The 56953-nt window shown below is 69.3% G+C and carries 49 protein-coding genes, 1 pseudogene and 2 riboswitches (1 of these 52 cut by a window edge); of the genes and pseudogenes, 26 read left to right on the forward strand and 24 right to left on the reverse strand.

Translation table 11 applies throughout. The annotated features are described in order from the left end of the window. The 4 genes from ABTW65_RS22800 to ABTW65_RS22815 all read right to left on the reverse strand — a co-directional run. The coding region (locus ABTW65_RS22800; protein ID WP_350664352.1) for a cobyric acid synthase at positions 1–1602 on the reverse strand (1602 nt) is incomplete at its 3' end. Further along, positions 1599–2384, reverse strand: a complete 786-nt coding sequence (cobF, locus tag ABTW65_RS22805; RefSeq protein WP_350664353.1) for a precorrin-6A synthase (deacetylating) — start codon at positions 2382–2384, stop codon at positions 1599–1601. The genes cobF and ABTW65_RS22800, both read right to left, overlap by 4 nt. Continuing rightward, entirely contained in the window at positions 2381–5995 is a 3615-nt protein-coding gene (gene cobN, locus ABTW65_RS22810; protein WP_350664355.1) for a cobaltochelatase subunit CobN, read from the reverse strand. Before cobN ends, cobF begins: the two co-directional genes overlap by 4 nt. 34 nt (positions 5996–6029) lie before the next feature. Continuing rightward, a riboswitch (cobalamin riboswitch) is annotated at positions 6030–6174 on the reverse strand. Then, on the reverse strand, positions 6152–6712 hold the full coding sequence (locus tag ABTW65_RS22815) for a GNAT family N-acetyltransferase (RefSeq protein ID WP_350664357.1): 561 nt from the start codon (positions 6710–6712) through the stop codon (positions 6152–6154). (Overlaps the previous riboswitch by 23 nt.) Positions 6713–6809: 97 nt before the next feature. On the opposite strand from ABTW65_RS22815, the gene ABTW65_RS22820 reads away from it, so the two are divergent. Then, positions 6810–7430, forward strand: coding sequence for an ArsR/SmtB family transcription factor (locus ABTW65_RS22820; protein ID WP_350664359.1), 621 nt, complete (start codon positions 6810–6812; stop codon positions 7428–7430). After that, positions 7423–8148: a hypothetical protein gene (locus ABTW65_RS22825; protein ID WP_350664362.1), complete on the forward strand. Its 726-nt coding sequence runs from the start codon at positions 7423–7425 to the stop codon at positions 8146–8148. The genes ABTW65_RS22820 and ABTW65_RS22825 overlap by 8 nt, the downstream gene beginning before the upstream one ends. On the opposite strand, the gene ABTW65_RS22830 is transcribed toward ABTW65_RS22825, so the two are convergent. From ABTW65_RS22830 to pcaH, 5 genes are read right to left on the reverse strand one after another with little or no spacing between them, the layout of a single operon-like run. Beyond that, entirely contained in the window at positions 8130–9566 is a 1437-nt protein-coding gene (locus ABTW65_RS22830; protein ID WP_350664364.1) for a phytoene desaturase family protein, read from the reverse strand. The two genes, ABTW65_RS22825 and ABTW65_RS22830, sit on opposite strands and share 19 nt — an antisense overlap. A gap of 34 nt (positions 9567–9600) precedes the next feature. After that, entirely contained in the window at positions 9601–10758 is a 1158-nt protein-coding gene (gene pcaDC, locus ABTW65_RS22835; RefSeq protein ID WP_350664366.1) for a bifunctional 3-oxoadipate enol-lactonase/4-carboxymuconolactone decarboxylase PcaDC, read from the reverse strand. Beyond that, positions 10755–12014 (reverse strand): lyase family protein, encoded by a 1260-nt coding sequence (locus tag ABTW65_RS22840; protein WP_350664368.1) that lies wholly within the window; start codon positions 12012–12014, stop codon positions 10755–10757. The genes pcaDC and ABTW65_RS22840 overlap by 4 nt, the downstream gene beginning before the upstream one ends. Before the next feature lie 8 nt (positions 12015–12022). Further along, on the reverse strand, positions 12023–12565 hold the full coding sequence (pcaG, locus tag ABTW65_RS22845; protein ID WP_350664371.1) for a protocatechuate 3,4-dioxygenase subunit alpha: 543 nt from the start codon (positions 12563–12565) through the stop codon (positions 12023–12025). Beyond that, positions 12562–13350, reverse strand: a complete 789-nt coding sequence (gene pcaH, locus ABTW65_RS22850; protein ID WP_350664373.1) for a protocatechuate 3,4-dioxygenase subunit beta — start codon at positions 13348–13350, stop codon at positions 12562–12564. Before pcaH ends, pcaG begins: the two co-directional genes overlap by 4 nt. 70 nt (positions 13351–13420) lie before the next feature. On the opposite strand from pcaH, the gene ABTW65_RS22855 reads away from it, so the two are divergent. The 3 genes from ABTW65_RS22855 (at position 13421) to cobS (ending at position 16142) form a co-directional block, all read left to right on the forward strand. After that, the gene (locus tag ABTW65_RS22855; RefSeq protein ID WP_350664375.1) at positions 13421–14164 is read left to right on the forward strand and encodes an IclR family transcriptional regulator; all 744 of its coding nucleotides are present in this window, start codon (positions 13421–13423) and stop codon (positions 14162–14164) included. A 161-nt stretch (positions 14165–14325) separates the two neighbouring features. Beyond that, entirely contained in the window at positions 14326–15375 is a 1050-nt protein-coding gene (cobT, locus tag ABTW65_RS22860; protein ID WP_350664377.1) for a nicotinate-nucleotide--dimethylbenzimidazole phosphoribosyltransferase, read from the forward strand. Beyond that, positions 15375–16142, forward strand: a complete 768-nt coding sequence (gene cobS, locus ABTW65_RS22865; RefSeq protein WP_350664379.1) for an adenosylcobinamide-GDP ribazoletransferase — start codon at positions 15375–15377, stop codon at positions 16140–16142. The genes cobT and cobS overlap by 1 nt, the downstream gene beginning before the upstream one ends. Positions 16143–16284: 142 nt before the next feature. Here the strand turns inward: cobS and cobU are convergent, their stop codons facing one another. Both cobU and ABTW65_RS22875 read right to left on the reverse strand, forming a co-directional pair. Further along, on the reverse strand, positions 16285–16824 hold the full coding sequence (cobU, locus tag ABTW65_RS22870) for a bifunctional adenosylcobinamide kinase/adenosylcobinamide-phosphate guanylyltransferase (protein WP_350664381.1): 540 nt from the start codon (positions 16822–16824) through the stop codon (positions 16285–16287). Beyond that, positions 16821–18020 carry an MFS transporter gene (locus tag ABTW65_RS22875; RefSeq protein ID WP_350664384.1) on the reverse strand — a complete coding sequence of 400 codons (1200 nt, stop codon included), beginning with the start codon at positions 18018–18020 and terminating at the stop codon, positions 16821–16823. The genes cobU and ABTW65_RS22875 overlap by 4 nt, the downstream gene beginning before the upstream one ends. Positions 18021–18050: 30 nt before the next feature. Between ABTW65_RS22875 and ABTW65_RS22880 the strand changes: the two genes are divergently transcribed. Beyond that, positions 18051–18809: a DeoR/GlpR family DNA-binding transcription regulator gene (locus ABTW65_RS22880; RefSeq protein ID WP_350664386.1), complete on the forward strand. Its 759-nt coding sequence runs from the start codon at positions 18051–18053 to the stop codon at positions 18807–18809. A gap of 48 nt (positions 18810–18857) precedes the next feature. Beyond that, positions 18858–19646, forward strand: a complete 789-nt coding sequence (locus ABTW65_RS22885) for a metallophosphoesterase family protein (RefSeq protein ID WP_350664388.1) — start codon at positions 18858–18860, stop codon at positions 19644–19646. Positions 19647–19673: 27 nt separating this feature from the next. Here the strand turns inward: ABTW65_RS22885 and ABTW65_RS22890 are convergent, their stop codons facing one another. The 7 genes from ABTW65_RS22890 to ABTW65_RS22920 form a co-directional block, all read right to left on the reverse strand. Beyond that, on the reverse strand, positions 19674–20435 hold the full coding sequence (locus ABTW65_RS22890; RefSeq protein WP_350664390.1) for an ABC transporter permease: 762 nt from the start codon (positions 20433–20435) through the stop codon (positions 19674–19676). Further along, positions 20432–21205: an ABC transporter ATP-binding protein gene (locus ABTW65_RS22895; protein ID WP_350664393.1), complete on the reverse strand. Its 774-nt coding sequence runs from the start codon at positions 21203–21205 to the stop codon at positions 20432–20434. The genes ABTW65_RS22890 and ABTW65_RS22895 overlap by 4 nt, the downstream gene beginning before the upstream one ends. Then, positions 21202–21588, reverse strand: coding sequence for a DUF1048 domain-containing protein (locus tag ABTW65_RS22900; RefSeq protein WP_350664395.1), 387 nt, complete (start codon positions 21586–21588; stop codon positions 21202–21204). The genes ABTW65_RS22895 and ABTW65_RS22900 overlap by 4 nt, the downstream gene beginning before the upstream one ends. Positions 21589–21591: 3 nt before the next feature. Continuing rightward, complete coding sequence (locus ABTW65_RS22905; RefSeq protein WP_141805770.1) at positions 21592–21921, reverse strand: PadR family transcriptional regulator; 330 nt, start codon at positions 21919–21921, stop codon at positions 21592–21594. Positions 21922–22129: 208 nt separating this feature from the next. Further along, positions 22130–22954, reverse strand: a complete 825-nt coding sequence (locus ABTW65_RS22910) for a hypothetical protein (protein WP_350664397.1) — start codon at positions 22952–22954, stop codon at positions 22130–22132. Continuing rightward, positions 22951–25434 carry a WXG100 family type VII secretion target gene (locus tag ABTW65_RS22915; protein WP_350664399.1) on the reverse strand — a complete coding sequence of 828 codons (2484 nt, stop codon included), beginning with the start codon at positions 25432–25434 and terminating at the stop codon, positions 22951–22953. Before ABTW65_RS22915 ends, ABTW65_RS22910 begins: the two co-directional genes overlap by 4 nt. After that, a complete protein-coding gene (locus tag ABTW65_RS22920; RefSeq protein WP_350664401.1) occupies positions 25434–25742 on the reverse strand; it encodes a hypothetical protein in 309 nt (102 codons plus the stop codon). Before ABTW65_RS22920 ends, ABTW65_RS22915 begins: the two co-directional genes overlap by 1 nt. Positions 25743–26062: 320 nt before the next feature. Between ABTW65_RS22920 and ABTW65_RS22925 the strand changes: the two genes are divergently transcribed. Then, on the forward strand, positions 26063–26452 hold the full coding sequence (locus ABTW65_RS22925; protein ID WP_350664403.1) for a hypothetical protein: 390 nt from the start codon (positions 26063–26065) through the stop codon (positions 26450–26452). A 168-nt stretch (positions 26453–26620) separates the two neighbouring features. Here the strand turns inward: ABTW65_RS22925 and ABTW65_RS22930 are convergent, their stop codons facing one another. Continuing rightward, entirely contained in the window at positions 26621–27196 is a 576-nt protein-coding gene (locus ABTW65_RS22930; RefSeq protein WP_350664405.1) for a DUF6199 family natural product biosynthesis protein, read from the reverse strand. A gap of 123 nt (positions 27197–27319) precedes the next feature. On the opposite strand from ABTW65_RS22930, the gene ABTW65_RS22935 reads away from it, so the two are divergent. Next, complete coding sequence (locus ABTW65_RS22935; protein ID WP_350664407.1) at positions 27320–28186, forward strand: hypothetical protein; 867 nt, start codon at positions 27320–27322, stop codon at positions 28184–28186. A gap of 19 nt (positions 28187–28205) precedes the next feature. Here ABTW65_RS22935 and ABTW65_RS22940 read toward each other — a convergent pair whose 3' ends face one another. The 3 genes from ABTW65_RS22940 to ABTW65_RS22950 all read right to left on the reverse strand — a co-directional run bounded on the left by ABTW65_RS22940 (position 28206) and on the right by ABTW65_RS22950 (position 32333). Next, a complete protein-coding gene (locus tag ABTW65_RS22940) occupies positions 28206–29666 on the reverse strand; it encodes a glycosyltransferase family 39 protein (protein WP_350664410.1) in 1461 nt (486 codons plus the stop codon). A gap of 70 nt (positions 29667–29736) precedes the next feature. Further along, positions 29737–31359 carry an alkaline phosphatase D family protein gene (locus ABTW65_RS22945; RefSeq protein ID WP_350664412.1) on the reverse strand — a complete coding sequence of 541 codons (1623 nt, stop codon included), beginning with the start codon at positions 31357–31359 and terminating at the stop codon, positions 29737–29739. Between the two features lie 86 nt (positions 31360–31445). Then, complete coding sequence (locus ABTW65_RS22950) at positions 31446–32333, reverse strand: oxygenase MpaB family protein (protein WP_350664414.1); 888 nt, start codon at positions 32331–32333, stop codon at positions 31446–31448. A 76-nt stretch (positions 32334–32409) separates the two neighbouring features. Between ABTW65_RS22950 and ABTW65_RS22955 the strand changes: the two genes are divergently transcribed. From ABTW65_RS22955 to lplB, 11 genes and pseudogenes are all read left to right on the forward strand, one after another. Beyond that, a complete protein-coding gene (locus tag ABTW65_RS22955) occupies positions 32410–33510 on the forward strand; it encodes a serpin family protein (RefSeq protein ID WP_350664416.1) in 1101 nt (366 codons plus the stop codon). A gap of 8 nt (positions 33511–33518) precedes the next feature. After that, complete coding sequence (locus ABTW65_RS22960) at positions 33519–34955, forward strand: protein kinase domain-containing protein (RefSeq protein WP_350664418.1); 1437 nt, start codon at positions 33519–33521, stop codon at positions 34953–34955. Positions 34956–35020: 65 nt separating this feature from the next. After that, positions 35021–35299: pseudogene (locus ABTW65_RS22965) on the forward strand (hypothetical protein); the annotation flags it as partial. Positions 35300–35450: 151 nt separating this feature from the next. Beyond that, positions 35451–36002 carry an MFS transporter gene (locus ABTW65_RS22970; protein WP_350664420.1) on the forward strand — a complete coding sequence of 184 codons (552 nt, stop codon included), beginning with the start codon at positions 35451–35453 and terminating at the stop codon, positions 36000–36002. A 63-nt stretch (positions 36003–36065) separates the two neighbouring features. Further along, on the forward strand, positions 36066–36500 hold the full coding sequence (locus ABTW65_RS22975; protein ID WP_350664422.1) for a Fur family transcriptional regulator: 435 nt from the start codon (positions 36066–36068) through the stop codon (positions 36498–36500). Positions 36501–36596: 96 nt separating this feature from the next. Beyond that, positions 36597–38747: a catalase/peroxidase HPI gene (gene katG, locus ABTW65_RS22980; RefSeq protein ID WP_350664424.1), complete on the forward strand. Its 2151-nt coding sequence runs from the start codon at positions 36597–36599 to the stop codon at positions 38745–38747. A gap of 129 nt (positions 38748–38876) precedes the next feature. Continuing rightward, positions 38877–41348: a transglycosylase domain-containing protein gene (locus ABTW65_RS22985; protein WP_350664426.1), complete on the forward strand. Its 2472-nt coding sequence runs from the start codon at positions 38877–38879 to the stop codon at positions 41346–41348. Positions 41349–41420: 72 nt separating this feature from the next. Next, positions 41421–42041 carry a TetR/AcrR family transcriptional regulator gene (locus ABTW65_RS22990; RefSeq protein ID WP_350664428.1) on the forward strand — a complete coding sequence of 207 codons (621 nt, stop codon included), beginning with the start codon at positions 41421–41423 and terminating at the stop codon, positions 42039–42041. Then, positions 42038–43651: a CocE/NonD family hydrolase gene (locus ABTW65_RS22995; protein ID WP_350664431.1), complete on the forward strand. Its 1614-nt coding sequence runs from the start codon at positions 42038–42040 to the stop codon at positions 43649–43651. Before ABTW65_RS22990 ends, ABTW65_RS22995 begins: the two co-directional genes overlap by 4 nt. A gap of 88 nt (positions 43652–43739) precedes the next feature. After that, positions 43740–43853: riboswitch (SAM riboswitch) on the forward strand. A gap of 42 nt (positions 43854–43895) precedes the next feature. Then, entirely contained in the window at positions 43896–45233 is a 1338-nt protein-coding gene (locus ABTW65_RS23000) for an aminotransferase class V-fold PLP-dependent enzyme (RefSeq protein ID WP_350664433.1), read from the forward strand. A gap of 37 nt (positions 45234–45270) precedes the next feature. Beyond that, on the forward strand, positions 45271–46326 hold the full coding sequence (gene lplB, locus ABTW65_RS23005) for a lipoate-protein ligase small subunit (protein WP_350664435.1): 1056 nt from the start codon (positions 45271–45273) through the stop codon (positions 46324–46326). A 5-nt stretch (positions 46327–46331) separates the two neighbouring features. Here the strand turns inward: lplB and ABTW65_RS23010 are convergent, their stop codons facing one another. Then, positions 46332–47156: an alpha/beta fold hydrolase gene (locus tag ABTW65_RS23010; protein ID WP_350664437.1), complete on the reverse strand. Its 825-nt coding sequence runs from the start codon at positions 47154–47156 to the stop codon at positions 46332–46334. 172 nt (positions 47157–47328) lie between these two features. Here ABTW65_RS23010 and ABTW65_RS23015 point away from each other — a divergent pair, with 172 nt between their 5' ends. From ABTW65_RS23015 to ABTW65_RS23025, 3 genes are read left to right on the forward strand one after another with little or no spacing between them, the layout of a single operon-like run. Beyond that, complete coding sequence (locus tag ABTW65_RS23015; RefSeq protein ID WP_350664439.1) at positions 47329–48150, forward strand: alpha/beta hydrolase; 822 nt, start codon at positions 47329–47331, stop codon at positions 48148–48150. Positions 48151–48184: 34 nt separating this feature from the next. After that, positions 48185–49015: an alpha/beta hydrolase gene (locus tag ABTW65_RS23020; protein ID WP_350664442.1), complete on the forward strand. Its 831-nt coding sequence runs from the start codon at positions 48185–48187 to the stop codon at positions 49013–49015. A 9-nt stretch (positions 49016–49024) separates the two neighbouring features. Beyond that, positions 49025–49828 carry an MBL fold metallo-hydrolase gene (locus tag ABTW65_RS23025; protein WP_350664443.1) on the forward strand — a complete coding sequence of 268 codons (804 nt, stop codon included), beginning with the start codon at positions 49025–49027 and terminating at the stop codon, positions 49826–49828. A gap of 2 nt (positions 49829–49830) precedes the next feature. Here ABTW65_RS23025 and ABTW65_RS23030 read toward each other — a convergent pair whose 3' ends face one another. Continuing rightward, entirely contained in the window at positions 49831–52578 is a 2748-nt protein-coding gene (locus ABTW65_RS23030) for an AAA family ATPase (protein ID WP_350664445.1), read from the reverse strand. A 568-nt stretch (positions 52579–53146) separates the two neighbouring features. Between ABTW65_RS23030 and leuS the strand changes: the two genes are divergently transcribed. From leuS to ABTW65_RS23045, 3 genes are all read left to right on the forward strand, one after another. Further along, complete coding sequence (gene leuS, locus ABTW65_RS23035; RefSeq protein ID WP_350664447.1) at positions 53147–55630, forward strand: leucine--tRNA ligase; 2484 nt, start codon at positions 53147–53149, stop codon at positions 55628–55630. A gap of 51 nt (positions 55631–55681) precedes the next feature. Continuing rightward, a complete protein-coding gene (locus tag ABTW65_RS23040; RefSeq protein ID WP_350664449.1) occupies positions 55682–56542 on the forward strand; it encodes a DegV family protein in 861 nt (286 codons plus the stop codon). Positions 56543–56668: 126 nt separating this feature from the next. Then, positions 56669–56953, forward strand: partial view of a ComEA family DNA-binding protein gene (locus ABTW65_RS23045; RefSeq protein WP_350664451.1) — the 5' end (the start) only. 606 nt of this gene lie beyond the right edge of the window; 285 of the gene's 891 nt are visible here — the first part of the coding sequence; it begins with the start codon at positions 56669–56671; its stop codon lies beyond the right edge, outside the window.

Raw genomic sequence — 56953 nt, forward strand, 5'->3', positions numbered from 1 at the left:
GCTGGTCGAGCCGCCGGAGCCGCTAGGCGGAGGCGTGTCGAGACCAACACGGTCCGCTGTCGCGCTCGACGGGATCGTGTTGGTCTCGACACGACGTCGCTCGTCCCTCACGACGTCGGCTCGACCAGCGGGGGAGTCGGCTCGACCAGCGGAGGAGCGAGCGAGATCGAGCAGCGCGTCGACGTCGAGGTGCTCCTCGACGAGGTCGCCGATCAGATCCAGGCGGCGCTCACGGGCGGCCGGGAAGGAGACCGTGGACGGCTCGCGGCCGAGCGTCGCGGCAAGGAACGCGCCGCGCAGCGCGTCGCCCTCCAAGCTGCCGTGCCACATCGTGCCGAAGACCTGCCCCGAACGGGCGCCACCGAGGAACTCCGAAACCCCGTCGCCGCGGGTGATCCGGCCGTGGTGGATCTCGTAGCCGCTCGCCTCGACCCCGAGCGCCGACCCGGTGGGCAGGCGGAGGTTCTTGGCGGGGGTGAAGTCGGTGCGTACGTCGAGCAGGCCCAGCCCCTCGACCTCGGCGACCGAGCCCTCAACACCGTCGGGATCCGCGATCACGCCACCGAGCATCTGGAAGCCGCCGCAGATCCCGAGGAGCGGGCGGCCGCGGCGTACGTGCTCGGTCAGGGCCACGTCGAGGCCGCGCGAGCGGAGCCAGGCCAGGTCGCTGATCGTGGACCGGGTGCCGGGCAGGACGACGAGGTCGGCGTCGGCGACGTCGGCCGGCGAGGAGGCGAAGACGACGTCGAGGTCCGGCTCCAGCCCGAGCGCGTCGACGTCGGTGAAGTTGGAGATTCGGGGGAGGCGTACGACTGCGACCTTGCGGGTGGCGCCGGCTGCCGAACGGCGCCCGTCGAGGTCGAGCGCGTCCTCGGAGTCGAGCCATAGCGACGGCTCCCAGGGCAGCACCCCGAAGACCGGGCGCTGGGTGAGCGACTCCAGCGAGTCGAGCCCGGGCTTGAGCAACCCGGCATCGCCGCGGAACTTGTTGACCACGAAACCGCTGATCAGAGCCTGGTCCTCGGGCTCGAGGAGAGCAAGCGTGCCGTACATCGCCGCGAACACCCCGCCCCGGTCGATGTCGCCGACGACCACGGTGGGCAGCCCGGCATGCCGGGCCAGCCCCATGTTGACGTAGTCCCCGGCTCGGAGGTTGATCTCGGCCGGGCTCCCCGCTCCCTCGGCGACGATGACCTCGAAGCGAGAGGCGAGATCGTCGTACGCAGCATGGGCCGCGATCGCCAGATGCCGGCGCCCCGCCTCCCAGTCGTGCGAGGACACCTCGCCCGCGGGATGCCCCATCAGGACCACATGGCTGCGGCGATCGGAGCCGGGCTTGAGCAGCACCGGGTTCATCGACGGCTCCGGGGTGACCCGCGCCGCCAGCGCCTGCACCCACTGGGCCCGGCCGATCTCGGCAGTCGTCCCGTCCCCTCCTCCGGTGGTCGAGCCTGTCGAGACCACCATCGAGTTGTTGGACATGTTCTGGGCCTTGTAGGGCGCCACCTTGACGCCGCGGCGGGCGAACGCCCGGCACAGCCCGGTCGTCACGACCGACTTGCCGGCATCCGAGGTGGTGCCGGCGACCAGCAGCCCGCTCATCGGCGGGGTGCTCGCAGGAGGTAGATGTCCATCACCCAGCCGGACTTCTCACGCAGCCGGGTCCGAGCCTCCTCGATCGCGGGGACGACCTCGCCGACCGTGCCGGCGACGAGCTCCTCCTCGCGGGTGCCGAGGTTGCCGCCCCACCAGATCCGCCAGTCCTCGAGCCCGGGGAGGTCGACGACCCGGTTGAGCATCACCACGAGGTTGTCGTGCCCGGCCTCGACGGCCTCGAGCACCGCGCGGCCGGTGGTGACGTAGAGCGGACGCCCGACGTCATGGAGCACGAGCCGATGGCGGGCGGCGAGCAGCTGCACCGAGGAGATCCCGGGGATGACGTCGACCTCGACGTCGAGCTGCTCTGCGATCTGGTCGACGACCCGGATCGTGGAGTCGTAGAATGCCGGGTCGCCCCAGACCAGGAAGCCGACGTCGCCGGTGTGCTCTTCGAGCACAGACAGGTAGCGCTCGACCCGGGCACGGTGCCAAGCGGCGACCGCGGCCCGGTACTCCGCGTCGGTCCCGGTGAACTCCTCGCGCCGCTCGCGAGGTGCATCGGCGACCTTGACCACCTGGGCAGGCTGGTCCAGATGGCGGTCGAGCAGCTCCTCGCGGGCCCGCACCAGCGGGTCGGGCATGCCCTGCTTGACCGTGCCCGACTTGTCGGTGACCAGGAAGAAGTCGACCGACCGCATCGCGGTCACGGCCTCGAGGGTGACCTGGTCAGGGTCGCCGGGGCCGACGCCGATGATCTTGATCCGACGCTTGTCAGAAGAGCTCATTCCTCCTCCAAGTCACCTTCGATGTCGAGATAGATCTCCTGCATCGCCGCGACGACCTCGGGGTCGGGCGACTCCCACAGCCCGCGCTCGGCCGCCTCGTGCAGTCTCTCCACGATGCCACGCAGCGCCCATGGGTTCGAGGTCCGCATGAACTCCTGGTTGGTCTCGTCCAGGACGTACTCGCGGGCGAGCTTCTCGTACATCCAGTCCTGCACCACGCCGGCGGTCGCGTCGAAGCCGAAGAGGTAGTCGACGGTCGCGGCCAGCTCGAAGGCGCCTTTGTAGCCGTGGCGCTGCATCGCCGAGATCCAGCGCGGGTTGACCACCCGGGCCCGGAAGACGCGGTTGGTCTCCTCCTGCAGCGTGCGGGTCTTGATGGCGTCGGGGGAGGTGGAGTCGCCGACGTACGCCTTCGGCTCGCTGCCGGTCAGCGCGCGGACGGTCGCGACCATGCCGCCGTGGTATTGGAAGTAGTCGTCGGAGTCGGCGATGTCGTGCTCGGCGGAGTCGACGTTCTTGGCGGCGACTTTGATCCGGCGGTAGTTGGCGCGCATGTCGTCGGCAGCCGGGGCGCCATCGAGGTCGCGGCCGTACGCGAAGCCGCCCCACGCCGCATAGACGTCGGCGAGGTCCTGGTCGGAGCGCCAGTTGCCGGCCTCGATCACCTGCAGGATCCCGGCGCCGTACGAACCGGGCTTGGAGCCGAAGATCCGGGACGTCGCGCGGCGCTGGTCGCCGTGATCGGCGAGGTCCTCGAGGGTGTGCGCGCGGACGAAGTTGTCCTCGGCCGGCTCGTCGAGGTCGGCCACCATCCGGACCGCGTCGTCGAGCATCGAGACGACGTGCGGGAACGCGTCGCGGAAGAACCCGGAGATGCGTACGGTCACGTCGATCCGTGGCCTGCCCAGCTCGGCGAGCGGGATGACGTCGAGGTGCGTGATTCGGCGGGAGGCCTCGTCCCACTCGGGGCGCACCCCGAGCAGCGCGAGCACCTCGGCGACATCGTCGCCGGACGTACGCATCGCGGACGTGCCCCAGACGGAGAGCCCGACCGAGGTGGGGTAGTCGCCGGTCTCGTCCAGATAGCGCTGCAGCAGCGAGTCGGCCATGGCCTGCCCGGTCTGCCACGCCAGCCGCGAAGGCACCGCGCGCGGGTCGACGGTGTAGAAGTTGCGCCCGGTGGGAAGTACGTTGACGAGCCCTCGCAGCGGCGAGCCCGACGGCCCCGCGGGGACGAAGCCACCGTCCAGCGCGTGCAGGACGGCGGACAGCTCGTCGGTCGTCCCGTTCAGCCGCGGCACGACCTGCTCGGCGGCGAAGACGAGCACCTGCCGCACGGCCGGGTCGTCGTGGAGCGTCTCGGCGACCGCCGGATCCCAGCCGGCCGCGTCCATCCGCTGCACCAGATCCTTCGCCTGGGCCTCGATCTCGTCGACCGCCCGGGTGTCGGCGCCCTCCTTGAGCCCGAGCGCCGCCCGCAGCCCGGGCACGGCACCGCCGACGCCGCCCCAGACCTGCGCGGCGCGCAGGATCGAGAGCACCAGGTTGACCCGCGCCTCACCCTCGGGAGCGGCGCCCAGGATGTGCAGCCCGTCGCGGATCTGGGCGTCCTTGATCTCGCAGAGCCAGCCGTCGATGTGGAGCATGAAGTCGTCGAAGTCGTCGTCCTCGGGCCGCTCCTCCATGCCGAGGTCGCGGTGGAGCTCGGCGGCCTTCATCAGCTGCCAGATCTCGCCGCGGATGGCGGGCAGCTTGGCCGGGTCCATGGAGGAGATCCGGTCGTACTCCTCCATCAGCCCTTCCAGCCGCGCGATGTCGCCGTAGGACTCCGCACGCGCCATCGGCGGCACCAGGTGGTCGATGATCGTGGCGTGCGCGCGGCGCTTCGCCTGGGCACCCTCGCCCGGGTCGTTGACCAGGAACGGGTAGATCAGCGGCATGTTGCCAATGGCCGCATCCGGGCCGCAGGACGCCGACAGCGCGGCGTTCTTGCCGGGCAGCCACTCCATCGAGCCGTGCTTGCCGAGATGGACGACGGCATCGGCACGGAAGCCGTTCTCGAGCCAGCGGTAGGCACCGAGGTAGTGGTGCGACGGCGGCAGGTCGGGGTCGTGGTAGATCGCGACCGGGTTCTCCCCGAACCCGCGCGGCGGCTGGATCAGGATCACGATGTTGCCGGCCTGGAGCGTGGCAAGGACGAGCTCGTCGTTGTCGTTGACGAAGAGCTTGCCCGGCGTCGGCCCCCACGTCTCGACCATCTGTTCGCGCAGGTCAGCGGGGAGATCCGCGGTCCACTTGTCGTAGTCGGCCTTGGAGATGCGTACGTGGGCGTCGGTGAGCTGGGCGTTGGTCAGCCACTCCTCGTCCTGGCCGCCAGCCGCGATCAGCGCGTGGATCAGCGCGTCACCGGCGGCCGTGTCGGCGGCGGCGTCAGCAGCGACGTCGGCGGAGTCGAGGATGCGTACGACCTCGTTGTCCTGCCCGAGGTCATAGCCCTCCTCGCGGAGCCGGCGCAGCATCCGGATCGCGGAGACCGGGGTGTCCAGGCCGACCGCGTTGCCGATCCGGGAGTGCTTGGTGGGGTAGGCGGAGAGGACCAGCGCGAGGCGCTTGTCCGGGTTGGCCGTGTGCCGCAGGCGGGCGTGGTTGACCGCGATCCGGGCGACTCGCGCAGTGCGCTCGGGATCGGCGACGTAGTGGGGGAGACCCTGCTCGTCGAGCTCCTTGAAGGAGAACGGGGCGGTGATGATCCGCCCGTCGAACTCGGGGATCGCGATCTGGTTGGCCGAGTCGAGCGGCGTGACGCCGTCGTCGGAGGCCTCCCACTCCGCGCGCGAGCTGGTCAGGCACAGGCCCTGGAGCACCGGGATGTCGAGCGCCGCCATCCGCTCCACGTCCCAGGCCTCGTCCTCGCCGCCGGCGCTCGCCGAGGCGGGCACCGAGCCACCGGCCGCGAGCACGGTCACGATCAGCGCGTCGAGGGTGCCGAGCGCCTCGTAGAGGTCGTCGGGTGCCGAGCGCAGCGAGCCCGCGAAGACGGGTACCCCGGTGGCCGCGCCGGTCGCGTCGATGGCGTCGGCCAGCGCGTGGGCGAACGCGGTGTTCCCGCTGGTCTCGTGGGCGCGGTAGTAGAGCACGCCGATGCGGGGACGAGTGGCGTCGGCGGGCTCGGGCCGCTCCGCGAACCCCCACGCCGGCACCGTGGCAGGCGGCTCGAACCCGAAACCCGTCAGCAGGACCGTGTCGGAGAGGAACGCGTGCAGTTGGGCGAGGTTGGTCGGCCCGCCCTCGGCGAGATAGCGGTGGGCCTCGGCGGCGACGCCCATCGGGACGGTGGAGTGCTCCATCAGCTCGGCGCTCGGCTGCTGCTCGCCGCCGAGGACCACGACCGGGGTGCCGCGCTCCTTGACGGCGCTCAGCCCGTCCCACAGATCGTTGGGCGAGCCGAGGAGCCGGAAGACGACCAGGTCGGCATCGGCCACGACCTGCTCCAGATCGGTCGCTCGCGACGGGTTCGCCCAGGCGTAGTCGGCGCCGCTGGCACGGGCCGAGAGCAGGTCGGTGTCCGAGGTGGACAGAAGGGCGATGCGTACGCGTGCAGAGTCGGCCATGCCGAGTTCCTCCTAGGGGTTCTCGCCCCGTCGATCGGTCGGATAGCCCGCGGCCAGTGTCTGGCTGTGTCCGTGCCCAGAAGCTGTACGGACGTCACAGTGGCGGAACCGCCCCGGACTCTCACCGGGTTCCTGCGCCACGAGCGTGCTCGCAGCCTACCCCGCGCGCTGCTCGAGCCAGGTCTCGCGGGTGATCTCGTACTCGACCTCTCCGTCGGCATGTCCTGCGAGCGGTTCCTCGAACTCCTGGTGGAAGGAGCGTACGAAGCTCATCCCGACCGACACCATCGTTGCTCGGGAGGCCTCGTTGACCGACATCGTCTGCGCGATCACCCGATCGATCCCGAGCTCCTCGAACCCGTGCCGGAGCAGCTCGAGCGAGCCCTCCTTCGCGTAGCCCTTGTGCCAGTGCCGCTGCGGGAGCCGGTAGCCGAGCTCGGCGGCATCGGTACGCGGCGGGTTGTCGGGCGGCTCGAACATGTAGAGCCCGACGGCCTCACCGGCCGAGAACCCGATCCACTTGCCCAGCGCATCCGTCTCCTTCGCGACCCGGATCCACTTGTGCATCCGCTCCTCGGTCTCCTCCGGCCTGAGCGCGCGGGTGAACAGATGGCGCAGCACCACCGGATCCGAGTTGAGCTCGATCAGGAACGGCAGATGCACTTCGGACAGCGGAACCAGGTCGAGGCGCTCGGTGCGCAGATGGGCTTGCGGCATGGGCCAGACGTTAGCCAGGACGTACGTCGCCAGCACCTGGTTTCTGGGGCGATCAACTCAATTGACAAATCTGTTTGTCAATTGCATCCTGGGTCTTGTGAGCAACGGCATCATCTACGTCGACGAGCCGGACCGGGTGGCCGCGGCGCTGTCGCCTATTCGTCGGCAGCTCCTCGGTCACCTGCAGGAGCCCACGTCGGCCACCCAGCTCGCCGCCGTGCTCGAGCTGCCTCGCCAGCGGGTGAACTACCATCTGCGGGCGCTCGAGTCGGCCGGGTTGGTGGAGCTGGTCGAGGAGCGGAAGCGCCGCGGCTTCGTCGAGCGGATCGTCCGCGCGAAGCCGGGTGCGTTCGTGGTCGACCCATCGGTGATGGGCCGCGGACCCGAGTCCGCTGAGAGCGCGGGGCGGGTCATGGACCAGTTCGCCGCCGACCACCTTGTCGGGGTCGCCGCAGCCACCGTGCGGGATGTGGCCCGCATGCAGGTCAAGGCGGACGAGCAGGGCAAGCGCCTGCTCACGTTCACGATCGAGGCCGCCGTGCGCTTCGCTGACGCCGCCGACGTGCACAGATTCACCGAGGAGCTGACCGAAGCGCTGCGGCGTACGGCCGAGAGCTTCGACAGCCCGACCGGCCGGCAGTACCGCGTGGTCATCGGTGGGCATCCCGCCCCGGCAGCGGTGACCGCCCCATCCGAACAGGAGCAGAGTGATGAATGACATCCAGAGCGGCGAGACGCCGCGGATCGAGGTCACCGCGGCGGCCTCGGCCGATGCCGCGTGGCAGGCGCTGCGGGACCCGGCCGCCATCCGACAGTGGCACGGCTGGGACGCGGATGAGATCGAGGCCGAGATCGACTCGATCTACTTCACCGATGTCGTCGAGGAGGCCGACCGGCGCACCCTGGTCGCCAACGGCGGCGACAGGTTCGACATCCAGCCGGAAGGCGACGGCGTCCGAATCACGCTGACCCGTGCGCCGTTGTCCGGCAACCCGGACTGGGACGCCTACTACGACGACGTCACCGAGGGTTGGACGTCGTTCCTGCATCAGCTTCGGTTCGCGCTCGAGCGCCGGCCCGGCATGACACGCCGCACGTTGTTCTTCGCCGATCGCGGCACCTACTCGGGCACCGTCATCGAGCGGCTCGGCCTCGACGCTGTCGCCGGCCAGCCCCGGGGCAGCCGCCACACAGCGACGATCGCCGGCGAGGACGTGGCCGGCGAGGTGTGGTTCCGCTCGGCGCACCAGCTGGGCGTGACGGTCGACGCATGGGGCGAGGGCCTGCTGGTGATCGCCGGCACGGCGCCGTCGGACGCCGACCCGGCGGGCACCTCGATGGCCATCCTCAGCACGTACGGCCTCGAGGACGCCGACTTCGCGCAGCTCGACACGAGGTGGGCCGGCTGGTGGGCCGATCACCGGGCGGGGGAGTGATCCTCCGCGGCCAGGTGGCGGAGAGCTCGATGGGCGGCGTGGTAGCCGCACATGCCGTGGACGCCGGCGCCGGGCGGGGTGGCGGCGGAGCATAGGAACATCCCGGGAATGCCGGTGTCGTAGCCGGCGAGGGTGGGGCGGACGATGAGCTGGCGAAGCGTGTTGGCGCCGGTGGAGATGTCACCCCCGACGTAGTTGAGGTTGTACGCCGCGTAGTCGGCCGGTGTGGTGACGTGCGTCGCCACGATCTGGTCGCGGAAGCCCGGGGCGAAGCGCTCGATCTGGGCCAGCACCGCGTCGGTGGCGTCGCCCTCGTAGGCGTGCGGGACGTGTGCGTAGGCCCAGACCGGGTTGAGGTCTCCGGCCGAGCGGGACGGGTCCGCGACGTACTGCTGCCCGAGCAGCACGAAGGGACGCTCAGGCATCCGGCCTGCTGCCATCTCCCGCTCGCTGGCCGCCACGTCCGCGATCGACCCGCCGAGATGGACGGTGCCGGCGCGGCCGACCTCCGGGTCACGCCACGGGATCGGCCCGCGGACCGCCAGGTCGAGCTTGTACGCCGCGGGGCCGTGCTGCCACCTCCGCATCGCCCGGCGCGGCCGCTCGGGGAGGGCTTCGCCGACGATGTCGGCGAAGCCGCCGGGGCTGGTGTCGAACAGGGTGACATCCGAGTCAGGAAGGTCGGCGAGGCTGCGGACGGTGGTGCCGGTGACGACGGTGCCGCCCAGCTCCTCGAGCAGCTCCGCCATGGCGAGGGTGATCGCGTGGGAGCCACCCTCGGCGACCGGCCATCCGTAGCGATGTCCGCTGGCCACCAGCATGGTGCCCACGGCGGCCGTGCCCGGGCGGTCCAGCGGCTGGAACGCGTGCGCCGCACACCCGGCGAAGAGTCCCTTCGCCGCCTCCTCGCGGAAGGCCCGCGCGAGCACGGTGGCCGGTGGCGCGGCGCGCATCCCGAAGCCGGCCAGGCGGAACGGATGCCGGGGGACCCGCACGATCGGACCGAGGACATGGTCCGAGATCGCGTCCCAGCCGCGTACGACCGGACCGAACATCTGCTGCCAGCGCTGTCCGTCGGCGCCCAGGCCCGCGGCTGTCGTCTCGATCGAGCGGTGCAGGAGCGCGGCCGCTTCGTCATCGAGCGGATGGGCGAGCTCGATCTCGGGAAAACGCCAGGTCAGGCCGTACTTATCCAGCTCGAGGTCACGGAGGAACGGTGAGGCCAGGCCGAGCGGATGGATGGCCGAGCAGATGTCGTGGCGCAGCCCGGGCAGGGTCAGCTCGGCGGTGCGCGTGCCACCGCCGACGGTCTCCGCGGCCTCGAGGACCGTCACCTTCACGCCCTGCTGAGCGAGCACGATCGCAGCCGCCAGCCCGTTGGGGCCGGCGCCTACGACGGTCGCGGAATGCGGCTTCATGGGACCAATCCAACCAGCGGGGCCGGTCACTCGTTCAGGCTCCGTCGTTCAAGACCCGGTTGGCGACGGCGAAGGCGGTGTTGGCGGCTGGAACGCCGACGTAGATCGAGGTCTGCAGGAGCACCTCGATGATCTCCTCGCGGGTCAGCCCGTTGGTGAGCGCGGCGCGAAGATGGAACTCGAGCTCCTCGAAATGGCGGCCGGCGACCAGGGCGGTGAGCACGCCGATCGAGCGGTCCCGGCGGGCGAGGCCGGGGCGGGTCCAGATCGTGCCCCAGGCGTAGCGCGTGATCAGGTCCTGGTAGTCGCGGTTGACGTCGGTGATCGCGGCGGTGGCTCGGTCGACGTGGGCGTCGCCGAGCACCTGGCGGCGTACGTTCATCCCGGCCGCGTAGGCGGGGTCCGACGCGGTCACGTGGGAGGTGATCAGGGTGGAGACGGCGTGCGGGGCCTCGGCGGGAGCGAGGTGGGCGACGGCGTCGAGGGCGACGAGGCGCCCGTTGCGCACCCCGACGGCGATCTCCTCGAGCGAGGAGGGCGGGGTCGGGGCGTCGTCGACACCAGCGATCGCCAGAACCGGGGCGGCGACCTCGGCGAGCCGGCCGCGGACGTCGTACGCCGCCAGCGCCTCGCAGACCAGCGCATAGCTCTCCGCGTCGGCGTCGCGCAGCGAGTGGAGCAGGGCACCGCCCCGGGCGGGCTCGCGCTCGAGGAAGCCGGGCGCGAACCAGCGCTGGGTGGAGCCGGCGATCTGGGAGGCGGTGCCGGCGGCGCGTACGGTCTTCGCGCGGTCGTTCCAGCCCTCGGGCTCGCCGATCTTGGCGCCGGTGTTGGTGAGCACCGCGGCGCTCACCCGGGTGGGTGCGTCGAGCAGGAGCTGGAGGCCGACGGCCCCGCCGACCGAGTCTCCGGCGTAGGCGAAGGTGCCGTGGCGCTCGCCGCGGTCGGTGAGGATCCGGTCGACGCAGGCGAGCACGCCCGCGGCGAGGTCGGCCATGGAGAACGCCTCGGTGGTGGGGGCGCCGTGGCCGTGGCCCGGGAGCTCCCAGCCGATGACGTGGAAGCTCTCCGCGAGCAGTTCGGCGGTGGCGGCCCAGAGCGCGGTCACCGAGGTGCCGAGGGACGGGCCCACGACCAGGAGCGGCTTGCTCGGGTCGCCGGCCAGCTCGACAGGGGTGGTCCTCGGCGTCATGAAAGGTCCTTCCAGATTTCGTGGGCACGGGCGACGGTCGTGTCGATGAGGGCGTCGGCGGCGCCAAGATAGTCGTCAAGCCCTGCGGCGGCCTTGGTCCCGGCAAGGATCTCGCCACCGACGAACCCGGTCAGCGAGCGCTGCTCGGCCAGCAGGTCCGCTCCGGCGGCTTCGGCGGTGGCGCGCATCCGTGCCGCGTCGACGCGGACGCCGGCGAGAAGCTCAGTGGTCTGCGAGGCGGCGACGACGCTGCGGCGGGCGAGGGTCTGCAGGGTCTCCCACTCGACGTGCCAGGCGCCGTCGGGACGCTCGTCGAGGTAGGTCGCCGCGGCGGTGTGAAGCGTCGCGGCCAGCGGGGGAGCGGCGAGCGCGTGGCGGCGGACGAGGACCGAGAGCACCGGGTTGGACTTGTGCGGCATGGTCGAGGAACCGCCGCGCCCCTCACCGGCCGGCTCGGCGAGCTCGCCGATCTCCGGGCGGGTCAGCAGAGTGATGTCGGTGGCGATCCGGCCCCAGGTGTCGGCCGCGGTGACCAGCGCGTCGGCGGCCGCGGTCAGCGGGGCGCGGTTGGTGTGCCAGGGAGTTCGCGGGAGCAGACCGAGCGTGGACGCCGTGGTCGCGGCCGCCTCTTGAGCGGCGGCGACGGGATCGCCGAGACCGCGGAGCCGGGCCAGGCCGACGACCGCTGCCAGGGTGCCCGCCGCGCCACCGATCTGGGAGGGCAGTGACGTACGCGTCCGGCGGAGGGCCTCGGCGGCATCGCTCAGGCCGGAGAGCCAGGTCGCGGCCTTGAGCCCGAAGGTGATCGGCACCGCGTGCTGGGTCAGGGTGCGGCCGGACATCACCGTGGCGCGGTGGTCCCGGGCGAGACCGACCAGTGAAGCGGCCTGCGCGGCGAGCTCGTCCTCGACCCGGTCGAGCACGTCGGCGAGACAGAGCACCAGCGCGGTGTCGACCACGTCCTGGCTGGTCAGACCCTTGTGGAGCCACCGCGCGGCCTCACCGTCGAGCCGGGTACGCAGCAGCTTCACCAGTCCGATGACCGGGTTGCCCCCGGCCTCAGCACCCTCGGCAAGCCCTGGGACATCGTCCGCGGAGATCAGGCCGGCCAGCGGCGTACCTGCTTCCTCCGGGGCGATCCCGGAGGAAGCGATCGCGGCCAGCCAGGACTCCTCGACCCGCACCATCGCGGCGAGGTAGGCGGCCTCGGAGAAGAGATCCCCGGCACGCTCCTCGCCTGGCCACAGCAGCGACATTCGACTCCTCAGTCGTAGGTGAGAAAGGTGGTCTCGCGGTCGCCCTGCAGGTGGATGTCGAATCGCAAGCCGGTTGCGTCCGCAGTTGCCACCAGCGTCGCACGCTCGTCCTCGGACAGCGACACCAGCAGGGCGTCGCCGGCGTTGGCCGGGTGCTCGGGCAGATAGATCCGGGTGTGCAGCTTGTCGAGCAGGCCGCGGGCGAAGACGGTGAGTGCGAAGAACGGCGCTGCGCCCTCCGCGGACGGACCGGGAAGCACCGTCGAGAAGGTGTAGTACCCGTTCAGGTCGGTGTCGGCGCGGCCCCAGCCGGTGAAGGTCCAGCCGTCGCGGTGCAGCGAGCCCTCGGACTGCGGGACGTTGCCGTCGGCGTCGGTCTGCCAGATCTCGAGGAGCGCGTCGGGGATCGGGTTGCCGGCGCCGTCGTAGACCCAGCCGTGCAGCCGGATCGAGCCGGGGCTGCCGGGTGGGACCAGGTCGGCGTCGCCTTCGTAGGGGAGCGCGTAGCCGAAGAAGGGGCCGATCGTCTGGCCTGGCGTCGGGATGGTCACAGGTCGCCCTCCTCGGGCTCGGTCCAGGTGCGGCTCGGGCCGGTCAGGACGATGTCCCAGTTGTAGCCCATCGAGTATTCGGGGGTGGAGAGGTCGTGGTCGTACGTCGCCACCAGGGCGTCACGAGCCTTCTGGTCCGTGATCGACTGGTAGATCGGATCGAGCGCGAAGAGCGGGTCGCTGGGGAAATACATCTGCGTGATCAGCCGCTGCGTGAACGCGCGGCCGAAGAGCGAGAAGTGGATGTGCGCCGGACGCCAGGCGTTGATGTGGTTGCCCCACGGGTACGGGCCGGGCTTGATCGTCTGGAACCGGTAGCGCCCCTCGGAGTCGGTGATGCAACGGCCGACGCCGGTGAAGTTGGGGTCGAGCGGCGCCGGGTGCTGCTCGCGCTTGTGGATGTAGCGGCCCGCCGAGTTGGCCTGCCAGATCTCGACGAGCTGGTTGCGCACGGGGCGCCCGTCGCCGTCGGTCACGCGGCCGCTGACCGTGATCCGCTCGCCGATCGGCTCGTTGCTGCCGCCGATGGTCAGGTCCGCCTCGAACGGGTCCACGTCGGAGTTCCCGAAGCACGGGGCCCACAGCTCGATGGTCTCGGGGTCAGCATGGCGCGGGTCCTTGGTGGGATGGCGCAGGATGCTGGACCGGTAGGGCGGGTAGTCCAGCAGCGGCTGACGTACGTTCTGACCCGCGGAGTCGGCCTCGATGCTGAGCTTCTCGAGCTGGGCGATCTCGGCCGAGAGGTCCGCCTGGGTCTCGACTGGCTTCTTGGTGGGCGCTGTCACGCCCCGAACGCTAGGTGTCGGAGGCGTACGATGAAAGCACGAACTTCCGCTGAGCGAAAGAGGTGGGCAGATGGCAGGAGGCAGTGGAGGCCGTACGGTCGCCTCCCGCGTCCTCGGCCTCATCGGCGCCTTCGACGCCGGTCATCGCCGGCTCACCCTGAGCGAGCTCGCCGCCCGCGCGGACCTCTCCCTCCCGACCGCCCACCGGCTGGTCGCCGAGCTGGTCGAGTGGGGTGCGTTGGTACGGGACGAGGAAGGGACGTACGCCGTCGGCCGCCGGCTGTGGGACGCCGGCCTGCTCGCCCCGGTCGCCACCGACCTGCGCTCGGTCGCGGCCCCGTTCCTCCACGACCTCTACGGCGCGACGCTGGAGACGGTCCACCTGGCCGTTCGCGAGGACGATCACGTGCTCTACCTCGAGACCCTCCGCGGCACCCGCAACGTACCCATCGTCTCCTCGGTCGGCTCCCGCCTGCCGATGTACTCCACCGGCGTCGGCAAGGTGCTCCTGGCCCATGCGCCCGAGGACGTACGCAACCGGGTGCTGGCCGGCCCGCTCAAACCGTTCACCCGCCACACCATCACCACCCCGGGTCTGCTGCGGCGCCAGCTCGACCGGGTGATCACCGAGGGCTATGCGACCACCGCCGAGGAGATGACCCTCGGCGCCTGCTCGGTCGCGGTCCCGATCACCACCGGCGCCGGCGTCGTCGGCTCCCTCGGCATCGTCGTCTCCGACCTCCGCCGCAACCGCCTCCGCCTCGTCTCCGCCCTCAAGGTCGCGGCCCAGGGCGTCTCCCGCGCCCTGCCATAGCCGCCCGCTGGTCGAGCCGTCGGAGCCGCTAGGCGGAGACGTGTCGAGACCAACACAGTCGATTCGGCGCCACCGGAACCGTGTTGGTTTCGACACGCTCGCTGGCGCTCGCGGCTCAACCAGCGGAGCCGGGCGGTTACGCCGTGGGGTACCTTGCCGAGGTGACGATCCGGACCCCAGACGACAACGTACGCAACCAGGCAGCCGAGCGGCTGGGCGCACTGGCGACGCCGCCGGGAGCCCTGGGCCGCCTGGGCGAGCTGGCGGTCTGGGTGGCCGCGTGCCAGGGCGAGGTGCCGCCGCGACCGATCGAGAACGTACGTTTGGTGATCTTCGCCGGTGACCACGGCGTCGCCCAGCACGGGGTCTCGGCGTTCCCGCCGGCGATCACGGGCGCGATGGTGCGTACGTTCCTGGGTGGCCGGGCCGGAGTCAGCGCGCTCGCGAAGGCGCACGGTGTCCAGGTCCGGGTGCTCGACCTCGGCGTCGACGAGGAGTTCGAGGACCTCGACGCGACGACCCGAGAGGCGCTGACCCAGCACAAGATCCGGCGCGCGAGCGGTGCGATCCACCTCGAGGACGCGCTGAGCGCCGAGGAGACCCGGGCCGCGCTGGAGGCTGGCGCCGTGGTGGCCCGCGAGGAGATCGCCGCCGGTGCGCAGCTGCTGATCAGCGGCGACATGGGCATCGGCAACACCACGCCCGCGGCCGCGATGGTGGCCGCTGGGCTAGGACTGCCCGCGAGCGAGGTCACCGGTCGCGGCACCGGCATCGGTGACGACGCGCTGCGGACCAAGACCGACGTCATCACCGCGGCCCTCGGCCGTGCCGGCGAGCGTGCCGGCGACCCGATCGAGACCCTCGCCGCGCTCGGCAGTGCCGACCTCGCCGCGACGACCGGCTACCTCCTCGAGGCGGCCCGCAGCGGCACCCCGGTCCTCCTCGACGGCCTGATGAGCGTCGCCTGTGCCCTCACCGCCGACCGGATCGAGCCCGGTGCCGCGACCTGGTACGCCGCCGGCCACCGCTCCACCGAGCCCGCCCAGTCGATGGCTCTGGAGAAGCTCGGCCTCGAACCGCTGCTCGACCTCGACCTACGGCTCGGCGAAGGCTCCGGCGCCGTCGCCGCAGTGCCGGTCGTACGCAGCGCCGTCGCGCTGCTGCGCGACGTCGCCCTGCTCTCCGAGCTCGCTCCAGGAGACCCTGCCTGATGCTCGTGCGGGACGCCTGGCGTCTCGCGGTCGGCACGCTGACCGCGATGCCCGTGCCTCCTCCCGAGCACGTCGATCGCCGTCGAGCCGCAGTGGCGATGGTGGTCGCGCCGTTGGCTGCGTTGCCGCTCGCACTGGGGGCTGCCGCTATCGCACTCCTGGGGCAGCTCATCGACCTACCGCACCTGGTCACCGCCCTGCTGGCGATCGGCGTCGTGGTCGCCGGCAACCGGGCGCTCCATCTCGACGGCCTCGCCGACACGGTCGACGGCATGGCGGCGTCCGACGACCGCGAGCGCTCGCTGGCGGTCATGAAGTCCGGCACCTCCGGCCCTGCCGGTGTCACCGCGATCGTCCTGGTCCTCGGTCTCCAGGTGGCGGCGCTGGCCTCCGTGCTGGGAGCCGGGACCGTACGCTCTGCGGTGCTCGCCGCGGTCGCGGTTTGCGCCTCGCGCGCAGCCCTGGCGCTGTGCTGCACCCGTGGCATCAGGCCGGCCCGCGAGGACGGTCTGGGGCGTACGTTCACTCAGACCCTTCCGCCCCTCGTCACCGTTCTCGTCTGGGCCGTCGCCGCTACCGTGCTCGCCTGCGTCGGCGCGTGGGCCGGACTGCCGTGGTGGCGAGGAGCGCTCGCGGTCGCCGTCGCCGCGGTCGTCGTCGGCGCGATCGTGCTGCGGGCGGTCAAACGGTTCGGGGGAGTGACCGGTGACGTCTTCGGGGCGGCCGTCGAGGCGGCTTTGGCAGCGCTGCTCGTCGCCTTGGCCTGACGCGCCCCGCTGGTCGAGCCGGATTCGTGAGGGACGAGCGAATCCGTGTCGAGACCAACACGTGCGCTCCGCGCTCGATGGGACCGTGTTGGTCTCGACACGCTCGGCCGCAGGCGGCCTCGCGGCTCGACCGACGGGGTGGCTAGAGCTTCAGGACCCGTCCGGCGATGACGAGATGCACCTCGTCGCACGCCGCGGCCAGCCGTTGGTTGACCAGCCCGAGCAGGTCGCGGAAGAGGCGGCCCGAGCGATGGGCCGGCACGACTCCGAGGCCGACCTCGTTCGTCACCAGCACGACATCGCCGTTGTGCTGCTCCAGCACGGCAGCCGCGTCCTCGACCAGCGCCGAGACCGCCGCGGTGGCCTCCTCCGACGTGGCCTCCCACAGCTGGCGGGAATCCATGAGGGCCGTGAGCCAGGTGCCCAAGCAGTCCACAATCACCGCGTCGTCGTTGGTCAACCCCTCGGCCAGCGCCCTCGCGAGATCCCGCGACTCGACCGTACGCCACCCCTCAGGCCGCCGAGCCCGATGCGAGGCCAGCCGTGCAGCCCAGTCAGGATCCGGCTCCTCCTCGACCGTCGGCCCCGGCGCGACGTACGCCACCGAAGGCGCCGCCGCGAGCAGCGACTCAGCATGCCGCGACTTCCCCGACCGGACGCCACCTGTCACCAGAACCTTCACGGGGCAAGCGTAGGTCGGCCTTCAGGCTTTGGAGTTCGCGACGCTGATCGAACTTGCGTGGCAAGCGCGACGAACGCGATGAGAGATGCTGCTGTGATCGCGATCGGGAGCGAGGCCAGCGTCGTGATGCCCCCGATTGCGGGCGTGAGCGCGATGGTTGCTACGCGCATGATCCAGTTGACCCACGTCACGCCCGCGTGGGCCTTGAGGCCTGGCAGCGCGTCGGCACCGGCGAAGGCGAGCGGCACTGTGATCGCGCAGCCGACACCCGCCAGCGCGAAGCCTGTCAGCGTCAGCGCGACCCAGGGGCTCCACGCGACCATGATGAGTCCACCCGCGATGAAGATCAGACTGGTGACGACTGCCGGCTTGTTGCCGACTCGATCGATGAAACGATCGCCGAGGATGCGCCCGACGAACTGAGCTACCAGGAGCACGCTCAACCCGATGCCCGCCATCGACGTGGGCATGCCGCGTTCGGCAGCGAGAAACACCGCTGACCAGTTGTTGCCGACATCCTCAACCGCGACCCCTGCCAGGGCGACGAGCGCGAGCGGGATGAGGAGCCACAACGCACGCCGCTCGAGAGAGCCGGATGCGTTCTCGTCCTCCGTGCCGGCATCACGATCGGGAAGGAACGAACGTGCAGCCCAGGCCATCGCGATCCCGCACAGAACTCCCCATGCACCGAGGTGGATCGATAGCGGCACTCCCGCCGAGGCTGCGAACGTACCGACGAGCCCTCCGGCGGCGGCGCCGATACTCCACCCTGCGTGCATCGAGGACAACAAGGAGCGGCCGTAGGCCTCCTGGACGCACAGGCCCTGGGAGTTCTGCGCCACATCGACCACGGCGTCTCCGTACCCGGCCAAGACCAGCCCGGCAATGAATAACCAAGGATCACCGGTCGCGACACCGACGGCGGCGAGCAACAGTGCGAGAGCCACCCACACGGTGCCGAGGGAGGTCACCCTTTGGCTACCCCAGCGTCGGAGGAACGCTCCTGGCATGTGGAAAGCACCGGCAGCGCCGATCATGAACCCGGCGACGAGGAGCCCGAACACGCCGGCATCGACGCCCAGGGTGTCTTTGACCTCGGCGTAGCGGGCGAGCAACGTGGCAGGGAGTGCCCCGTTCGTGGCGAACGCAACCATCGTCGCCGTGCGCGCTCGCCGATTGATCCGTGACTGTTGCATGCCCGGCACTCTCGCGCTTGAATCGAACACATGCAACGTTCGGTTCGCCTTAAAACGATCATCAACGCCGTGCGAGTGTCGGGTGGTGCCCGTGTCGGAGAACTGGCGCGTGCAACGGGGGCGTCGACGATGACGATCCGACGAGACCTGTCCGAACTCGAACGTCAAGGGATGCTGCGCCGCACCCACGGAGGCGCGATCACTCTGCCCGCACGGGGCACGCGACTGCCCTACAGCATGCGGATCGACAGCGAGGTCGAGCAGAAGCACGCCATCGCCACAAGCGCTGCTTCGCTGATCCCCGATGGCGCGAGCGTGATCATCGACACCGGCACGACCTGTGCCGCCGTCACGCAGGCGCTCGCTGGGCGTGACATCACAGCACTCGTGCTCTCGGTGCCCGCCGCATCAGCGCTAGGGAGTTGCCCCGGCGCACGGATCGTCACCCCCGGAGGGGAGCTCGACCTCGACGAGCTCGCCTGGACGGGGCACAGGGCCATCCGCGAGATACGCGAGTTCCGAGCCGACTACGCCGTGATCGGCGTCTGCGCCTGGGACGAGGAGGCCGGGCTGACCGCAACCTCCGCGCACGACGCCGATGTCAAGAAGGCGATCATCGACTCAGCCCAGCGCGTCATCGCGGTCTCGACCACAAACAAGATCGGAACCTCAGCGACGTTCACTGCGTGCCCGACCGATCGAATCCATGTGCTCGTGACTCAGAACCTCCCCAGCGAAGCCAAGACATGGATGACCATTGCCGGGATCGAGATCATCGACAACGGATGAGCTCGACCGGCCCCGTCAGTCCCACCGACACCCCTTAGCCTTTCGTCCATGACCCCAGAGCGCATTGCGCTGATCTCGGACGTACACGGCAACCTCACCGCCCTGGAAGCCGTTCTCGCAGACATCGAAGCACGAGGAATCACCAGGATCTTCAACCTCGGCGACTACGTCGGCAAGGGCCCGAGAGGTCGAGAGGTCGCCGAGATCTGCCGAGAGCGGTGCGAGGTCAACATCCTCGGCAACTGGGAGGACTTCCTGCTCACCCCCGAGCCCGACTTCGGCCGCGAGTCGGTCGGGCTGATGTGGTGGCGGCTGCAGGCGTGGGAGCAGGCCGAGTGGCTGCGTACGCTCCCGTTCTCCCACGACTTCACGATGAGCGGCCGGCGGATCAGGCTCTTCCATGCCTCCGAGGAGACGGTCCACCGCCGGGTCAGGTTCGACCATGACGAGCAGGAGTTCCTGGGCCTGTTCCAGAACACCGAGGCGACCGGCCTCGACGTACCGGAGCCGGACATGGTCGGCTACGCCGACACCCATGATCCCTACTACGAGACCGACCGGGACCGGCGCACGGTCTTCAACACCGGCAGCGTCGGCAACTGCATGAGCGACCCGACCCCGGTCTACGTCATCCTCGAGGGCGTGATGGACAGCGACCAGGAGGCTCCGTTCGGCATCCAGTGGGTCCGGGTCCCCTACGACGCGGAGGCCGAGCTCGCGTACGCCGCTGACGTCGGGATGCCGGAGCTCGACGAATACACCTACGAGCTGCGTACGGGTTTCTACCGCGGCAACCTCAGGAACGACGAGCAGCCGACCTACCACCGAAAGGGGTAGATCGGCTCTTCGCCGTCACTGAAGCGCTCAACTGATCTTGCGCCGGTAGACAGCCATGGCGGCGACGTACGAGACGACCAGGATGCCCACGCACCAGGCCAGCGCGACCCAGATGTCGTCACCGACCGGCTGGCCCGCGAAGAGCGCCTGGATGGTGTTGACGATCGAGGTGACCGGCTGGTTCTCGGCGAAGGCGCGCACCGGACCGGGCATCGTCTCCGTCGGCGCGAACGCCGAGCTGATGAACGGCAGGAAGATCAGCGGGTAGGAGAACCCGGTGGCCCCCTCCATGGTCTGTGCCGCCAGCCCGGGGATGACCGCGAGCCAGGTCAGCGCCAGGGTGAGCAGTGCCAGGATCCCGGCGACCGCGAGCCAGGCGCCCAGGTCCGCCGAGGTGCGGAACCCCATCACGAACGCGACGCCCAGGATGATCACCATGGTCAGCATGTTAGCCACCATCGAGGTCCCGACATGCGCCCACAGCACCGCCGAGCGGGCGATCGGCATCGACTGGAACCTCTCGAAGATCCCGCTCTGCATGTCGGTGAAGAGCCGAAGTGCGGTGTACGCGATGCCCGACGCGATCGCCATGACCATGATCCCGGGGAGCACATAGTTGACGTAGTTGTCGGTGCCGGTCCGGATCGCCCCGCCCAGCACGTAGACGAAGAGCAGCATCATCGCGATCGGGGTGAGCGCGGTGGTGATGATCGTGTCCGGGCTTCGGGTGATGTGCCGCAGCGAGCGGCCCAACAGGGTGCCGGCATCGGCGAAAGCGTGCTTGGTCATGACTGTGCTCCTCGATTGGTAGAGCCGGTGAGTGAAAGGAAGATCTCTTCGAGTGACGGCTGCTTCTCGACGTACTCGACCTTGGCCGGCGGCAGCATCGCCTTGAGCTCGGCGAGCGTGCCGTTCGCGATGATCGTCCCGCCGTGAAGGATCGCGATCCGGTCGGCGAGCTGCTCGGCCTCTTCCAGGTACTGCGTGGTGAGCAGGACGGTCGTGCCCTGCGCGGTCAGCTCGCGAACGACCCGCCACACCTCCAGGCGTGCCTCTGGGTCCAGCCCGGTGGTCGGCTCGTCGAGGAAGATCACCGACGGCGAGCCGATCAGCGACATGGCGATGTCCAGGCGCCGCCGCATGCCACCGGAGTACGTCGCGACCTTCCGGGCGCCCGCCTCGACCAGGTCGAAGCGCTTCAGCAGCCCGTCGGCGACGTCGCCGGGGGAGGGGAGATGCCGCAGCTTCGCGACCAGGATCAGGTTCTCCCGCCCGGACAGGATCTCGTCGACCGCCGCGAACTGGCCGGTCAGCGAGATCGCCTCCCGCACCCGCTGCGCCTCGTCGACGACCGATGCGCCCTCGACCAACGCGGCGCCGGCATCAGGTTTCAGGAGCGTCGAGAGGATGCGTACGGCTGTGGTCTTTCCGGCCCCGTTGGACCCGAGCAGCGCGAAGATCGTGCCCCGCGCCACCTCGAAGTCGACGCCCCGCAGAACCTGGTTGTCCTTGTAGGACTTCTCCAACCCTCGTACGGAGATGGCAGCTGTCGCGCTCATGACTCGTCCTCCTCGTGGCTCTGCTCATTTGTGATGGTCTCGATGGCCTCGTTGAGCCGGGCGCGCTCCTTCTTGATCCAGGCGCCCTCGGAGTAGTTCCTGGCGAACTCCTCGGCGAACTCCACCGGGTTGTCGCCGACGATCGCGCTGACCGGAGTGCCGTCGGCGGCGGCCTGCTCGAAGAGCTCGAGGAGGTCCTCGGCCATCGCCGTCACGATCGCGCCGTCGGCGATGCCGGCGGAGTACATCAGGTAGCGCTCGACCGCGTCGTGCGCCTTGCGGTGGTTCTCGGGCAGCTGCTGCTTGCGGGCCTTGAGCTGCCGCCAGCGCTTCTTCAGCTCGAGCTCGCCGACGACGGCCTCGAACATTGATCGGATCGACATGCCTTACTTCCCTTCCGTACGGAGGTTCTCCAGCCGTTCGGCCAGGAACCCCCAGGTGGTCCAGAACTCTTCGAGGTACTTCTCGCCGTCTGTGTTGAGCGAGTAGACCTTCCGCGGCGGCCCCTTCTCGGACGGCCGCTTTTCGACGTCCACCAGTCCGTTCTTCTCGATCCGGACCAGCAGCGCGTAGACCGTGCCCTCGGCGATCTCGGTGAACCCCTGGCTCCGCAGCCAGGTCGTGATCTCGTATCCGTACGCCGGGTTGCCGGTCAGGAACGCCAACACGATCCCCTCCAGCGTCCCCTTGAGCATCTCGGTCATCTGCTTGCCCATCGGGCACCTCCTTCCACTACTCAGTGTTGCTGACTACCAGTACATAGTAGCGCTGAGTAGTGGCGCTGGGTCAAGTCCTAATCGCAAGCAGAAATGCCAGCGGCGCTGGTGCGACGGTTGTGGCCGTCGCACCAGCGCCGCTGGTCGCGTGGTGCCTGCCCTTCATCCCTCTGTCGGTAGCGTGGGAGCCCCTAGTGAGGGTTGGGCGTCAAGGGTTGCGTGGAACCAGCTCTCCACCGTCAAACCATGGACCCTCCAAGTCCTCGGAGATCGCTCGGAGGTATGCACTCCCAATCGGGGGAGAGTCTGTGTCGAGCCACTCATAGACCTGCTCGATAGTGTCCGGCTCTTCAAGCGGAGGTCGTTTCTTCAACCCGGGCGAAAGCAGTTCGGGCGGCGAATTCAGATAGGTCGCGGCGATGATGGACCGCAGGATCAGTTCCCTGCCTGGAGTTACCTGAACCTCGCCGGATCCGCTGGCTACACGCGCAGCGACATCTTCGACCGTTGCTTCGGCTTCGTAGCCATCCACCCCAAGGGCGGTTGCCAGCGCTCCAGTGGCAAGCGCGGTGTCATGAAGGGAGCTGTCCAAAGCGGCCTCAGTCGAGTCATTGCGTCTTCCGGCGACGTACCGCTTCGTCGCTGCTGCTGCCTCATCGACCGTAGCGGCTGAGACTGTGTCCAGAACTTCGGTCCGTAGGGCCTCATCCCTCTGTAGCTCTGAAACGACTCGGAGCATCGACCCCGGCTCGACGTCGAGGGAACGAGCTCCCCCGTTGTCAGAGATTGTCGCCCGAACCTGTTGCATGTTGGCGTTCAGTAACTCGGCAAGGGGCGCAAGGTCAGCGTCATCGACTTGCGCATCTTCGTGCTTGTCCAAGTAGCTGGCGAGATCGCTGATCGTCTCTGCGGATGCGTCGTGACGGAGCTCATCCTTCAAGTCGCTACTCAGCGATGTCGGTTGCGGGTCTGCCTCGCTGCATGCGGAAAGGGTCAGGGCAAGGGCTGCGATTGGTATCAGAAACTTCATCATGGGTTCGCCAGTTTGTGCGCTTGGTCGTAGCCCTCAGCGTATTGGCCCTCGGTCTGTTCGGCGATGCCCGGGATCTCGTGCGCAGGAACCCCTTGGGTCTGAAGGGTCTCTGCGATGAGCGCCTTCGCCATCTCGTTTCGTTTCTCGATCAGCTCACCCATGTCGTACGTGGTTTGCCCGGCGTGGTCGTGCAGATTGGCCTTCTCCCACGAATCGATCGCGCTGTTGATGCCGGTGTCAAGCGCCCAGCCGAGGCCAGGAACGGCCTTCGAAGCAGCGTCTGTTGGCAATTGGCCTGCGATGAAGCGGGCGACACCAGCCTTTTGGGACACGTCGTCATTGTGTTCGCCGTCCTTGGTGAGCGTATCCAGGATGTCTGCCTTGTTTGCGCCGTAGTCGAGCGCTCCGAGAATGTCTCCCATGCCGCCAGCATGTTGGCTCGCGATGACTGCCGCATCGTCCGTGTGGCCCTTGAGGTCTTCGATCATCTGACGCTGGGCTTCCGCATACTCCGCCTGCCGGACCGTCTCGTATGCCTCTGGATCCTTGCCGAGGTCAAGCAGGAACCGCCGCATGTCACCCTCGGAGTAGGTGGTTCCGAATGGCCCGGACTTGCCGCCCTCAGTGATGGTTGAGCTGGACATCGACTCGTGAAGCGTCTCCAAGTGGAAGCCGAAGATTTGTCCGAGATCAGCGCGCAGTTCAGGGCGGATCGCATCCACGTCGGCTGGGTTCTTGGTCTTGTCCTCGTTGTCTTGGCTGAGCGCGTCGTCTTGCGCAGTTGACGTCACGATGTCGTCGAGGAGGTGTCCGATCTGCTTGCGGTCGCCTTCGTCGATGGTGTCGTCCATGGTTGCGGCCTTCAGTGCGTCCCCGAGCGCCGAAGACCCCGTTGGCCCTTCGCCGATCGGGTGGTCCAGCGGGCGACCCTGCCAGGCGATCTCATCCGAGGGCCAGGCCCGATCGGTGAGCAGGTAGTCGGTCCGACGTATCTCGCCAGAACCCATGTCGACGTTCGGGCCGTCGAAGAAGTCGCGCGCGGCGTCGGGATTGTTCGCGAAACCGTCGAGGAGCGCACCCATCGGGTCCCAGCCAGCGGGGTCTTCTTCGCCGGAGCCGCCGGTCCAGTCGAGGCGATTGCCCTCGAGGTGGTTCAGATCCGGGCCGTTGGTCAGGCTGCCCATGGTGTTGCCCCCGACGACGCGACCGTCCTCGTCCATGATCGGGAAGCTCCACGGCGATGCGCCGCCGTGTTCGCGGGCGAACCTTCCTTCGAAGTCCAGCATCCCGGTGCCCACCTCGTTGAGGAGGTATCCACTTTCAGCCGAACGCAGAAGGGGACCCAGTACCTGGAATCCGTAGGCCTTGTTCGGGGCGCCGCCGTCGATGCCCTGGTAGCCGACGGACATGACGTCGTCACCCTTGGCGACGAGTTGCGAAACCCATTCCGAGGAGACGTGGGCGTCGGTGCCGGCTTGGCCGTCCTCCTTGAGGCCGGCAGTGCCGGCGGAGAGCGTCTCTCCGAGGTTCTTCTGGAGGAGCCCGATCTGCTTGGTCAGATCTTCGTTGATGCTGTTGTGATAGTAGGTGCTGCTGTCGGGGAAGTTGTCGTCGTCCTGCATCTGGGCGACGTACCCGTTGAGCTTGAGAAGCCCCTCCGGGCCGAGATCGTTGAGGAATGCGGTCGATACGACTGGATGCTCGCCGTAGGACTCGAACATCGCATTCAGCTTGGCGACCTTCTCCGGGTCGAACTTCCAGTCCCCGTCGATGTAGAGACTGGTGTCGTTTGGGTCGGTGATTGCTGAGGTGGCATCGGCGAGCGCACGCCCCAGTTCCTGCTGCTGGTAGGTGGAGAGCGCGTCGACATAGCCGTCGTACTTGTCCGGGTCGGCGAGCATCTTCTCGACGAGTTGGTCGGTGGAAAGGTTGCGCAGTTCGGGCGGCAAGCTGGCATCTTCGATGGAGCCATCGCCGCCGTCGTAGTCGCCCTTCTTCGCAGAGTTGAGGACGGAAGCCAAGCTGCTCTCGGCGGCCTCGGCATCACCCAGCGCGCGAGCGATGTCATCGGCGAGGTCGTCCCTCAACCCTTTATCTTTGTTGGGGTCCTCCTCGTCCGGGGTCGGGTCGGAGATCTGCACGCTCGCGCCGGAAAAGGTGACCTTCCAGCCCCTCCCGATCGCGGTGTTGTACGCCGCCGCGGCGTTGTCCTTGGCCTTCTTGATCGAGGCGGATGCCTCATCGAGAGCGTTGATGACCTGCGACAGGGGAGCGGCCATGTCGTTGAGCGAGGCGATCAAGCGACGGTGGCGGTTCTCCGCGGCGGTGGCAGACTGGCCGATCCAGGTGTCGGGGACTTTGCCCGCGTCCATCTCGTCCTGCTGGTCCAACAGCTTCTTGCGCGCCGTGTTGAGGTCGTCGGCAGCGGCGTCGAGTTGCTCGGGCTTCCAGCTCTGCAGCTTGTCGTAGGTGACAGTCATCAGTAGTACCCCATGGTCTCGCGCTGGTTCTTCGCGGCCTGCGCCGTAATGGTGTCGGCCTCCACGATCGCGTCGGCGGCCGCGATGGTTGCCTGCTTGTGGTCGCGAGCGTCCTTGACCCACTTGTCCTTGTCGCTCTTCCACTCGGCCTTGAGGCCATTCGCGGCGCCCACGACGGTGCTATCCGGCAGCGCTGAAGCCACCTTGCCCAAGGGGCCTTCGAGATCGAGGCCGGCGACGGCTTCGGCCGCCGTCCCGATGGAACGGGCCGCGGTCTTCACCTGCGGCGCCACGATTTCGACGTTCACGAGAGGGTCCCCCAAGACGTTCGGAGCGATTGGTAACTCTCTCCTACCCCAAATTCCGGGTTTCAAACACAAATCGTCGAGAAATCTTGTACCGAGCAGCTCCCGCATCTCGACGCGCTCGCCCGCGCGGATCTGCCCGTGAGGGCACGACCTTTGGGATAACGTCTCGGGCCATACGAGGCCGCCCAGCACCGGCAGGACGGGCGCGATCCAACTTGATGGAAAAGGGCGCGATGTCACAACCGAACGAGGCGGCAGGTACGGGACCTGTTTGGTCCGCGACGAGCGCTCCGGGACCTGCTGGCGGTCCGCGAAGCGGCGTGGGGCTCGGGCTTGCCGGGCTGGGGCTCGGGGCGGGAATGCTGGGGATCGTCGCCCTGGTGCGCGTGGTCGTTGGCATCCCAGATGTCAGCAAGAGCTACTACAACTCCTTCTACAACATGGAGGACCGCCCAGTCGTCTGGCTCATCCTGGGCCTCCTGCTCATCGCCTCGATCGTCCCGATCGCCGTCGCGGTCGTCCTCGGTCATCTCGGCGTGAGCCGTGCGAAGGCAACCGGAACGAGCGCCGCGGCCGCAGGGATCGCGCTCGGGATCGGCTACACGCTGGTGGTCTTCTGGGGCGTACGCATCATCAACGCGATCGTGAACGCCGCTGAGTTCAACGGCGGGTTCCGGATGTTCATCGAGTACGTCGGGCTCTGGGCGTAGCGCGAGGCGAGCACTTCTCGGGCGAACCCGTGCAGGCTCTTAGAAGTGATCGAAAGCGGCACGTGGGCTGTTGGCCCAAGCCGATTAGCGGCGACACGAACGAGCCGGCGCGGAACGGCAGCGATACGTGGGCCGGTTAGGTCGAAGTCGTGTCATGGTCGGTCGACGTTAGTCACCTTGGTCAGCGATACACGTGGCGCTTGACGATGTCATCGTGACGATAGGCCGGACCCACTTGTCAACTGTGGGTATGTCGCTTCGTATCGTGACGAGGTCACCGTCGGGCCGCGAAACGACCGTCATCGTTCCTAGCTGGTAAGCGACAACGGATGAGATGTGGTCCCGATTGGCAAGCGTCCCTTGCTGGTCCCACTCCGACTCATCCTCGATGAGGGGTAGGAGATCGTTGCACTGCTCCTTGGCCCGCTTTTTTGCCTCCTGCTCCGGATCCGGTGGCCTCGCTGTCACTGTGACGGCTGGACCAGATCGGGTAGCCGAGGGATCGGCACGTTCTGTTGGTGGGGACACGGTGCCGCTGGGCCCGCTGAAAGCGAAGAAGGCGGCGAAGACGAGGAGGGCGACGCCGGTGACGGCTGCGCCGAAGCGGGTCACGCCGAGGTAGAGGTCGGAGGGCTCCGCGTCGCGGAACTTCCAGCCCTCCTCGAGGAAGAAGCCGACCTCCGGCCGTGCGGCGATGAAGAAGGACCACGCGGCCCCGAGAACAAGGATGATCGCGAGCAGCATCACGACATACGTATATCCCGAGTTGGAGGCGCTACGTGCACCCGACGAACGAAAATTCGTTCGCCAGGACGACGGCTGCCGTGATCGGGCGCGCAGCGGCGTAGGGCCCTTAAGGTCTACGGCGTGGTCGGGAACGAGGATCTGGGGTCGCCGTGGATGTCGACGGCGCGCAGGGTGGGATGGACGCTGCTGAGCGTCGTCCACCTGCTGTTCGGTCTCGGGCTGTGCGTCGGGTTCCTCGCGGCGGACGGTGGGGAGTACGGGCTGTATCTGATCGGAGTCACCTGTGGGGTGATGCTCGTCCTTCTGGCCATCTGCGTGCAGATGATGAAGGGCGTGCGTATAGGCGGCCGCCGCGTTCACAGCCGGATTCAGCGGATGGATGGGGGCGCTGCGATCGAGATCAGGCTCAAGCGTGGGCCCGGGATATGTGGCGAGCTGATGCTCGTGTGCTTCGTCGTGATGCTCTGTCAGTTCGCGGGGCTCGCCTTCCGTGATGGTCTGTTGGTGCTGGGGACGGCGCTGACCTTGCTCGCGATGTTCTTCGTGGTGATCGTCGTCGACCATGTGCTGAACCTGCGACTGCGCCGGGCGCTGATGATCACGCCGGAGAGGTTGACCGTGGATCTCGGCGGCCAGGTGGTCTCGGTGGCGTGGAAGGAGATCCACGTCGACATCTTCGAGCAGGTCTCGACGCCCGAGGGGATCACGGTGACCAACCGGTTCCTCGAGATCACCCCGAGGCGTGGTGCTCCGTCCTGGTCGACCACACGTCGCCACCGGATCCGGCTCCTGCCCAACCGGTGGCGGCCGAAGGCGGTCCGGGTCGGGATCTGGCTCTTCGACCACCCGGAGCGAGTGCTCGCGACCTTGACGTCGATGCGCCGCCAGCGCGACGAGAGGGCTCGGCAGGTCGTGCTCGCGAACGAGTCGACGATGGCGTACTTGACCGGAGACCTGGAGGTCTCGCCGTTGCCCAGCGGGCGGTGACCCCGGTGACCGACGCAGATCAGGCGCTGTAGTGCCAGAGCTGTGACCACTGCTGCGTCGCGGTGTCGCAGAGGTGGATCGGGGCGCCGTTCTCCTCGTTGTCGGCGCCTTCGCGGTTGTGAAGTGAAGCGACCTGTCGGCAGCCGTCGAAGAAGCGGTCGGGGTCGTCGAACCCGACCACGACGATCGGCGTTGCGCCCTTCGGCGGCTGCTCCCAGAAGCGCCACCCGTTGTGCCCGCTGTGGACGGGAACCCCCGCGCCGTACCACTCCAGAGCCCCGGCTTCTCCATAGTTGATGGTGAAGACCACGGCCGTGCGCCGCTGGGCCGGCGTCAGGTCGTCGACGACGGCGCGGACCTGGGCCGCGTACTGGGGCCAGCCGATCGTCTCCAGCTGGTCCTCGCCGGCGGCGGTGTAGAAGGAGCTGGCGTATGTCTTCGCTGGGAGTACCGGGAGGTTGATCGGCCAGGCGGGGATGGTCAGCAGCGCCAGGCCGGCGCCGAGGAGGCCGACGGTGCGCGGTCGCAGTCGCTCGGCGATCACCACGGAGCCAGCCGCGACCAGCGGCGGGAACAGGCCGGTCAGGTAGTAGCCCTTGCCGCCGGCAACGAGGAAGAAGCCCGCAACGAGCACGAACGCGACGGCAACCGGTCGAAAGTGCGCCCACTCGCGTCGCCGGAAGAGCGCTACCAGACCGATGATCCAGATCGGCGTGATCACCGGGCTCAGCAGGATCAGCGCCTGGGTGACGTACCCGATCCGTCCGGACAGCCCGCCGTACTCCTCCCGGATGTCCTCGGAGAGGTCGAGCACCGGCCAGTCGTGCTCGAGCTGCCAGAGGAGGTTGGGGGTCCACAGTGCCAGGGCGATGAGCCCGGCCAACCACGGCCACGGCGTGACCAGGTTGCGCCGGGTCGCCGGAACGAGCGCGATGCCGAGCAGGACCGCGCCGAGGAGAAAGACCACCGAGTGCTTGTTCGCCAGTCCGACCCCGGCGACGACCCCGGCCGCCAGCCAGAACAGCGCTCGGTGCCGCGAGCTGTCGGCAATCAGCGCCCGGGCCACCAGCACCAGGATCGCGGTCCAGGCCAGCGCGTCGAACGTTGCGGTCGAGTGCCAGTGCCCGAACGTCATCGTGACCACTCCGACGGCCACGAGTCCCGCAGTCAGCACCTGAGCCGTACGTCCGCCGCCGAGCAGCCGCGCGAACTCCGCCGCCAGCAGGACCAGCCCGACCATCGCCAGCAGACTCCACAACCGCAGCACGACGAGGTTGTACGGCGCGATCTCGGTCGCGACCCGCGCCAGGAACGGCGTCAGCACCGGTTGGTCGGGATATCCCCAAGCCAGCCGCTGACCTGCGGAGACGAAGTAGAGCTCGTCTCGATGCGGCCCATAGAACGGGCTCATCACCAGCAGCACCACAGCCTGCGCGGCGACCACGAGCCCCACAGCGGGGGAGTACCGCGGACGGGTCACGCGAATGAGCGTAGGGGCCTCGCAGGTCACCTCGCAGGCTGTTGTCACAACTCGGCGTACCGAAGAAGCCCTACGCCTCGACCAGACCCGGCTTACCCGACTCGGTGACAAAGCGGCCACCGACTGTGAGCGGCGCGCCAGGGGTGCTGACCTGGGCGACGTTCTTGTAGGTGATCTCGGCGCCGGCGGCGTCGAGGGAGATCGTGGTGTAGCCACGGAGGCCGTTGTAGAACTTCATGTGCGGGTTGCGCTCCAGGTAGGCGGCCCAGTTGGCCGGGTGCTCGGCGCCGTTGCCGCCGGAGGTGATCGAGCTGGTGACGATCTCGGTGCCCATGATCCGCGACGACGGGTCGTCGAAGTCGTCGTGGATGTTCAGCCCGTAGTGGACGTGTACGTCGCCGGTCAGCACCATCAGGTTCGACTGCTCGGACGCCTTCCAGCCGTCGAGGATCCGGCGCCGGGAGGCGGGGTACCCGTCCCAGGAGTCCATCGAGCGGGTGCCGTCGCCGGACGGGTTGTCGCGGCGGGAGAAGGTGACCTGCTGCGGGACGATGTTCCAGAGAGCCGAGGAGCGGCGCCAGCCGTCGATCAGCCACTGCTCCTGCTCGTTCCCGGGGAGCGTCATCGACTCGGCCTCGGACGCCGCCGACGGCACCTTCCAGCCGTCGCCGTTGGCCTGGTTGGTGCGGTACTGGCGGGTGTCGAGGATGTCGAACTGGGCCAACCGGCCCCACTGCAGCCGCCGGTAGAGCTTCAGGTCGGGACCGGACGGCTGCTGCGGGAGCCGCAGCGGCTGGTTCTCCCAGTAGGCGCGGTAGGCGGCGGCGCGGCGCACCAGGAACTCCTCCGGCGGCACCGAGTTCTCCGGGGTGTCGCCCGCGTAGTTGTTCTCGGTCTCGTGGTCGTCCCAGGTCACGATGAACGGGTGCGCCAGGTGGGCGGCGATCTGGTCCGGGTCGGACTTGTAGAGCCCGTAGCGCGCCCGGTAGTCGTCCAGCGTGACGGTCTCGTGGTTGAGGTGCGCCGGCAGCGGCTCGGTGTAGGCGCGCGTCCCGGCTGAGGCGTTCACGGCGTACTCGTAGAGGTAGTCGCCCAGGTGGAAGACCGCGTCCACGTCCTCGCTCGCAAGATGCTTGTACGCCGTGTAGTAGCCCTGGTCATAGCGCTGGCAGGACGCGAGGGCGAAGGTCAGCGACGACACCGCTGCCCCCACGGCCGGGGCGGTCCGGGTCCGGCCGACCGGGCTGATCCACTGCCCGACCCGGAAGCGGTAGAAGTACTCGGTCGCCGCGTCCAGGCCGCGGACCTCGGCATGCACGGAGTGGTTGAACTCGCTGTGCGCAGCAGTGGTGCCGCGGCGTACGACCCGGGTGAAGGCGGCGTCGCGGGCCACCTCCCAGCGGACATCGAAACGCGACGGCGGCATCCCGCCGGTGGGCTCCAGCGGGAGCGGTGCGAGCCGGGTCCACAGCAGCACCGAGTCGGGCAGCGGGTCTCCGGAGGCGACGGCGAGGGTGAACGGGTCCGAGGTGATCGCGGAGGGAGAGGCTGCCGGAGCGGCGAAGGCGCCCGTACGCGGCAGGCCGGTCGTGAAGGCCAACGCGGTCGCGGCGGCCGAGACGGTCAGGAAGCGGCGGCGGTCGAGGCCACGCAGGGCGTCGCGGAGATCAGGAGTGTTGCTGGGGGCAGGCATGGACGTGCTCCTGTCGATATGGGGGTTATCGACATCAGCGAAGCGGTGCCCGGTGAAGGCCCCGTGAAGTGTGGGGGAGGGGTGGGCTACGGGTTGGTGCCGGCGACGGGTTCAGAGACCGGTCGGTGCACCGGACAGCCCGGCGCGAAGGTGCCGAGGTCCTCGGTGTTGAACCCGTGGGGATAGCTGCGCACGCGCGGCATGTCGCGGACGTACGCGGGCTTCCTCCGTGCCGGCAGCAGCGCGACGACGCGCGCCCGGGCCTTCAGCGCCCCGCGAGACAGCGTCCGGGCGAGCCGCCCGGGCTCGGGATAGTCGAACGCCTCGAGCAGGTGCGGCTCCATCAGCGACAGCGAGAAGATGCGGATCACCGGAGCCAAGGGCCGCGGGTAAAAGGTGGTCAGCAGCTCGAGGGTCGAGTCGGCGACTGCACGGCCGCCCTCGTCGTACGCGAAGTGCTCGGCCTCGTAGGAGTCGAGGAGCTGCTCGAACTCCTCATAGGTCGCCGGGATGTCCTTGATCCCCATCCGCTTCCCGAGCGCCTGGTAGTAGCGCAGGGCGGCGAGCTGCTCGTCGGGGGTCGACTGCCGCCAGCCGAACTCCTGGTTCCAGCGCCGCGGGATCACCACGAAGGTCGACAGGACGTAGCGCATGTCGTCGTTGGAGATGTCGTACATCCGGTGCATCTGGTTGATCCGCCGCACCGCGGCCCGGCCGCGAGGGCTGTCCAGGTCCTCGATCACCGCGTCCTCCAGTAGCAGCGCGGTGTCGTCGTAGCGCTTCTGGGTGTCCTCGGTGAACTGGTGCGTGTCGGCCAGCAGCCGGCCGATCGAGGGCACCGCATAGGTCCGGAACAGGGCGAAGCTGAGCGCCTGGGTCGTGTCCCACGGGAACTCGTAGAGGCCCAGGATCCTCGACATCTCCTGGAACTCGGTCTCCGGGTCAAGCCCTGCTGTGCGCGACTTCTTGGCCATCCTGCCTCCTCGCTCGATACATAACTGTATCGTGATTCAGGTCACCTGTCGTGGCTCTCGCCGTAATGTCTTCGGCATGGAGAAGTCGGGAACGCAGACGCCCCTGTCCCTCGCTGCCGCCCAGGCGGTCCGAACGTACGCAGCCACCACCCGCTCCGCTCTCGGCTCCGCCGAGTCCCCGGTGATCTCGTACGCCGGTCTGTGGCTGCTCCTCGCCTCGCTGGCGCCCGCGGCGGAGACCGAGACCGACGAGATCCTGGGGCTGAACCGCGCCGACGCGCGGGCCGCCGCGCTGGCGCTGCTGGAGGCGCCGCACCCCACGATCGGGGCCGCGGTCGCCGGCTGGCTGCGCCCGGGTGTCGAACTGACGAAGGGTCTGCCGATCGTGCTCGACCCGCTCCCGGACCAGGCCGGGCTCGACACCTGGGCCGATGAGCACACCCGCGGGCTGATCAAGGAGTTCCCGCTCGAGATCGACGCCCGGACGCTGCTCGTGCTCGCCTCCGCGCTGGTGGTCACGCCGCGCTGGAGCGAGTCTCTCGACGAGGGCGAGGATGGGCTGCTGCGGCTCGAGGACGGCTTCCACGCGGTGGTGGAGACCGAGGCCGCCGGCCCGGTCGCGGTCGCCAGCCCGCCGAGCGAGGACGGCATCTCGGTCTACTCAGTGATCGCCGAGGAGGGCGTGTCCGCCGACGACGTGTGGCGGGCCGCCGACGAGGTCGTCCGGAGGATCGACGCGGGCGAGGTTCACGACCGCACCTTCGATGCCGCCGGCGAGGGGGATGGGCACGCCTGGACGGTCCGCGAGATCACGGTCTTCGGCGGCGCACCGTCCGACCGCTGGCGCAGCCACCTGCCGGAGTGGAGCGCGGAGGACCGTCACGACCTGTCGGCAGCGCCGGGGGTCGCCGAGATCGCCCGCGGAGTGATGGCCGCGGTCGCCGAGGAGACGGATGCCGTCTGCATCCAGAAGGCGGTCGCGTCCTACGACCGCGAGGGCTTCAAGGCGGCGGCGGTGACCGGGATGATGGTCCGCGCCGCAGCTGCGGCGCCGCGCGAGACGAAGGTGCGGCAGATCGACCTGAGCTTCAACCGGCCGCACGCGGTGGTGGCGGTCGCGCGCGGGGGAGCCTGGGAGGGCATCCCGCTCTTCAGCTCCTGGGTGACCCCGGCATAATTTCCGGCATGGACGAGCTTCCCCCGATCGCCGGCCGCTACCGGCTCCTCACCCTCCTCGGAGCCGGCGGCATGGGCGAGGTCTGGCGGGCGCGTGACACCGTCCTCGACCGCGACGTCGCGGTGAAGCTGATGCGGAATGTCGACGACCCCACGATGGCCGAGCGGTTCCGCCGTGAGTCGCTCTCGACCGCCCGGGTCGTCCACGACGACGTGGTCAAGATCTTCGACGCCGGCAGCGACGACAACGACGTCTTCCTGGTGATGGAGCTGCTGCCCGGTCCGACCCTGGCCGAGCCGCTGCAGCAGCGCGGCCCGATGCCGGTCGACATGGCAGTCGAATACACCCGCCAGGTCGCCGGCGCGCTCGGTGCCGCCCACCGGGCTGGCGTGGTGCACCGCGACATCAAGCCCGCCAACCTCATGTTCGACGGTGACGGCCGGCTGACCGTGCTCGACTTCGGCATCGCGTACGCCATGACAGGGGTCGACTCCGGACTGACCCAGACGGGCCATGTGATCGGCAGCCCGTCCTACCTCTCGCCCGAGCAGGCCGCGGGCGACCCTGTCGGGCCGCCCGCGGACGTCTACTCGCTGGGCTGCGTGCTCTTCGAGATGCTCACCGGCAAGGTGCCCTACTCCGCGCCCCACCCGGTCAAGGTCCTGCACATGCACCTCAGCGACCCGGTGCCGCGGATCACCGACTTCCGGGCGTTGCCCGCGCCGCTGGCGCGTCTGGTCACCCGGATGCTCGACAAGAATCCTGCCGCCCGGCCCTCGATGGACCAGGTCGGGCACGAGCTCGGCTACGTACTCAGTGGCGCCGACCCCGACGCCACCGACCTGCTCTCCGGCGGTCAGGCGCCGCGCCCGACCCAGGCGATGGCGCCGCGCCCGCTCGACGAGCCGATGGCGCTGGTCAACTCCCGCACCGGCGTCCTGCCCAGTCCCGGCAACCCGCCTCCGGTCCGCGGGCCGCGCCCGGGGTCGTTGCGGAAGTTCCCGACCGGCCGTCTCCTCGGCGCGGTGGCGATCGTGATCGCGTGCGTCTTCGCCGCCTCCTGGCTGGCCGCCTACGAGCCCGCGCCCGCCGAGGCCCAGCCGTCCCAGAGCTCCGACAACACGGACAACAACGCCGACAACAACGACACCAGCGACAATGCCGACGACTCCGCTGACGAGCCCGTCGACAAGTCGGACAACAAGACCCTCAACCGACTCGACCGCCTCGACCGCTGGCGCGAGAACCTGGAGGGCTGGAACGTCATCGACGAGGGTCAGTCCCAGGAGTGGGAGGACCAGATCCAGCAGATCCGCGACCTCGTCGAGAAGGGCGAGAGCGCCAAGCGCGAGATGGAGCAGCTCCGCGAGGAGTTCGACAGCCTGAGCAAGGGTGACGGCAAGGACGGCGAGAAGATCCTCGACGGGTTGCTGAAGGGCAACTGACCCCTCGACCAACGGGGCGTGAGGGTGCAGACTTCGCGTCCATGACCCGACTCCAGCTGGCCCGGATGGCGGTCTTCGTCGCCTTCGCGGTCCAGGGACTGACCTTCGCCTCGCTGATCACCCGGCTCGAGTCGATCGCGACGAAGCTCGACCTCAGCGCCGGCGACGTCTTCGTCGTGCTGGGCGTCACCACCGCGGTCGGGGCGGTCGGCAGTGTCGTCGCGGGTCACCTCGCCACCAGGCTCGGCAGCGCCGCGACCCTCTCGCTGATGCTCGGCGGGGCCTCGTTGGCCGCGGTCATGCCGGCCTTCGCGCCGACGATGGTGACCCTGCTGGTCCTCAACGGCGTCTACGGCTTCTTCCTCGGCGGCGTCGACGCCTCCATGAACATGCAGGGCACAGAAGCCGGAAGGTGGCGAGGCGGCCGAGAAGCGGACCAGCAGTACGCAGCGCCCGAAGCCCCCGCTGCCGTGGCTGCCTCTCCTCCTGGTCGCGGTGCCGACGTTCGCGATGTGGTTCATCGACTCCGCGGCGTCCGCCTGGGGCGGGATCTATGTCGTCGACGGCCTCGGTGCCGCGGCGGCGGTCGCGCCGGCGATCTACGCCGCCTACCAGCTGGTGCTCCTGGCCGTACGTCTCCCCGGCGACCGCCTCGTCGCCCACTTCGGCGCCGAGCGGGTGATCCGCACCGGCGGCATCGTCGGCGTCGGTGCCCTGGTGCTGATCGTCGTCGCCCCGCACTGGAGCGTGGCGGCTGTCGGCTTCGCCGTCCTCGGCGGCAGCCTGGCGATGGTCCCGCCGCAGTCCTTCGTCGCCGCTGCCCACATCTCTCCGGACAACGCCGAGGATGCGATCGCGCGGGTCAACCTCGCCAACTACGCCGGCTACCTCGCCGCCGCCTCCCTGATCGCCGGGGTCGCCGAAGTCTTCGGCGAGCGCTCGATGTTCCTCATTCCGCTGGCCATCTCCGTCCTGATCCCACTGATGGCCGGCCGGTTCGCGACCCGCCCCGCACCGGAGTCTCCGGAGACCGTGAAACTGGGTTGATTCCCTCCAGAAATTTCCCTGCCGTTTCTTGACTCATTCAAGAATTGGCGTAGTGTCTGGGTTGTGGGGAACGCGGACTACGAACACTACGAACAGCTGCTGAGAGGTGCCTCCCTGCGCGTCACTCGCCCGCGAGTGGCCGTTCTGGGGGCCGTCACCGAGAACGCGCACGCCGACACCGAGACGATTCTCGGCGCGGTGCGCGAGCGGCTTCCGGATGTCTCCCATCAAGCCGTCTACGACTCCCTCGCCGCCCTCTCGGCGGCCGGGATCGTACGCCGCATCCAGCCGTCCGGCTCGGTGGCTCGTTATGAGACCCGGGTCGGGGACAACCACCACCACGTGGTCTGCCGCTCCTGCGGGGCGATCGCCGACGTCGACTGCGCTGTCGGCCATGCGCCCTGCCTGACGGCATCTGATGACAACGGCTTCACGGTCGATGAGGCCGAGGTCATCTACTGGGGCACCTGCGCGGACTGCAACCTGTCCCAGGGGTAGAGCCCGCGCCGGCCGAGCTTGTCATCGGCCGGCGCAACACATGTGAATCACAGCGTCTGGCAGCAGCCAGTCCGATCAGAAACGGATAGGAATCTCATGTCTGAAGAGGCCGTGAGCAAGTGCCCGGTGATGAACGCAGGCCGCGTTCACCCCACCGCCGGCAGTGCCAACCAGGAGTGGTGGCCCAACAAGCTCAACCTGAAGATTCTCGCCAAGGACGCCCCTGTGAGCGACCCGATGGGCGAGGACTTCGACTATGCGAAGGCTTTCGAGTCCCTGGACCTGCCTGCCGTCAAGGCGGACATCGCCGCGGTCATGACCGACTCCAAGGACTGGTGGCCGGCTGACTTCGGTAGCTACGCCGGGCTCTTCGTCCGGATGGCGTGGCACGCCGCCGGCACCTACCGCAGCCACGACGGTCGCGGTGGCGCCGGCCGTGGCCAGCAGCGTTTCGCGCCGCTCAACTCCTGGCCGGACAACGTCTCCCTCGACAAGGCCCGTCGTCTGCTGTGGCCGGTCAAGAAGAAGTACGGCAAGAACCTTTCCTGGGCCGATCTGATGGTCTTGGCGGGCAACGTGGCGATGGAGGAGGGCGGCTTCAAGACCTTCGGCTTCTCGGGCGGTCGCGCGGACGTCTGGGAGTCCGACGATGACATCTACTGGGGTCCGGAGAAGGTCTGGCTCGACGACGAGCGCTACACCGGCGACCGCGACCTGCAGGCGCCGCTGGCCGCTGTCCAGATGGGTCTGATCTACGTCAACCCGGAGGGCCCCAACGGCGAGCCCGACCCGATGAAGTCCGCGGTGGACATCAAGGAGACCTTCCGCCGCATGGGGATGAACTCCGAGGAGACCGTCGCCCTCATCGCCGGTGGCCACACCTTCGGCAAGACCCACGGTGCCCACCCCGACGATCTGGTCGGCCCCGACCCGGAGGCCGCGCCGCTGGAGAACCAGGGCATCGGCTGGAAGAACGGCCACGGCACGGGTGTCGGCGCGGACGCACTCACCTCGGGCCTCGAGGTCACCTGGACCTACCACCCGACCCGCTGGGACAACGAGTTCTTCCACATCCTCTACGCCTACGAGTGGGAGCTGTTCGAGTCGCCGGCTGGCGCCAAGCAGTGGCGTCCGAAGAACGGCGCGGGCTCCGACATGGTCCCCGAGGCGCACGGTGAGGGCAAGCGCGAGCCGCGCATGCTCACCTCCGACCTGGCGCTGCGCATGGACCCGGAGTTCGACGAGATCTCCCGCCGGTTCAGGGACGACCAGGAGGCCTTCTCCGACGCGTACGCCCGTGCCTGGTTCAAGCTGACCCACCGCGACATGGGTCCGAAGAGCCGCTACGTCGGCTCCGAGGTCCCGGCCGAGGACCTGCTCTGGCAGGACCCGCTCCCCGCTGAGGGTGGTGCGACCGACGAGGCCGCGATCTCCGCTGCCAAGGCCGCGATCGCCGCGTCCGGTCTGAGCGTGCAGCAGCTGATCTCCACCGCGTGGAAGGCGGCGGCCACGCACCGTACGTCCGACCACCGCGGTGGTGCCAACGGCGGTCGCATCCGTCTCGAGCCGCAGGTCTCGTGGAAGGTCAACCAGCCCGAGGAGCTCAAGCCGGTCATCGCGAAGTACGAGGAGATCGCGGCCGCGACCGGTGTCTCCTTCGCCGACGTGCTCGTCCTCGCCGGTGGCGTGGGCATCGAGCTGGCCGCCAAGGCCGCGGGCCAGGACGTCACGGTCCCGTTCTCCGCCGGCCGCGTCGACGCGACCCAGGAGCAGACCGATGCCGAGAACTTCGCCTGGCTCGAGCCGGTCGCCGACGGCTTCCGCAACTACGACTCCGGGTTCCTCAACCTCCCCACCGAGTTCCTGTTCCTCGACCGGGCGAGCCTCCTCGGCCTCTCGGCCCCCGAGGCCACGGTTCTGGTCGGCGGCCTGCGCGTGCTCGGCAACAACTGGGACGGCTCCGACCTCGGTGTCTTCACCAAGACCCCGGGCGTGCTGACGAACGACTTCTTCGTCAACCTGCTCGACTACGACCAGCAGTGGACCCCGTCCGCCGACGAGGCGACCTACACCAGCTCCAACGGCTGGACCGGTTCCCGCGTCGACCTGGTCTTCGGTGCCAACTCCGAGCTCCGCGCCCTGGCGGAGGTCTACGGTGCCGACGACGCCAAGGAGAAGTTCGTCAACGACTTCGTCAAGGCGTGGGTCAAGGTCATGGAGAACGACCGCTTCGACCTGAAGAAGTGATCTGAGGCCGTACGCCACGGCGTACGACTGACACGGAGGCCGGCCCCTTGCGGGGTCGGCCTCCGTTGTCATACCCACCCGGGTAGGATCAACGGCCGCCGCAGTCAGTCGCCTAGGTCAGGTGGAGCAATGGAACACCGGAGCGCCGAGCCTCCGAAGGGTCCGACCGGTCCGCCGCCGTCCTGGCGGCCGCCTCCACCGCCCGCCCCTCGGCCCGCCCCTCGGATCGCGGCCGAGCCACCTCGGGTCACACCCAGCAGGCCGGGTGCGCGTCGCGCGGCACCCAAGCCGTCCTCGGCCGGCGCCTGGCTCGCGAAGGCAGAACCCGCCAAGATCTGGGCGGCCGAGAAGTGGGCGGCGGCCAGGAGTTCGACGTCCACGGGTTCGACACCTCGGCCGCCGACGAGCTGGCGACGCTGGGGGAAAGCCGCCGCGAAGGTGGCGCTGGTCGGGTTCCTGGCCATCGCCCTGATCGGGTCGGTGACGGCGATCGTGGCCTACAACCGGATCAAGGTGCCGGACCCCAACGCCGCGTTCGAGGTCGAGACCTCCTTCGTCTACTACGGCAACGGCAAGACCGAGCTCGGCCGTTACCAGGACGGTGACCAGAACCGGATCAAGCTCGACGCCGACGAGATCCCGGAGACCGTCAAGCACGCCGTGGTGGCCGCCGAGGACCGTACGTTCTACGAGAACAGCGGCGTCGACGTGAAGGGCATCGTGCGGGCCGCGTTCTCCAACACCACCGAGGGCACCTCGGGCGGTGCCTCGACGATCACCCAGCAGTACGTCAAGAACTACTACCTCAGCGCCGAGCGCTCCTACTCGCGCAAGCTGAAGGAAGCGGTCATCGCCCTGAAGCTGACCAGGCAGAAGAGCAAGGACCAGATCCTCACCGACTACCTCAACACGATCTACTTCAACCGCGGCGCCTACGGCATCGAGGCGGCCGCGAAGGCCTACTTCGCGAAGTCCACCAAGGACCTCTCGCTGCAGGAGACGGCGGCGCTCGCGGCCATCCTCAACAACCCGGCCGGCTTCGACCCCGCCAGCAGCACCTTCCGTGGTGAGGAGAAGCTGCTCGGCCGCTACCAGTACGTCCTCTCCGGCATGGTCGACCTCGGCTATCTGAAGCAGGCCGACGCAGACAAGGTGAAGGACGCGCTGCCGAAGTTCCCCGCGAAGACGGTGCCGAGCCGGCTCGGCGGCCAGCGCGGCCACGCGCTCACCATGATCAAGGCCGAGCTGCTCGGCCTCCAGGGCGCCGACGGCAAGCCGCTGTTCACCGAGGAGAAGATCGACAGCGGCGGTCTTCGGATCACCGCGACGCTCTCACCGAAAGTCATGAAGGCCTCGGCGACCGCGGCGAAGACCGTGAAGCCGAAGAACCGGAAGGCGTACGTCAAGGGCGACCCGGAGCAGAAGAACGCCCTGCACGTGGCGACCGCCTCGGTCGACGTCGGGTCGGGTGCCCTGCTCGGCTTCTACGGTGGCCAGGACTATCTCGACAGCCAGCACAACTGGGCCGCGACCGGTGGTCACGCCGGTTCGACGATGAAGGCCTTCGCGACCGCGGCGGCGATCGCGAAGGGCTACTCGCTGAACTCGACGTGGGCGGGGGACTCGCCGTTCACGACCTATGCCGGCTCCGAGGTGGTCAACGAGGGCGAGCAGGCGGGGATCGCCGACGGGATGGACTACGGCCAATACATCACCATGCTCAAGGCGATGGAGCAGTCGGTGAACACGGCCTACATCGACATGACCGAGTCGATGGGTGGCCCCGAGGCGGGCCGCAAGGCGATCTACGACACCGCGGTCGCCGCGGGAGTCGCCCCGGCGAAGGCGGACCCGAAGTTTCCCGGGATCCCCAGCACCACCACCGACTTCGACCACAAGACCGACGACCGGATCGCCCTCGGCCGCGCCAACGTCAGCCCGATCAACATGGCCAACGCCTACGCCACGATCGCCAACGGCGGCTACCGCCACGACGTACACGTGGTGAAGAAGGTCCGTGACCGCGCCGGCAACGTCCTCTACAGCTGGAACGGCCGGAAGAACGCCCGGCACGCGATCTCCGAGGACATCGCCGCTGACGTGACGTACGCGATGCAGGGCGTGGTGCAGAGCGGCTCGGGCCAGAAAGCCCAGAGCATCGGCCGGCCGGTGGCCGGCAAGACCGGCACCGGCACCTGCACCAACGAGCAGTACGTCTGCTCCTCGTGGTTCGTCGGGTTCACCCCGCAGATCGCCACCGCCGTGCGCTACTCGCGCGGCAACGGCGAGGGGAAGCTCGACGGCGGCTGGATGCCGTCCTACTTCGGCGCCGACTATCCCACCGAGACCTGGGCGGCCATCATGGCGAAGGCCATGGAGGGCAAGGAGGTCGAGAACTTCCCCGAGCCCGTCTACGTCGACGGCCAGGACCCCGAGACCGGTCACGAGGAGGAGCTGATCGCTCCGCCCGCGCCGCCAGAGGAAGAGGACGACGGCGAGGAGTGCGACCCGGTCTCGGAGTTCTTCGGCACCTGCGACGGCGAGGGTGACGGCGAGGACGGCTGGGGAGGCGGCGGCAACCCCTGGGAAGGCCGTCCGTGAGCTAGGCCGTCACCCCTCGGCGGAGATTCGCAACACTTGTACATTAATGAACAAGTGTCTATGGTCATGGCCATGGAGTTCGAGCTGGCCGCGGCCACCCCTGCCAAGGATCGCCGCGTCCGACGTTCGCGGGCGGCGCTGATCCAGGCCGCGATCGCGCTGGTCACCGAACGGGGCACGGCCGCGATTCCCATCTCCGACATCGCGGCGGCGGCGGACGTGAGTCGGCAGCTGGTGTACCAGCACTTCGGCGATCGCGACGCCCTGCTGCTCGAGGCCGCGCTCGACCTGGCCAGGACCGAGCTGCTGCCGCGTTTCGCGGACGTGGCGCCGGAAGGGCGCGAGCGAGCGCTGGCCCTGACTCGGCACTTCGCCGAGCATCGCGTCTTCTACCGGGCGATGCTCAACAGCTCCAGCGCCTACGCGCTGACCAAGGCACTCAGCGGCCTGATCATCCCGGTCAACCGACGTGCCATCGATGCGCAGTTCGCCGAGGAGTACGACCCGCAGCAGCTCGATGACCTGGCGGTCTTCGTCACCGGCGGCGGGGCCACCGTCGTCAACGCCTGGGTGACCGACGCGGCCGACCCGCTCGACCCCGAGGACCTCGCCGACCGACTCATCGGACTGCTCGGCGTCATCACCGGTGCGTTGCGCCGGACCACTGCTTCCGAGAAGGAGACCGACCGATGAGCCTGGTCAGCCACATCATCCAGCGCCAGATGAATCTTTCTGAGCCGCTGACGCGGCGGGTCGTCGTCGAACGCGACCTGCGGGTGCCGATGCGGGACGGCGTGGAGCTGCTGGCCGATCGCTGGGCGCCGAAGGGGGCTGCGGAAGGCCTGCCGACCGCGCTCGTCCGGTGCCCGTACGGCCGTGCTGGCTTCTTCGGCGCGATCATGGCTCGCCCGCTCGCCGAGCGCGGCTACCAGGTGCTGATCCAGAGCGTCCGCGGCGGCTTCGGCTCCGGTGGCGTCATGGACCCCATGCTCCAGGAGCGCGAGGACGGCCTGGACACGTTGGACTGGGTGATCGAGCAGCCGTGGTTCGGCGACTCCATGGTGCTGGTCGGCATCAGCTACCTGGGGTATGTGCAGTGGGCGGTTGCCGACAGTCTGCCGCCGCAGGTCAAGGCCATGATCCCGGTGGTCACCGAATCGGCGCTGACGAGCGAGTTCATGCGCGCCGACGGTCGTTCGTTGGAGCTGCCGCTCGAGTGGGGCGCGCTGGTCGCCACCCAGGAGCGCCCCTTCGCGATGTTCCGCAGGAACGCCCAGACCAAGAAGACTGCCGCCGCCCTGCGCGTGCTGCCCCTGCAGGACATGGACGTCGCCGCCACGGGCCGGCGTTCGCAGTACATCCAGGACGTTCTCGCCCATGATGCCGACGATCCGCACTGGGACGGCATCGACCACCGCCATCGGGTCGCCGGCACGCGTGTCCCGGTCAGTTCCATCGGCGGCTGGTACGACGTCTTCCTGCCGGGTCAACTGCGGGACTTCGCGATTCTTCAGGACGCCGGCAAGCCGGCCCGGCTCACTGTCGGGCCCTGGACCCATGTGGACCTGACGATTCCTGGAGCGGCCGAAGCCGTCGACTTCGGCCTGGCGTACGCACGCGGCGAGGAGCCGGCCGAACGGGCACCGGTGCGACTGTTCGTGATGGGTGAGGACGCCTGGCGCGACTTCGAGTCCTGGCCGCCGAAGGGCTGCGAGCCGCAGCGCTTCCACCTCCAGAGCGACGGCGGGCTGTCGGTCAGCACCCCGGACGATTCGGATCCCGACCGCTATCACTACGACCCGGCCGATCCGACCCCGGCGGCCGGGGGCATCAGCATCAGCAGCGGCGGCCGCGTCGACAACGGGGCCGTGGAGGCCCGGTCCGACGTGCTCACCTACACCACAACCGTGCTCGACGAGGACGTCGAGGTCGTCGGCGAGGTGAGTGCCGAGATCTGGTTCCGGTCGAGCCTGGCGTACGCCGACGTCTTCGTGCGGCTCTGCGATGTCGACGAGGAGGGCCGCTCCCACAACGTCTGCGACGGACTCACCAGTCTGACGGGCGCCGACGAGCTCACCTGCGCGACCGTGCGGCTCTGGCCTACGGCGCACCGGATCAAGCGCGGCCATCGGATCCGCGTGCAGGTCTCCAGCGGTGCCTTCCCGCGCTTCGCCCGTAATCCTGGGACCGGGGAGCCGCTCGCCACCGCCACGACGCTCCGGGCTGCCGACCAGACGGTCCACCACGATCCCGAGCATCCGTCGGCGCTGATCCTGCCGGTTCGCGCCGTTTCGACCGCCTAAGCGGCGTCCAATATGTAGGACAAGCGTCCATAGTTCGAGACGTACGCCTTGCGGGGCACCCTCCGTCTCCGGCACCATCATCGGCGAAGGTCACGACTGCCAGCGCGAAGCCCCGGCTTGCTGGCGGGCAACCCTCCCACGCGGTGGGGTGCTCCGGGTGACGACCAGGCCCTCGCCGAGGTGGCGCGGGCAAGCGCGTGCTTCGCCGGGCAGTCCTGGGGAGCCATGACCCGAAGGGTGCCCCATGTCCCTGCTTCCGCTCGTCGGCTCGAACACGCAGGTCCCGCTGCTGGACGGAACGACCACGACGTACGCCAACCTCGACGTGGCCGCGTCGGCGCCGGCGCTGCAGAGCGTCGCCGACCGGGTGGCCGAGGTCCTGCCCTGGTACGCCTCGGTGCATCGCGGCGCCGGCTACCTGTCCCAGGTCTCGACCGCCCTCTACGAGGAGTCGCGGGCGACCATCGGCGCCTATGTCGGCGCCCGCGAGGACGACGTCACCGTCATCACCCGCAACACCACCGACTCGGTGAACCTGCTGGCCGGCTGCGTACCGGGCCGCGTGCTCGTCCTCGACATCGAGCACCACGCCAACCTGCTCCCATGGCGCCGTGTCGAGGCCGGCGTCACCGTGGTCGCCGGCCGGGACACCCTCGCCGGCACCATCGACGCCCTCGCCGGCGAGCTGGCCCGGGACAGCTTCGCCCTGGTCGCGATCACCGGCGCCTCCAACGTCACCGGCGAGGCGCTGCCGGTCGGTGAGATCGTGACCCTGGCCCACGCCCACGGCGCCCGGGTCCTCGTCGACGGCGCCCAGCTGCTCGCCCACCGCCACTTCTCGCTGGCCGCGACCGGCGCCGACTACGTCGTCTTCTCCGGCCACAAGCTCTACGCCCCCTACGGAGCAGGCGCCCTGGTCGGGCGCCGCGACTGGCTCGACGTCGGCACGCCCTATCTCGCCGGGGGAGGGGCCGTCGATGACGTCACTCACGCATCGGAGGTCGAGCTTGTCGAGACCACCTGGCAGCCCGCTCCCGCGCGCCACGAGGGCGGCTCGCCCAACGTCATCGGCGCCGCGGCACTGGCCGCTGCCTGTACGACTCTCGGCGGCCTCGAGCCCGCCGAGCTGGACCGCCACGAGGCGTCACTGAGGGGGCGCCTCGTGACCGGCCTGTCCGCGCTGGAGGGTGTCGACGTTCTGCGGCTCTGGCCCGACTCCGAGGAGCCCGTCGGGGTCGTCACGTTCACGGTCGACGGCATCGAGCCCGGCCGAGTCGCGGCGTACCTCTCCGCCGAGCACGGCCTGGGCGTACGCGACGGCCGCTTCTGCGCCCAGCCGCTCCTCAAGCGCATCGGGCTCACCGGCGGCGCGGTCCGCGCGAGCATCGGCATCGGCACCTCGGTCGCCGACGTGGACCGGCTGGTGGCCGGCGTACGTTCTCTTCTCGAGGGTGACGTCCGCGGCGACTACGTCCTCGTCGACGGCGCCTGGACGCTCGCCGAGGACCCGCGCCCGCTCGTCGGACCGGTCGGTCTGACCCGTCTGGCCGACACCGCCGGGTCGTGCGGAGCAGCCGTCTAGCAGGGATGATTCGGGGCGCTCACGGTGTTGAGAAATCGTGAGTGAAAGAGTGCATGGCGAGCGGAAGGTACGCGGCGGCAAGCTGGTCGTCGTCGACGCGACAGTCTCCGCTGACACGATCATCGACGTCGTCCTCTCGGGCGACTTCTTCCTGGAACCCGACGAGGCGCTGGGCTGGCTGACCGAGGCGCTGGAGGGGCAGCCGGTCGACGTCTCCCTCGACCAGCTGACCGCGGTGCTCGACACCGCCGTCCGTGACGCCGAGCTGGTCGGCTTCGGCACCCGCGACGTCGCCTTGACGGTGATGCGGGCGCTGGGCCGGGCCACGACCTGGGACGACCTCGAGCTCGAGATCGTCGAGACCGGGCCGCTGTCGCCGCGGATGCAGATGGCGCTCGACGAGGTCATCGTCCGCCAGGTCGCCGAGGGCCGCCGCGCCCCCAACCTGAGGTTCTGGGACTGGGCCAGCAGCGCGGTCGTGATCGGCAGCTACCAGTCGCTCTCCAACGAGGTCGACGAGGCTGCCGCCGAGCGTCACGGCATCGAGGTCGTACGCCGCATCTCAGGCGGCGGCGCCATGTTCATCGAGCCGGGCAACACGATCACCTACAGCCTCGCAGTCCCCGACACGCTCGTGGCCGGCATGTCCTTCCAGGAGTCGTACGCCTTCCTCGACGAGTGGGTGCTGCGCGGCCTGCGCAGCGTCGGCATCGAGGCCGCCTACGCCGGCCTGAACGACATCGCCTCGCCGGTCGGCAAGATCGCCGGCGCCGCGCAGAAGCGGATCCCCGGCGGCGTCCTGCACCACGTCACGATGGCCTACGACATCGACGCCGACAAGATGCTCGAGGTGCTCCGGATCGGTCGCGAGAAGATGTCCGACAAGGGCACCAGGAGTGCGGCCAAGCGGGTCGACCCGATCCGTTCCCAGACCGGGCTGAGCCGCGAGAAGGTCATCGCCGCCCTGCTGGCAGAGTTCGAGCAGAGCTTCGGAGCGGCGTACGTCGGCCTCGACCAGGCCACGATCGACGAGGCCGCGGCGCTGGTCGAGAGCAAGCACGGCACCCCAACCTGGCGCGCGCGAGTGCCGTAGGCCGGTCAGCGGTCGACGAACGCCAGGAGGTCGGTGTGCAGGCGGTCGCGATCGGTGTCCGGGAGGGCATGGCTGGAGCCCTCGTAGACCTTCAGCTCCGCGCCGTCGATCAGCTCGGCTGAGCGGCGGCCACCGACCTCGATCGGCACGATCTGGTCGTCGTCGCCGTGCACGACCAGCGTCGGCACGTCGATCTTGGCCAGGTCGGGTCGGAAGTCGGTGGCGGAGAAGGCCGCGATGCACTCGTAGGCGCCACGGTGCCCCGACGCCATGCCCTGGAGCCAGAAGGCGTCGCGGAAGCCCTGCGGAACATCGCCGTTCCGGTTGTTCCCGAAGAACGGCCCGTCGGCCAGGTCTCGGTAGAGCTGGGCCCGGTTGGCCAGCTCCCCGGCGCGGATGTCGTCGAAGACCTCGAGGGGTAGCCCATCGGGGTTGTCCTCGGTCCGCAGCATGAGCGGCGGCACCGCCGAGACCAGGACCAGCCTGGCGACGCGGGCCGTGCCGTGCCGCCCGACGTACCGGACGATCTCACCGCCGCCGGTCGAGTGCCCGACGAGGGTGAGGTCGTGCAGGTCGAGCGCGTCGATCAGGCCGGCGAGGTCGTCGGCGTAGGTGTCCATCTCGTTGCCCGCCCAGGTCTGGCTGGAGCGGCCGTGGCCCCGGCGGTCGTGGGCGATGGCTCGGTGCCCGTGCTCGGCGAGGAAGAGGGCGGTGGCCTCCCAGGCGTCGGCGTTGAGCGGCCAGCCGTGGCTGAGCAGCACGGGGCTTCCGGTGTCGCCCCAGTCCTTGTAGAAGATCTGGGCGCCGTCGTCGGCGGTGATGTAAGGCATCGGCTTCCTCCCACGGTCGGTTGGGTTCTGTCCCGACGAGCCTCGCGCGGCCACCGCCTCCACGGACCACGTGGACCACGTAGTCCCGGGACTACGTGTCGTACGTGGTCCGGAGGCATCGCAACCGGATGGACGATCGGAGCGTCTCAGCCCCCAGCACAGGAGCCAGATCATGTCCTTCAAACATCGAGCGGGCGGATTGCTCGCCGTTCTCGTGGCAGCGGTGCTCGCGCTCGCTCCGGCGGCCGACGCCCTCACCACGCGCGGGGTCGCCCCGGCCCCGAAGCCGACCATCGTGCTCGTGCACGGTGCCTTCGCCGACTCCTCGGGTTGGGCCGACGTCGCCGGCAAGCTGACCGGCCGCGGCTACCCGGTGCTCGCCTTCTCCAACCCGCTGCGCGGCCCGTTGTCCGATGCCGAGTACCTGCGGCTGTTCCTGGACACGATCGACGGCCCGGTCGTGCTCGTCGGCCACTCCTACGGTGGCGCGGTCATCACCAACGCCGCCACCGGCGACCCCGACGTCACGGCACTGGTCTACGTCGCCGCGTACGCGCCGGCAGCGGGAGAGAACATCTTGGCGATGAACGCCCTGGGCGGTGGCCACACCGAGGTGACCGACCATCTCGTCACCAGGCCGTTCCCCGGTGCCCAGCCCGGCGACATGGACGCCTACATCGATCCGGCGTGGTTCCCGCAGGGGTTCGCGCAGGATCTGCCGCGTGCCGAGGCACGGTTCCTGGCTGCCTCGCAGCGGCCCGGCGCACTCGCGGCACTCGTCACACCGTCGGGAGAGCCGGCGTGGGAGGACCTGCCCAGCTGGTACGTCGTCGCGAAGCAGGACCGGATCATCCCGCCCGAGGCGGAGCGCGCCATGGCAGCCAGAGCCGGCTCGAAGACCGTCTCCGTCGACTCATCCCACGCCGTGATGATCAGCCACCCCGGACTCGTCGCCGACGTCGTCCACAACGCGGCGCGCACCACTGTGCGCTGACGTGCCTGACCGAGCACCAGAAAGGGAACCTGACATGAGCACCCCGGACACCATCGTCCTGATCCACGGCTTCTGGGTCACACCCCGATCGTGGGAACACTGGAAGGCCCGGTACGAGGCCAACGGCTTCACCGTGCACACCCCCGCCTACCCGGGCTTCGAGGTGGAGGTCGAGGCCCTCCGCGCCGACCCGACCCCGATCGCGGACCTCACCCTGGAGGCGATCGTCTCCCACCTGGAGGCCTTCCTCGACACGCTCGACACCGCGCCGATCATCATGGGCCACTCCGCCGGCGGCGCGTTCGCGCAGGTCGTGATGGACCGCGGCTACGGGGCCGCGGGCGTCGTACTCAACTCCGCCCCGACCGAGGGCGTCCGGGCCACGCCGTGGAGCCAGCTGCGCTCGGTCTTCCCGGTGCTCAAGAACCCGGCGAACCATCACCGCGCCGTCGGGTTCGACGCCGAGCAGTGGAGGTACGCCTTCACGAACACCTACACCGAGGAGGAGTCGGCGGCGTTCTACGAGCGCTACCACATCCCCGCGTCGGGCCGCGTCCTGTTCGACTCCGTGCTGGCGAACTTCCAGCCCGGCCACCAGGGCGCCTGGGTCGACTTCAAGAACGCCGACCGCGCGCCGCTGCTCTTCCTGTCCGGGTCCGAGGACCACATCATGCCCCCGTCGGTGCAGGCATCGAACGTCAAGCACTACAAGGGCGCCGGAACGGTGACCGAGCACGAGACGTACGAGGGCCGGCCGCACCTGATGGTGGCGGGCCCGGGATGGGAGGAGATCGCCGACCACGCGCTCGAGTGGGCGCTCGCTCACGCGGTGCAGCGGGGGGCCACCGAGCCCACCGCGTCCTGAGGGCACGCGATGGATCTCGCCCTCACCCATGTGGGCGGGCCGACGACCGTCCTGGAGGTGGCCGGGTGGCGGATCCTGACCGACCCGACCTTCGACGCCCCCGGCCGGACGTACCGGTTCGGCTGGGGCACGTCCTCGCGGAAGACCGCAGGGCCTGCGATCCCCGCCGCCGAGATTGGCCCCATCGATGCCGTCCTCCTCACCCACGACCATCACGCCGACAACCTCGACGACGCCGGCCGGGCGCTGTTGCCGGGCGTCGGCGTGGTGGTCACCACCGCCTCGGGCGCGGTCAGGCTCACCAGGTCGGGCCTGGGCCGGGCGGTCCGAGGTCTGCGGCCGTGGCAGACCACGGTGCTGCAGGCTCCGGGCCGTCCGACGGTCACGGTGACCGCGACCCCCGCACGTCATGGAATCCGAGGCAGCAGGCCGATCGTCGGCGACGTCATCGGCTTCTCGCTGACGTGGGAGGGGCAGGAGCACGGAGCGGTCTGGTACTCGGGCGACACGGTGCTCTACAGCGGTCTCGACGAGGTCGCGGCCCGGGTCGACGTCGGGACCGCGGTCCTGCACCTCGGCCGCGTCGGGTTCCCGGTGACCGGGCCGCTCGCGTACACGATGGGAGGGCGGGACGCGGTCACCCTGTGCGAGCTTCTGGACCCGGCCACGGTGGTGCCGGTGCACTATGAGGGCTGGTCGCACTTTCGTCAGGGACGGGACCGGATCCTCGCCGACCTGGCCGATGCTCCGCCCGGGATCGGGGACCGCTTCCGCTGGCCGACGCCGGGGGTGCCGCTCCGTCTGCCGGTATAGACCTAGGCGTTCAGACGGTCGGCCAGCTGCCGGCGGGAGGAGATGCCGAGCTTCTGGAAGACCTTCCGCAGGTGGTAGTCGACGGTGTTCGGGCTGATGAACAGGTTGGCGGCGATCTCGGTGTTCGTACGCCCGGACGCGGCCAGACGCGCGATCGTGTGCTCCTGCGTGGTGAGATCGAGCCGGGGAGCTGCCTCGCCGCCTGCGGCATCGTCGGGGCGGACGCCGAGGATCTCGAGCTCGGCCAGGACGCGCGGGACGAAGATCTCGGCGCCGCTGTGGCGCAGGTGCCGAAGCGCGAGGCGGAGCTGCTCGGCCGCCTCGCGACGGCGTCGGACGCGCCGGAGCCACTCGCCATGGAGCAGGTACGACCGGCCGAGCTCGGTCTCGGCCAGCGTCTTGTGCAGGGCCGCGATCGAGGCGAGGTAGTGGGCCTCGGCCGCGTCGTCCGGGCTCACCAGCGCGAGCGCGCGCTCGGCGACTCCCTCGCACCACGGCATCCCGTTGACCGCTGCCCGGCTTGCCAGATCCTCCGCGACGCGCTGTGCCTCGTCCAGGTGGCCGGAGCGTACGGCGGACTCGACGAAGTCGGCGTACCACATCGGGGTGACCTGGAGGAACGGCTCCTCGATCAGCGGCTTGTGGCGTCGGTAGGCATCCTCGTAGCGCCGGTCCGCCAGGTCACGCGCGACCAGGCCCTCGATCCCCGAGAACTGCACCCCGCCGAAACCGACAGCGCCGGAGCCGTCGGCCACGGCCTCCACCAGCTCGCGCGGCTCGCCGGACCACGCCATCACGGCGACGTTGGGCACGTTCGCATCCTCGTGGCCCATCGCGACACGCACCTCCCGATTCGACTCCACGAAGCGGTGCGCTCGGTGCAGCGAGCCGCCGTAGACCTCGGACAGGGCCATGATCCACAGCAGCGAGTCGAGCACCAGCAGCGCGCCCCGGTCACGTGCGGCCCGTGCGGCCCGGCTGAGACCGGCGGCTCGGCCCTCGTCGTCCCAGAGGTAACCGCCGACACCGGCGAGCACGGAGCCGAAGTTCATGAGCTCGTCATCGGGCAGGGCGAGGACAGCGTCGTACGCGGCGCGGACCTGTGGGTAGGCCGTGTCATAGGGCTCCAGGATCAGTGCGGCCAACCCTCGCAGGACCACGGACCAACGGCCGTTCCGGTCCGCGCCGACCCGCATCCGCTCACCGAGCTCGCTTTGCGTCACGCCCGTCATGAGCCGGTCGGCACTCGAACACCGGTCGAATGCCCGGAGCAGCGCATCCTGCTCGCGGACGTCGTCGAAGCCGTGGAAGAGGTCGGCGGCCAGTAGCTGATCGGACGCGCCGCGCATCACGCCCTCCCGCTCGGCCCGCAGCACCGACAAGGCGCTCCGAGTCACCAGCGCACGACCTCTGGTGACCTGGCCGGCAGACTCCTCGTCGATCGCTTCGATGAGCTGCTGCGCGAGATGGGCTGCGCCGACCGCCAGGGCCGCCTCGGCCGCCCCGACCTGGCGTGAGGTGCGCCCCTCGCCCGGCGGGCTGAGATCGGCGCCGCGCGCGAGCAAGCGGGCGCTGGAGGCGAGGCCACCACGCCGGGCGGCCAGGATCGCGGTCCGGTCGAGCCGCTGGGCAACGGCCTCGTCCGTCCCTACGACGGCCCTGGCGGCATGCCATGCCTCCGCCTCGACCAGGTTCGACCGGTCGGCGGCCCGGGCGAGGGCACGGTGGACCCGGCGTCGCTCGACGCCCGAGGCCGCGTTGTAGACCGCCGAGCGCACCAGGGGATGGCGGAACCGTACGGTCGGGGTGAGCTGGACGAGCCCCGCGACCTCGGCTCGGTCGGCGTCGTCGAGGGTGAGATCGAGTTCCGCGCCCGCGTCGGCGAGCAGGTCGATGTTGCCGGTCGAGTCCGCGGCGGCCAGCAGCACCCAGGTCTGGACCGGCTGGTCGGCCTGGCGAACCCTGCGTACGTAGTGGGCCTCGAGGTGGCGCCCGACGGGGACGGGCTCGCCGGCCATGCCCAGATCCGGCAGCTCGTGTACCAGCGACTCACCGGCGAGGTCGATCAGGGCGAGCGGGTTGCCGCCGGTGGCCTGGGCGATCGCCAGGGCCACCGACGGCGGGAGCGGTTCCGCCGCCGCGCGGTTCAGGAGGCGGACGGCGGCATCGGTGTCCAGGCCGGTCAGCGCGAGCTGGGGCACCCCACCGAGATGCTCGGTCAGGCCGGCCTCGTCACGCCCGGCGAACACCACCGCGACGCGCTCCACCGCGATCCTGCGGGCCACGAACGCCAGCGCGTCCAGACTCTCCGGGTCGACCAGATGAGCGTCGTCGATCGTGCAGACGATGCCCTGCCCGTCGCTCGCGGCAGCCAGGAGCCCCAGGACTCCCAATCCGACCAGATAGCGGTCGGGCGGCGGTCCGTCTGCCTCGCCCGAGGCGACGAGCAGGGCCCGGCGTTGCTGCTCCGGGAGCATCTCGCACTCGCGCCGCAGCGCCGTCGCCAGTCGCTGGACCGCGGCGAACGCCATGTCCGACTCGGACTCGTAGCCATCGACCCGAAGGACCCGAAGGCTCGTGTCCGCGGTGGCCGAGGTCAGCAGCGCGGACTTACCCACGCCCGGCTCACCGAGCACTGCGATCGATCCGCCCTTGCCGTTCCGCGCACGGCTCAGCAATGCGGCCAGACGTACCTGCTCTGGGTCTCGGCCGACGAGCGTGGCCTCGTGCGGGTCCGGGGCGCTGTGCACGAGGACGACGCTAGCTACCGGGACGGGTATGCCGCATGACCCATATAGACGAGAATCCGGGGGGTCTGCTGCGGCCGCGCCCGGGAATGGAAGAGCCCCTACGACCCGGTCGCAGGGGCTCTTGAAGTTGGACTCCGCTGCTCGGAGCGTTCCTTGGATGAGATGGGGGGGTCCTCATTCACGACCGACATCACGAGCAGCGGAGCGCCGCCAGTCTGGCACGCTCAGACGGGCCGTCGCAATAGGTGAAGGCCCCTCCGAGCCTATTTTCTGTCGGTCGATCTGCAGGGCGGAACTCATGGACTATGGAAAGTACTAGACCAGAGGATTTGGACCGTACTTTCCGGGCCCTCTGACCCAGACGGGCCATGCCGCGGACGGGGTCGCGAATGACGACGGCCGCGGTGGTCGGCTACCCTTGACACATGCAGATGTCTGTCCTGCTTCTTAGGCAGCCGCGCTGACCCTGAGGGACACACCCCGGTCACGCGGCTACCCCTCCATGTGAGGGGTTTTCTTCTTTCAGAAGCAGTCTTGACGTACGACACTCGACAAGGACGAAAGACCAATGACGCAGGAGCAGGCCGAGCAGGCGACGTACGACGTCGTGGAGCTGCAGGACAAGTGGCGCCCCATCTGGGAGAAGCTGGAGCCGTTCAAGGCGGGCCAGCGCGAGGGGGCTGAGAAGCGCTACGCGCTCACGATGTTCCCCTACCCGTCCGGGGACCTGCACATGGGTCACGCCGAGGTGACCGCGCTGCACGACGTGATCGCCCGCTACTGGTGGCTGAAGGGCTTCGACGTCCTGAACCCGATCGGCTGGGACTCCTTCGGCCTGCCTGCCGAGAACGCCGCGATCAAGCGCAACGAGAACCCCGCCGGCTGGACCTACGCCAACATCGAGACCCAGGCGGAGTCGTTCAAGCGCTACGGCATCTCCTTCGACTGGTCGCGCCGGCTGCACACCTCCGACCCGGAGTACTACAAGTGGACGCAGTGGATCTTCCTGAAGCTGTACGAGGCCGGCCTGGCCTACCGCAAGAAGTCGCCGGTCAACTGGTGCCCCAACGACCAGACCGTTCTGGCCAACGAGCAGGTCGTCAACGGCGAGTGCGAGCGCTGCGGCGCGGTGGTCACCAAGCGTGACCTGACGCAGTGGTACTTCAAGACCACGGCCTACGCCGAGGAGCTCTACAACGGCCTGGACCAGCTGCAGGACACCTGGATCGGCAAGGTCGTCAACATGCAGCGCAACTGGATCGGCCGGTCCGAGGGCGCGCACGTCGACTTCGAGATCTCGCTGACCACCGGTGAGACCAAGAAGGTCACCGTCTTCACGACGCGTCCGGACACGCTGTACGGGGCGACCTTCATGGTCGTCGCCGCCGACGCGGACCTGGCTGCCGAGATCGTGGCGCCGGACCGGGCTGCTGCGCTGGAGAGCTACCTGCAGGACGTACGCAAGGCCTCCGACATCGACCGGCTGGCGACCGACCGTCCCAAGACCGGTGTCGACCTGGGCGTCACCGCGACCAACCCCGTCAACGGCGAGCAGATCCCGGTGTGGGCGGCCGACTACGTGCTGGCCGACTACGGTACCGGCGCGGTGATGGCCGTTCCGGCCCACGACCAGCGCGACCTGGACTTCGCCAAGGCGTTCTCGCTGCCGGTGCGCCGCGTCGTGGACGTGCCGGGCGCGGAGAACCCCGAGGAGACGTACGTCGCGACCGCGGGTGACGGTGCGTACGTGAACTCGCCGGAGCTGGAGGGCGTCGCCGACAAGGCGGGCGGCATCCACAAGATCATCGAGAAGCTGGAGGCCGAGGGCCACGGCAAGGGCACGATCAACTACCGGCTGCGCGACTGGCTGCTGTCGCGGCAGCGCTACTGGGGCGCGCCGATCCCGATCGTGCACTGCCCGGTCGACGGCGAGGTGCCGGTGCCCAAGGCCGAGCTGCCGGTGCAGCTGCCGGAGCTGAAGGGCGCCGACCTGAAGCCGAAGGGCGTCTCGCCGCTGGCCGCGGCCTCGGAGTGGGTCAACGTCTCCTGCCCGAAGTGCGGCGGTCCGGCCACGCGCGACTCGGACACGATGGACACCTTCGTGGACTCGTCGTGGTACTTCCTGCGCTACCTGTCGCCGACCGACGAGACCCAGGCCTTCTCCTCCGAGCTGGCCCGCGAGTGGGGTCCGGTCGACTTCTATCTGGGCGGCGACGAGCACGCGGTGCTGCACCTGCTGTACTCGCGCTTCTTCACCAAGGCGCTGCGCGACATCGGCCTGATCGACTGGGACGAGCCGTTCACGTCCTACCTGTCCCAGGGCAAGGTCATCAACGGCGGCAAGAAGATGTCGAAGTCGCTGGGCAACGGCGTGAACCTGTCGGACGTGCTGGAGGAGTTCGGCGTCGACGCGACCCGGCTGACCCTGGTCTTCGCCTCCCCGCCGGAGGACAACATCGACTGGGCCGACGTCTCGCCGGCCGGCTCGGTGAAGTTCCTGCAGCGGGCCTGGCGCCTGGCCGGGGACGTGACGTCCTCCCCGGAGGTCGACGTCTCCGGTGGGGACATCGCGCTGCGGCGTACGACTCACAAGACCATCGCCGAGGCCGAGCAGCTGATCGAGTCCTACCGGTTCAACGTGGTCGTGGCTCGCGTGATGGAGCTGGTCAACGCGACCCGGAAGGCGATCGACTCCGGTGTCGGTCCCGCCGACCCCGCCGTACGTGAGGCCGCGGAGACGGTCGCGATTCTGCTCTCGCTGGTCGCGCCCTACACCGCTGAGGAGATGTGGGAGCGTCTGGGGCACGAGCCGACGGTTGCGCGGGTTGCGTGGCCGACGGTCGAGCCCCACCTGCTCGTGGAGGACTCGGTGACGGCTGTCGTCCAGATCAAGGGCAAGGTGCGTGCGCGCCTGGAGGTCTCGCCCTCGATCTCCGAGGCCGACCTGGAGGCCGCTGCGCTGGCCGACCCGACGATCGCGGCCGCGATCGAAGGGCAGACCGTACGCAAGGTCATCGTCCGCGCGCCGAAGCTCGTCAACATCGTCGTCTGATCGGATCGGCTCGCGCTGTCGACGCGATGGGTCGATCTGTAGGCTTCTGACATGGCCCGGGTAGCGATCGTGACCGACTCGACCGCGATGCTTCCATCCGATCTCGGGGATGCCACGGAGCTGATCACATCGGTGCCGTTGCAGGTGATCGTGGATGGGACGTCGTACGACGACGGGGTGGAGGAGACGTCGCCCGAAGCGTTGCTGACGGCGTTGGCGGCGCACAAGACGGTGACGACCTCGCGGCCTTCGCCGGCGCTCCTGGCGGAGGTCTACGACAAGCTCGCGGCTCAGGGCTTCGAGGAGATCGTCTCCATCCACCTCTCCGCGGAGCTGAGCGCGACCTGCGAGTCCTCGATGCTCGCGGCGCGGGAGGCTCCGGTGCCGGTGACCACCGTGGACACACGGCTGGTCGGGCCCGGGGTCGGGTTCGCCGTTCTGGCCGCCGCGGAGGTGGCCGGGCGCGGCGGAACTGCTGTCGAGGCGCGCGAGGCCGCGTTGTCGCGGGTTGCCGCGACGCGTTCCTACTTCTACGTCGACACGCTCGAGTATCTCCGCCGCGGTGGACGGATCGGGGCAGCTGCTGCTCTGCTCGGGACGGCGCTGGCGGTCAAGCCGCTGCTCACGATCGAGGATGGGCGGGTCGTGCCGCACGAGCGGGTGCGTACGGCTGAGCGGGCGATCGCGCGGCTGCAGGCGCTCGGGGTCGAGGTGGGCGAGGATGCCGACGCCGTCGAGATCGTCGTCGCTCATCTGGGCAGCCCGGACCGCGCGGCCGCGATGGCCGAGGGGCTCTCCGCGGAGCTGGACGGCAAGATCAACGGCGAGGTACGCGTCGGGGTGCTGGGTGCGGTGCTCGGCGCGCATGTCGGGCCGGGGTGTGTAGCGGTCGTCGTGGGGCCGAAGCTCTGATTCTTGGTCTGTTCTTGGCCTGATTCTGGGCCGGTTACCGTCCACAGGGATTGTTGAGGATCGGGTTCTCCACAGGCGCTGAAAACGCGCTCGGAAGTGTCGGCGCGGGCGCATAGCTTCGGCGTCATGCGGACCCGACCGACCTCTGATCACGCCGATGCCGTCGCCCGGCGGCTGGAGCAGCTGCGCGCCGAGCTCGACCCGCCTGGGGAGGAGGACGACGGCGAGGAGGACTGGCAACCGCCGTGGTGGGACGGGCCCTGCGCGACTGACACCGCGGAGCTGGATCCGTTGGTGCCTGTGCCGGGGCGTCACGCGTCTCGGCGTCAGGTCGTGATCTCGCCCGACGCGGTGCTGCCGGAGCCGCTGCGCGGGCGGGTGAGCCTCGGTCCGTGGCATCTCGTCGTCGTC

The sequence above is a fragment of the Nocardioides sp. NPDC127503 genome, assembly GCF_040302165.1.
GTDB lineage: Bacteria > Actinomycetota > Actinomycetes > Propionibacteriales > Nocardioidaceae > Nocardioides.

Coding starts and splice junctions, on each gene's coding strand:
- cobF (WP_350664353.1), bottom strand. CDS start 2,384: ATGAGCTCTTCTGACAAGCGTCGGATCAAGATCATCGGCGTCGGCCCC.
- cobN (WP_350664355.1), bottom strand. CDS start 5,995: ATGGCCGACTCTGCACGCGTACGCATCGCCCTTCTGTCCACCTCGGAC.
- ABTW65_RS22815 (WP_350664357.1), bottom strand. CDS start 6,712: ATGCCGCAAGCCCATCTGCGCACCGAGCGCCTCGACCTGGTTCCGCTG.
- ABTW65_RS22825 (WP_350664362.1), top strand. CDS start 7,423: ATGAATGACATCCAGAGCGGCGAGACGCCGCGGATCGAGGTCACCGCG.
- ABTW65_RS22830 (WP_350664364.1), bottom strand. CDS start 9,566: ATGAAGCCGCATTCCGCGACCGTCGTAGGCGCCGGCCCCAACGGGCTG.
- pcaDC (WP_350664366.1), bottom strand. CDS start 10,758: ATGACGCCGAGGACCACCCCTGTCGAGCTGGCCGGCGACCCGAGCAAG.
- ABTW65_RS22840 (WP_350664368.1), bottom strand. CDS start 12,014: ATGTCGCTGCTGTGGCCAGGCGAGGAGCGTGCCGGGGATCTCTTCTCC.
- ABTW65_RS22855 (WP_350664375.1), top strand. CDS start 13,421: ATGGCAGGAGGCAGTGGAGGCCGTACGGTCGCCTCCCGCGTCCTCGGC.
- cobS (WP_350664379.1), top strand. CDS start 15,375: ATGCTCGTGCGGGACGCCTGGCGTCTCGCGGTCGGCACGCTGACCGCG.
- ABTW65_RS22875 (WP_350664384.1), bottom strand. CDS start 18,020: ATGCAACAGTCACGGATCAATCGGCGAGCGCGCACGGCGACGATGGTT.
- ABTW65_RS22880 (WP_350664386.1), top strand. CDS start 18,051: ATGCAACGTTCGGTTCGCCTTAAAACGATCATCAACGCCGTGCGAGTG.
- ABTW65_RS22885 (WP_350664388.1), top strand. CDS start 18,858: ATGACCCCAGAGCGCATTGCGCTGATCTCGGACGTACACGGCAACCTC.
- ABTW65_RS22890 (WP_350664390.1), bottom strand. CDS start 20,435: ATGACCAAGCACGCTTTCGCCGATGCCGGCACCCTGTTGGGCCGCTCG.
- ABTW65_RS22895 (WP_350664393.1), bottom strand. CDS start 21,205: ATGAGCGCGACAGCTGCCATCTCCGTACGAGGGTTGGAGAAGTCCTAC.
- ABTW65_RS22900 (WP_350664395.1), bottom strand. CDS start 21,588: ATGTCGATCCGATCAATGTTCGAGGCCGTCGTCGGCGAGCTCGAGCTG.
- ABTW65_RS22905 (WP_141805770.1), bottom strand. CDS start 21,921: ATGGGCAAGCAGATGACCGAGATGCTCAAGGGGACGCTGGAGGGGATC.
- ABTW65_RS22910 (WP_350664397.1), bottom strand. CDS start 22,954: ATGATGAAGTTTCTGATACCAATCGCAGCCCTTGCCCTGACCCTTTCC.
- ABTW65_RS22915 (WP_350664399.1), bottom strand. CDS start 25,434: ATGACTGTCACCTACGACAAGCTGCAGAGCTGGAAGCCCGAGCAACTC.
- ABTW65_RS22930 (WP_350664405.1), bottom strand. CDS start 27,196: ATGCTGCTCGCGATCATCCTTGTTCTCGGGGCCGCGTGGTCCTTCTTC.
- ABTW65_RS22945 (WP_350664412.1), bottom strand. CDS start 31,359: ATGCCTGCCCCCAGCAACACTCCTGATCTCCGCGACGCCCTGCGTGGC.
- ABTW65_RS22950 (WP_350664414.1), bottom strand. CDS start 32,333: ATGGCCAAGAAGTCGCGCACAGCAGGGCTTGACCCGGAGACCGAGTTC.
- ABTW65_RS22955 (WP_350664416.1), top strand. CDS start 32,410: ATGGAGAAGTCGGGAACGCAGACGCCCCTGTCCCTCGCTGCCGCCCAG.
- ABTW65_RS22960 (WP_350664418.1), top strand. CDS start 33,519: ATGGACGAGCTTCCCCCGATCGCCGGCCGCTACCGGCTCCTCACCCTC.
- katG (WP_350664424.1), top strand. CDS start 36,597: ATGTCTGAAGAGGCCGTGAGCAAGTGCCCGGTGATGAACGCAGGCCGC.
- ABTW65_RS22985 (WP_350664426.1), top strand. CDS start 38,877: ATGGAACACCGGAGCGCCGAGCCTCCGAAGGGTCCGACCGGTCCGCCG.
- ABTW65_RS22990 (WP_350664428.1), top strand. CDS start 41,421: ATGGAGTTCGAGCTGGCCGCGGCCACCCCTGCCAAGGATCGCCGCGTC.
- ABTW65_RS22995 (WP_350664431.1), top strand. CDS start 42,038: ATGAGCCTGGTCAGCCACATCATCCAGCGCCAGATGAATCTTTCTGAG.
- ABTW65_RS23000 (WP_350664433.1), top strand. CDS start 43,896: ATGTCCCTGCTTCCGCTCGTCGGCTCGAACACGCAGGTCCCGCTGCTG.
- ABTW65_RS23010 (WP_350664437.1), bottom strand. CDS start 47,156: ATGCCTTACATCACCGCCGACGACGGCGCCCAGATCTTCTACAAGGAC.
- ABTW65_RS23015 (WP_350664439.1), top strand. CDS start 47,329: ATGTCCTTCAAACATCGAGCGGGCGGATTGCTCGCCGTTCTCGTGGCA.
- ABTW65_RS23020 (WP_350664442.1), top strand. CDS start 48,185: ATGAGCACCCCGGACACCATCGTCCTGATCCACGGCTTCTGGGTCACA.
- ABTW65_RS23025 (WP_350664443.1), top strand. CDS start 49,025: ATGGATCTCGCCCTCACCCATGTGGGCGGGCCGACGACCGTCCTGGAG.
- leuS (WP_350664447.1), top strand. CDS start 53,147: ATGACGCAGGAGCAGGCCGAGCAGGCGACGTACGACGTCGTGGAGCTG.
- ABTW65_RS23040 (WP_350664449.1), top strand. CDS start 55,682: ATGGCCCGGGTAGCGATCGTGACCGACTCGACCGCGATGCTTCCATCC.